This window comes from Sphingobacterium sp. HSC-15S19, from assembly GCF_050433745.1.
Taxonomy (GTDB): Bacteria; Bacteroidota; Bacteroidia; order Sphingobacteriales; family Sphingobacteriaceae; genus Sphingobacterium; species Sphingobacterium siyangense.
The window spans coordinates 57,672-115,342 of the sequence record NZ_JBNPWQ010000020.1 but is presented as its reverse complement, the minus strand read 5'-3'; the positions used below and the strand labels follow the sequence as shown (position 1 = coordinate 115,342).

Annotated in this window: 44 protein-coding genes and 3 tRNA genes (1 of these 47 only partly in view); 21 read left to right on the top strand and 26 right to left on the bottom strand. The window is 38.1% G+C overall.

Annotated elements, in window-relative coordinates; genetic code table 11:
* Nucleotides 1-19: 19 nt before the first annotated feature.
* The 3 genes from L1283_RS17160 to hppD all read right to left on the bottom strand — a co-directional run bounded on the left by L1283_RS17160 (nucleotide 20) and on the right by hppD (nucleotide 2,628).
* Nucleotides 20-430 carry an OsmC family peroxiredoxin gene (locus tag L1283_RS17160; protein ID WP_038330952.1) on the bottom strand — a complete coding sequence of 137 codons (411 nt, stop codon included), beginning with the start codon at nucleotides 428-430 and terminating at the stop codon, nucleotides 20-22.
* A 104-nt stretch (nucleotides 431-534) separates the two neighbouring features.
* On the bottom strand, nucleotides 535-1,362 hold the full coding sequence (locus tag L1283_RS17155) for an AraC family transcriptional regulator (RefSeq protein WP_065720930.1): 828 nt from the start codon (nucleotides 1,360-1,362) through the stop codon (nucleotides 535-537).
* A 105-nt stretch (nucleotides 1,363-1,467) separates the two neighbouring features.
* Nucleotides 1,468-2,628, bottom strand: a complete 1,161-nt coding sequence (gene hppD, locus L1283_RS17150) for a 4-hydroxyphenylpyruvate dioxygenase (protein WP_065720929.1) — start codon at nucleotides 2,626-2,628, stop codon at nucleotides 1,468-1,470.
* A gap of 352 nt (nucleotides 2,629-2,980) precedes the next feature.
* Here hppD and L1283_RS17145 point away from each other — a divergent pair, with 352 nt between their 5' ends.
* From L1283_RS17145 to L1283_RS17115, 7 genes are all read left to right on the top strand, one after another.
* Nucleotides 2,981-3,202, top strand: coding sequence for a heavy-metal-associated domain-containing protein (locus L1283_RS17145; RefSeq protein WP_065720928.1), 222 nt, complete (start codon nucleotides 2,981-2,983; stop codon nucleotides 3,200-3,202).
* 40 nt (nucleotides 3,203-3,242) lie between these two features.
* A complete protein-coding gene (locus L1283_RS17140) occupies nucleotides 3,243-3,686 on the top strand; it encodes a DUF3347 domain-containing protein (protein WP_065720927.1) in 444 nt (147 codons plus the stop codon).
* A 100-nt stretch (nucleotides 3,687-3,786) separates the two neighbouring features.
* A complete protein-coding gene (locus L1283_RS17135; RefSeq protein WP_260031574.1) occupies nucleotides 3,787-6,117 on the top strand; it encodes a multicopper oxidase domain-containing protein in 2,331 nt (776 codons plus the stop codon).
* A 165-nt stretch (nucleotides 6,118-6,282) separates the two neighbouring features.
* The gene (locus L1283_RS17130) at nucleotides 6,283-7,479 is read left to right on the top strand and encodes an MFS transporter (protein WP_038330962.1); all 1,197 of its coding nucleotides are present in this window, start codon (nucleotides 6,283-6,285) and stop codon (nucleotides 7,477-7,479) included.
* Nucleotides 7,480-7,598: 119 nt separating this feature from the next.
* Nucleotides 7,599-8,456, top strand: a complete 858-nt coding sequence (locus L1283_RS17125; protein WP_228388405.1) for a heavy metal-binding domain-containing protein — start codon at nucleotides 7,599-7,601, stop codon at nucleotides 8,454-8,456.
* A 105-nt stretch (nucleotides 8,457-8,561) separates the two neighbouring features.
* A complete protein-coding gene (locus tag L1283_RS17120; RefSeq protein ID WP_038330965.1) occupies nucleotides 8,562-8,783 on the top strand; it encodes a heavy-metal-associated domain-containing protein in 222 nt (73 codons plus the stop codon).
* 161 nt (nucleotides 8,784-8,944) lie between these two features.
* The gene (locus tag L1283_RS17115; protein ID WP_038330969.1) at nucleotides 8,945-9,775 is read left to right on the top strand and encodes an RteC domain-containing protein; all 831 of its coding nucleotides are present in this window, start codon (nucleotides 8,945-8,947) and stop codon (nucleotides 9,773-9,775) included.
* Between the two features lie 454 nt (nucleotides 9,776-10,229).
* Here L1283_RS17115 and L1283_RS17110 read toward each other — a convergent pair whose 3' ends face one another.
* Nucleotides 10,230-12,605: an ABC transporter permease gene (locus L1283_RS17110; protein ID WP_088162901.1), complete on the bottom strand. Its 2,376-nt coding sequence runs from the start codon at nucleotides 12,603-12,605 to the stop codon at nucleotides 10,230-10,232.
* Between the two features lie 435 nt (nucleotides 12,606-13,040).
* Here L1283_RS17110 and L1283_RS17105 point away from each other — a divergent pair.
* The 3 genes from L1283_RS17105 (at nucleotide 13,041) to L1283_RS17095 (ending at nucleotide 14,670) form a co-directional block, all read left to right on the top strand.
* Nucleotides 13,041-13,114 (top strand) — tRNA-Pro (locus L1283_RS17105).
* Between the two features lie 332 nt (nucleotides 13,115-13,446).
* A tRNA-Pro gene (locus L1283_RS17100) sits at nucleotides 13,447-13,520 on the top strand.
* Between the two features lie 169 nt (nucleotides 13,521-13,689).
* The gene (locus tag L1283_RS17095) at nucleotides 13,690-14,670 is read left to right on the top strand and encodes a 3-keto-disaccharide hydrolase (protein WP_088162900.1); all 981 of its coding nucleotides are present in this window, start codon (nucleotides 13,690-13,692) and stop codon (nucleotides 14,668-14,670) included.
* Nucleotides 14,671-14,709: 39 nt separating this feature from the next.
* On the opposite strand, the gene L1283_RS17090 is transcribed toward L1283_RS17095, so the two are convergent.
* Nucleotides 14,710-15,003: a Smr/MutS family protein gene (locus L1283_RS17090; protein WP_088162899.1), complete on the bottom strand. Its 294-nt coding sequence runs from the start codon at nucleotides 15,001-15,003 to the stop codon at nucleotides 14,710-14,712.
* Nucleotides 15,004-15,048: 45 nt separating this feature from the next.
* Nucleotides 15,049-15,468: a hypothetical protein gene (locus L1283_RS17085; RefSeq protein WP_075994119.1), complete on the bottom strand. Its 420-nt coding sequence runs from the start codon at nucleotides 15,466-15,468 to the stop codon at nucleotides 15,049-15,051.
* Nucleotides 15,469-15,753: 285 nt separating this feature from the next.
* Here L1283_RS17085 and L1283_RS17080 point away from each other — a divergent pair, with 285 nt between their 5' ends.
* Both L1283_RS17080 and L1283_RS17075 read left to right on the top strand, forming a co-directional pair.
* On the top strand, nucleotides 15,754-16,737 hold the full coding sequence (locus tag L1283_RS17080) for a hypothetical protein (RefSeq protein ID WP_157698577.1): 984 nt from the start codon (nucleotides 15,754-15,756) through the stop codon (nucleotides 16,735-16,737).
* Between the two features lie 160 nt (nucleotides 16,738-16,897).
* On the top strand, nucleotides 16,898-17,644 hold the full coding sequence (locus tag L1283_RS17075; RefSeq protein ID WP_088162897.1) for a copper homeostasis protein CutC: 747 nt from the start codon (nucleotides 16,898-16,900) through the stop codon (nucleotides 17,642-17,644).
* Between the two features lie 33 nt (nucleotides 17,645-17,677).
* Here the strand turns inward: L1283_RS17075 and L1283_RS17070 are convergent, their stop codons facing one another.
* Together L1283_RS17070 and L1283_RS17065 are read right to left on the bottom strand one after the other, a co-directional pair.
* Nucleotides 17,678-17,857 carry a hypothetical protein gene (locus tag L1283_RS17070; protein WP_046671880.1) on the bottom strand — a complete coding sequence of 60 codons (180 nt, stop codon included), beginning with the start codon at nucleotides 17,855-17,857 and terminating at the stop codon, nucleotides 17,678-17,680.
* 33 nt (nucleotides 17,858-17,890) lie between these two features.
* Nucleotides 17,891-17,961 (bottom strand) — tRNA-Cys (locus tag L1283_RS17065).
* Between the two features lie 449 nt (nucleotides 17,962-18,410).
* Here L1283_RS17065 and L1283_RS17060 point away from each other — a divergent pair.
* The 3 genes from L1283_RS17060 to L1283_RS17050 all read left to right on the top strand — a co-directional run bounded on the left by L1283_RS17060 (nucleotide 18,411) and on the right by L1283_RS17050 (nucleotide 20,961).
* On the top strand, nucleotides 18,411-19,028 hold the full coding sequence (locus L1283_RS17060) for a porin family protein (RefSeq protein ID WP_075994116.1): 618 nt from the start codon (nucleotides 18,411-18,413) through the stop codon (nucleotides 19,026-19,028).
* A gap of 116 nt (nucleotides 19,029-19,144) precedes the next feature.
* On the top strand, nucleotides 19,145-20,281 hold the full coding sequence (locus L1283_RS17055) for an AI-2E family transporter (RefSeq protein ID WP_088162895.1): 1,137 nt from the start codon (nucleotides 19,145-19,147) through the stop codon (nucleotides 20,279-20,281).
* A 53-nt stretch (nucleotides 20,282-20,334) separates the two neighbouring features.
* On the top strand, nucleotides 20,335-20,961 hold the full coding sequence (locus L1283_RS17050) for a porin family protein (protein ID WP_088162894.1): 627 nt from the start codon (nucleotides 20,335-20,337) through the stop codon (nucleotides 20,959-20,961).
* Nucleotides 20,962-21,175: 214 nt separating this feature from the next.
* Here L1283_RS17050 and rpsJ read toward each other — a convergent pair whose 3' ends face one another.
* The 4 genes from rpsJ to rpsL all read right to left on the bottom strand — a co-directional run bounded on the left by rpsJ (nucleotide 21,176) and on the right by rpsL (nucleotide 24,715).
* Nucleotides 21,176-21,481: a 30S ribosomal protein S10 gene (gene rpsJ, locus L1283_RS17045; RefSeq protein ID WP_028070501.1), complete on the bottom strand. Its 306-nt coding sequence runs from the start codon at nucleotides 21,479-21,481 to the stop codon at nucleotides 21,176-21,178.
* A gap of 78 nt (nucleotides 21,482-21,559) precedes the next feature.
* Entirely contained in the window at nucleotides 21,560-23,683 is a 2,124-nt protein-coding gene (gene fusA / locus L1283_RS17040; protein ID WP_088162893.1) for an elongation factor G, read from the bottom strand.
* Between the two features lie 131 nt (nucleotides 23,684-23,814).
* The gene (gene rpsG / locus L1283_RS17035; protein WP_046671863.1) at nucleotides 23,815-24,282 is read right to left on the bottom strand and encodes a 30S ribosomal protein S7; all 468 of its coding nucleotides are present in this window, start codon (nucleotides 24,280-24,282) and stop codon (nucleotides 23,815-23,817) included.
* 19 nt (nucleotides 24,283-24,301) lie between these two features.
* A complete protein-coding gene (gene rpsL, locus L1283_RS17030; protein WP_002993550.1) occupies nucleotides 24,302-24,715 on the bottom strand; it encodes a 30S ribosomal protein S12 in 414 nt (137 codons plus the stop codon).
* Between the two features lie 557 nt (nucleotides 24,716-25,272).
* Here rpsL and L1283_RS17025 point away from each other — a divergent pair.
* On the top strand, nucleotides 25,273-25,692 hold the full coding sequence (locus L1283_RS17025) for a hypothetical protein (protein WP_083663757.1): 420 nt from the start codon (nucleotides 25,273-25,275) through the stop codon (nucleotides 25,690-25,692).
* A gap of 116 nt (nucleotides 25,693-25,808) precedes the next feature.
* Here L1283_RS17025 and rnr read toward each other — a convergent pair whose 3' ends face one another.
* The 3 genes from rnr to fsa all read right to left on the bottom strand — a co-directional run bounded on the left by rnr (nucleotide 25,809) and on the right by fsa (nucleotide 29,556).
* Complete coding sequence (gene rnr, locus L1283_RS17020; protein ID WP_429626359.1) at nucleotides 25,809-27,941, bottom strand: ribonuclease R; 2,133 nt, start codon at nucleotides 27,939-27,941, stop codon at nucleotides 25,809-25,811.
* Between the two features lie 259 nt (nucleotides 27,942-28,200).
* Nucleotides 28,201-28,629 (bottom strand): Fur family transcriptional regulator, encoded by a 429-nt coding sequence (locus L1283_RS17015; RefSeq protein WP_075994111.1) that lies wholly within the window; start codon nucleotides 28,627-28,629, stop codon nucleotides 28,201-28,203.
* Between the two features lie 267 nt (nucleotides 28,630-28,896).
* The gene (fsa, locus tag L1283_RS17010) at nucleotides 28,897-29,556 is read right to left on the bottom strand and encodes a fructose-6-phosphate aldolase (protein ID WP_075994110.1); all 660 of its coding nucleotides are present in this window, start codon (nucleotides 29,554-29,556) and stop codon (nucleotides 28,897-28,899) included.
* Nucleotides 29,557-29,737: 181 nt separating this feature from the next.
* Between fsa and L1283_RS17005 the strand changes: the two genes are divergently transcribed.
* Nucleotides 29,738-30,958: an MFS transporter gene (locus L1283_RS17005; protein WP_429626358.1), complete on the top strand. Its 1,221-nt coding sequence runs from the start codon at nucleotides 29,738-29,740 to the stop codon at nucleotides 30,956-30,958.
* Here L1283_RS17005 and L1283_RS17000 read toward each other — a convergent pair.
* The 7 genes from L1283_RS17000 to L1283_RS16970 all read right to left on the bottom strand — a co-directional run bounded on the left by L1283_RS17000 (nucleotide 30,944) and on the right by L1283_RS16970 (nucleotide 44,648).
* A complete protein-coding gene (locus L1283_RS17000) occupies nucleotides 30,944-31,387 on the bottom strand; it encodes a retropepsin-like aspartic protease (RefSeq protein WP_088163761.1) in 444 nt (147 codons plus the stop codon). The two genes, L1283_RS17005 and L1283_RS17000, sit on opposite strands and share 15 nt — an antisense overlap.
* A 184-nt stretch (nucleotides 31,388-31,571) precedes the next feature.
* Complete coding sequence (locus L1283_RS16995) at nucleotides 31,572-32,510, bottom strand: malate dehydrogenase (RefSeq protein WP_429626357.1); 939 nt, start codon at nucleotides 32,508-32,510, stop codon at nucleotides 31,572-31,574.
* A gap of 361 nt (nucleotides 32,511-32,871) precedes the next feature.
* Nucleotides 32,872-35,202, bottom strand: a complete 2,331-nt coding sequence (locus tag L1283_RS16990) for a BamA/TamA family outer membrane protein (protein ID WP_429626356.1) — start codon at nucleotides 35,200-35,202, stop codon at nucleotides 32,872-32,874.
* Nucleotides 35,168-40,453: a translocation/assembly module TamB domain-containing protein gene (locus tag L1283_RS16985; RefSeq protein WP_286736836.1), complete on the bottom strand. Its 5,286-nt coding sequence runs from the start codon at nucleotides 40,451-40,453 to the stop codon at nucleotides 35,168-35,170. Before L1283_RS16985 ends, L1283_RS16990 begins: the two co-directional genes overlap by 35 nt.
* A 379-nt stretch (nucleotides 40,454-40,832) precedes the next feature.
* Entirely contained in the window at nucleotides 40,833-41,207 is a 375-nt protein-coding gene (locus tag L1283_RS16980; RefSeq protein WP_075994106.1) for a DoxX family protein, read from the bottom strand.
* Nucleotides 41,208-41,227: 20 nt separating this feature from the next.
* Nucleotides 41,228-41,569, bottom strand: a complete 342-nt coding sequence (locus L1283_RS16975) for a DUF4342 domain-containing protein (protein ID WP_429626355.1) — start codon at nucleotides 41,567-41,569, stop codon at nucleotides 41,228-41,230.
* A gap of 442 nt (nucleotides 41,570-42,011) precedes the next feature.
* On the bottom strand, nucleotides 42,012-44,648 hold the full coding sequence (locus L1283_RS16970; protein ID WP_429626354.1) for a valine--tRNA ligase: 2,637 nt from the start codon (nucleotides 44,646-44,648) through the stop codon (nucleotides 42,012-42,014).
* A 503-nt stretch (nucleotides 44,649-45,151) separates the two neighbouring features.
* Here L1283_RS16970 and L1283_RS16965 point away from each other — a divergent pair.
* Together L1283_RS16965 and L1283_RS16960 are read left to right on the top strand one after the other, a co-directional pair.
* Entirely contained in the window at nucleotides 45,152-46,816 is a 1,665-nt protein-coding gene (locus tag L1283_RS16965; RefSeq protein ID WP_286736839.1) for an LTA synthase family protein, read from the top strand.
* Between the two features lie 4 nt (nucleotides 46,817-46,820).
* Nucleotides 46,821-48,746: an LTA synthase family protein gene (locus tag L1283_RS16960; RefSeq protein ID WP_286736840.1), complete on the top strand. Its 1,926-nt coding sequence runs from the start codon at nucleotides 46,821-46,823 to the stop codon at nucleotides 48,744-48,746.
* A gap of 11 nt (nucleotides 48,747-48,757) precedes the next feature.
* Here L1283_RS16960 and L1283_RS16955 read toward each other — a convergent pair whose 3' ends face one another.
* From L1283_RS16955 to L1283_RS16940, 4 genes are all read right to left on the bottom strand, one after another.
* On the bottom strand, nucleotides 48,758-49,828 hold the full coding sequence (locus L1283_RS16955) for a hypothetical protein (protein WP_429626353.1): 1,071 nt from the start codon (nucleotides 49,826-49,828) through the stop codon (nucleotides 48,758-48,760).
* Nucleotides 49,829-50,173: 345 nt separating this feature from the next.
* The gene (gene odhB / locus L1283_RS16950) at nucleotides 50,174-51,412 is read right to left on the bottom strand and encodes a 2-oxoglutarate dehydrogenase complex dihydrolipoyllysine-residue succinyltransferase (RefSeq protein WP_088162882.1); all 1,239 of its coding nucleotides are present in this window, start codon (nucleotides 51,410-51,412) and stop codon (nucleotides 50,174-50,176) included.
* Nucleotides 51,413-51,475: 63 nt separating this feature from the next.
* Entirely contained in the window at nucleotides 51,476-54,217 is a 2,742-nt protein-coding gene (locus tag L1283_RS16945) for a 2-oxoglutarate dehydrogenase E1 component (RefSeq protein WP_286736842.1), read from the bottom strand.
* 181 nt (nucleotides 54,218-54,398) lie between these two features.
* Complete coding sequence (locus tag L1283_RS16940; RefSeq protein ID WP_429626352.1) at nucleotides 54,399-55,655, bottom strand: deoxyribodipyrimidine photo-lyase; 1,257 nt, start codon at nucleotides 55,653-55,655, stop codon at nucleotides 54,399-54,401.
* A 482-nt stretch (nucleotides 55,656-56,137) separates the two neighbouring features.
* On the opposite strand from L1283_RS16940, the gene L1283_RS16935 reads away from it, so the two are divergent.
* Both L1283_RS16935 and L1283_RS16930 read left to right on the top strand, forming a co-directional pair.
* Complete coding sequence (locus L1283_RS16935) at nucleotides 56,138-57,007, top strand: NAD(P)-dependent oxidoreductase (protein WP_088162881.1); 870 nt, start codon at nucleotides 56,138-56,140, stop codon at nucleotides 57,005-57,007.
* A gap of 196 nt (nucleotides 57,008-57,203) precedes the next feature.
* A protein-coding gene (locus L1283_RS16930; protein ID WP_088162880.1) for a UbiD family decarboxylase crosses the window boundary here: on the top strand, nucleotides 57,204-57,671 show its 5' portion. 1,371 nt of this gene lie beyond the right edge of the window; only the first 468 of its 1,839 coding nucleotides appear in the window; it begins with the start codon at nucleotides 57,204-57,206; its stop codon lies off the right edge, out of view.

Genomic DNA, 57,671 nt, shown 5'->3' with positions numbered 1-57,671 from the left:
AGAATAAACGAAATTAGTCTTAATTTAGAGTAGCTACTAGTGAAACTTCTAATTTATAAGCTTTTCCTACCGGACACATAGCTTTTGCTTGTTCTGCATAGTTTAAAAATTCTTCTTCATTTAAACCTGATATTTTTGCATTTAGCACTAAATCAGAGTTCGTAATATCGAAGCTGGTTGCTGTTATTGTACAAGATGTTTCTAAAGATTCTGCCTCAATCCCTTTGCTTGTAAGTATATAGTTTAACGTCATTGTATAACATGCAGCGTGTGCTGCGGCCATCAATTCTTCTGGATTTGTAGCGGTATTTTCTCCTTCAGATTTATTGTGTTTAAAAACACTGCTTCCAATGGCTGAATGTGCTGCATCGAAATTACCGCTTCCATTTTTAAAATTACCTTGCCACTTAGCTGTTACTTTTGCTTTCATTTTTAAATTTGTTTTAAATTACTTGACAAAATTACTATCTAAAAAACGTGTCATCAATGCATATACTTCATTCTTAATAGGACTTTTTTCCTTTAACGAACACTTTAAAGAGCGTTTCGGAAAGAAAGGGGGGGTAGACCCGTTTGAGATTTGAAAAATCGCACAAAATAGGAGTAGTCTTCATACCCGAGATAATCAGCAATTTCTTTAATGCTTAAGGTTGTATTGGCAAGTAACCTTTTAGCCTGAAGAATAATTCTTTGCTTAATAATGATGCTTGGTGCTACCTGTTTTTCAGATACAATTTTTTTATTGAGGTTTTTAGGTGTGATATTCAGCATATTTGCATAGTCAGAGACATTATGGTGCTTTCGATAATGAAGCTCGACCAATTGACTGAATTTTCTAGCTAACTCCTTATCATATGAAATGATTTGACTATCATTATTTGATTTTATCAAAGTTCTGGTTGCTGAAATGATTATTTGTTTGATGTATGTTTTTATCATTTCTTCAGCCCAAAAATCTTTTTGATTAATTTCTCTTTTTATAGACGAGATTAGTTTTAAGAAAAGTATGTCCAGATTCGTCGACAAATTTAGATAAGGCATCTCGAATACATTATCAAAAAGGAGCCCGTCACAAGCAAGCTCTTTATCATGGAAAGCTATGCAATAAAAATCAGGATTGAAATAAATAATACTTCCTCTAGATTCCTTGGATATTTGAAAATGCTGACCAATACTGAAGAAAAGCAAGACGTTTTCTGTAAAGCTGTACTCTACGAAATCCACAATAATGCTACCGTTTTTCTCCATATAAATGATTTTATAGTAATCTTCCAGCAGCGTATTGCTATTTATCCTATTTCCAGATTTATCATCAAAATCCAGATATCCTATCGATTGTCTTTTATTTAATCCGGCATCCATTTTTTATCAATTTATGAGTATTAGTCCGAAGGTTTGTCATTAATAACAAAGCCCTTAAAAGATTTAGGGCTTTGTATATATTAAACTAAAATTACACATTATACATTACAAGGTACCTCTGCGTTCCTGTTCTCTTTCAATTGATTCAAAAAGAGCCTTGAAGTTTCCTGCACCAAAACCTCTAGCTCCCATTCTTTGAATAATTTCGAAAAAGAATGTAGGTCTATCCTGAATCGGTTTGGTAAATATCTGTAACAAATAACCTTCTTCGTCAGCATCAATCAGAATTCCCAGTTTTTGCAATTCATTTAAATCTTCCTTGAAATTGTCGGCATGAGCTTTGATGCGATCCGGTATAGCATCATAATATGCCTGTGGCGGAACGGATAGGAACTCTACACCTCTTTTTTTCATTTCTTCTACCGTTTTAATAATATCATCGGTAGCCAAAGCTAAATGCTGTACACCGGCGTCTTCATAAAAATCCAAGTACTCTTCTATTTGAGAACGCTTTTTACCTTCAGCAGGCTCGTTAATCGGGAACTTAATTCTTCCATTACCATTTGCCATAACTTTTGACATTAGGGCAGAATATTCAGTAGAAACCTGTTTATCGTCAAAAGATAAGAAATTAACAAATCCCATTACATCTTCAAACCATTTTACCCATGTATCCATTTCGTTCCATCCTACATTTCCAACCATATGATCAATAAATTTCAGACCAACAGGTTCCGGATTATAGTCTGATTCCCATTTCGTAAATCCAGGTAAAAAGATTCCTTTATAATTTTTACGTTCTGTAAACATAAAAACTGTTTCACCATATACAAAAACACCAGCTTGGATTGCTTCTCCGTGTTCATCTGTAGTAACGGTAGGTTCCATAAATGGCTTTGCTCCACGTTTGGTAGTTTCTTCAAATGCACTTTTGGCATCCTCCACCCACAAAGCAACTACTTTTATTCCGTCTCCATGTTTTTTCACATGTTCCCCGATTGGAGAAGAAGAGTTAAGTGCAGTGGTCAGTATAATACGGATCTTGTCTTGTTTTACCACATAAGATACTTTGTCTTTTACTCCGGTCTCTAACCCTGCATAAGCTTCAGATTGGAATCCATAAGCCGTTTTGTAATAATGCGCTGCCTGAAGGGCATTCCCTACATAAAATTCTACATAATCAGTTCCTAATAGTGGAAGAAAGTCTTGTGCTCCTTCAAATATTTTTTCTAAACCGTATTCAACGCTTTTTAATTTATTTGTCATTGTTTTTTATTTTTATAATATGATTTTGATACATGATTTGTGTACACTTGATGAAGTGTAGTTGCATTTAGAACTTGTATACCAGCTATAACATAGCACGATGCAAAACCGATAGAAAGGTTTTGATAGACATTTTATAATTAGTTATTCCTCTGTAAATGTATTTCACTTATTTATAACAAACACTATAATCAGTAAAAGTCACAAAACAAACCCGAAATATTACAAGTGGAACTATTTTATGGTAAATAATCAGTAAATGTCATAAATCAAACAAGGAATATCACAACCAATATTACCTGTTATCTTATGAACTTTGTACTCAAGAAATACAATTAAAAAGTTCAAAACAATGGAAAGCAAAAACCTTCAATTCAAGACAAACCTTAACTGTGGTAACTGTGTTGCTAAAGTACAGGGTGATTTAGATAGCGCTAATGGTATCAGCGAATGGAATGTAGATACTACAAATAGTGATAAAGTCCTTACGGTTAAATCGGAAGGAATCAGCGAAGACGAAATCGTTACAATTATTAAGAAAAAAGGGTTTAAAGCCGAACCTATTTCACAATAATATAATAAGCAATTCATTAATCATAAAAAAGAGATAAAAAATGAAAAAGTTAATAATAGCAATAACCGTAATGTTGTTTGGATTTTCTGCCTTTGCACAAAACACAAACAATCTGTTAAACAGTTACATCAGTGTAAAAAACGCTTTAGTAAGTAGTGATAGCAAAGCAGCGAGCACCGCAATTTCGGTTTTCAACGATGCAGTAAAAGGTGAAGATAATTTTTCACAGAAAACTGATCTGTTAAAAGCGACAGAAAAATTAAACAAGGCTGGAAACAATATTGAAAAGCAAAGAGCAGCTTTTAACGATGTTTCTACTATAATGTGGAAACTGGTAAAGTCGTCTGATAAAGTAATTCAACCTGTTTATTATCAGTATTGTCCTATGAAAAAAGCATATTGGTTGAGCAAAGAGAAAGATATTAAAAATCCTTATTATGGCTCATCAATGCTTACCTGTGGCAAAGTTGCAGAAACTAAATAATAAAAACCTTTAAGGCATTGCTTATTGAGCAATGCCTTTTAATCTTTGTATAACCAATGCGATTTTTAAAATGAATAATAAAAAATTTCTTCACAAAAAGTTGTTGCTGCTAACTCTGTTAGCGCTCTTCATATCACAGGTCGGTATAGCCCAAAAAGTAGTACGTTACGATTTGTATGTAAAAGATACCATCGTAAACTATGCAGGCAAAGAAAAAAGAGCAATCGCTGTAAATGGGCAAATACCAATGCCAACACTTGAATTTACTGAAGGCGATACGGCAGAAATAGTGTTACATAATCAACTTAAAGAAAGTACCTCATTGCATTGGCACGGATTATTTCTACCCAATAAAGAAGACGGAGTTCCTTTTTTAACGCAAATGCCAATTGAACCTGGTGAAACCTTTACGTATCGTTTCCCTATTATTCAAACTGGAACGCATTGGTATCATTCTCATTCAGGATTGCAAGAACAGATAGGTATGTATGGGAGCTTTATCATGCATAAGAGAGCTGATGATAAAACATTTAGAAAAGGGATTGACGATTTGCCAGAAATACCCATTATGTTAAGTGAATGGACAAATCTTAAGCCGGAAAACGTTCATCGCATGCTACATAACGCAAGCGACTGGTTCGCTATACAAAAAGGAGCTACTCAAAGTTATGCAGAAGCTATTCGTACAGGAAATTTCAAAACAAAACTGAAAAATGAATGGAAACGTATGATGGCGATGGACGTAAGTGATGTTTACTACGACAAAGTATTGATGAATGGAAATCATTTGACAGATTTAAAATCAATTGATGGTAAACCTTTGAAAGCAGGTGATAAAGTACGTTTGCGCATTTCTAACGGAGGTGCATCGTCCTACTTCTGGTTAAGATATGCTGGTGGTAAAATGACAGTGGTGGCTAGTGATGGAAATGACGTAGAACCTATAGATGTTGATCGTCTAATAATTGCGGTTTCCGAGACCTATGATGTGGTGGTTACCATTCCCGAAGATGGTAAAGCTTATGAGTTCATGGCTACAACAGAAGATCGTACCCAATCTACGAGTTACTTTATCGGGAATGGAGAGAAAACAATGGTGGGTGCCATGCCTCGTCTTAAATATTTTGAAGGCATGAAAATGATGAACGATATGATGAAAATGAATGGGGACCTTGATGATATGGGAATGAATATGAGTTGGAATCAAATGGATATGAATGTCGTTATGTATCCAGAGATTACGGGCGAGGAAAAGAAAAAAGTAAAGAAAATGGACGAAGCTATGGATCATAGCAAAATGGATCATGGAGATATGAACATGAAGCAAAGTGCTGAAAAAACCGATCATAGTCAAATGAACCATGGTGAGATGAATATGAATGAAGATCCAAATCGCTATAATGCGAATGCATTAAGCGAGATTGTAACGCTTAATTATGCCATGCTGAAATCTCCAAATAATACTGAACTACCTAAAAATGCACCCGTAAAAGAATTGAAGTTTACATTGACCGGAAATATGAACCGTTATGTATGGAGTATGGATGATAAAGTACTATCTGAAAGCGATAAAATACCTGTAAAGAAAGGCGAAGTATTGCGCATTACACTCTATAATAATTCGATGATGCGACATCCTATTCACTTACACGGATTCGATTTTAGATTACTAAACGATAAAGGAGAAAACGCTCCGATGAAAAACATCATTGACATTATGCCGATGGAAACCGATACCATTGAATTCCTCGCAAATGAAGAAGGTGATTGGTTTTTTCATTGTCATATATTGTATCACATGATGGCAGGTATGAACAAAGTTTTTGCTGTGGGTGATTATAAAAACCCTTATTTGCCCAATAAGGATAAAGCCTATAAAATGTTACAGCGTGAAAGTAATATGATCCATTTTATGGCTCAGAATGATTTTGCGACCAATGGTAATGACGGTGAAATGATGTTTATGAATGCTCGATATAGTTTGGGTACAGAATGGAGATTAGGTTACAATGATATGCACGGTTACGAAGTGGAAACTCATTTTGGTCGTTATATAGGAAAAATGCAATGGTTGATGCCTTTTATTGGTTTCGACTGGCGTTATCGTAAAATGGGAATGGATGAGCATGAAAAAAATCTTTTTGGACAAGTAAATAAAAAAGATAAACGAGGAGCATTTAGTCTTGGTGTTATGTATACCTTACCTATGTTGGTTAATGTACAAGCGGAGGTATATCACGATGGTATTTTTCGTGTTTCGCTAATGCGAGAGGATATACCTCTTTCCAAAAGATTGCGAGCAGGGTTTATGGTAAATACGGATATGGAATATATGGCAGATTTGCGATATATCCTTACAAGACATATCGGTGTGAGAACACATTATGATAGCGATATGGGCTTTGGAGTAGGTTTATCAGTTAATTATTAATATTAACAACAAAGGGAAATAAAAACGGTTATTACATTACGTCATAACCGTTTTTTATTTTACACAAGTACGGAATAATCAGTAAACCTCATAAATCAAACAAGAAATATCACAACAAGAAGATTAAACTAATTTGACAATTTTGTATTGTAAATTTTTAAGATTATGACAGCTAAAATAAAATGGAATAATGTATACCTCTTGTTTTTATCACAAGCATTATTTCAGACCGCATCGATATTAGTCATTACACTTTCAGGAATTGTAGGAATGGTTATGGCTTCTGATAAAAACATGTCAACCATTCCAGTTGCGATGATTACAGTTGGCGCAGCAGCTATGATGATTCCAGCGTCAATAATTATTAAAAATTTAGGTCAAAGGAAAGCCTTTATGATTGGAACATTGATAGGCGTTCTTGCTGGCTTAGTTTCTTGGTATGGAATTGTTCAGAATTCGTTCTGGATTTTTGCTATTGGAAATATGTTGATTGGCGCTTATCAAGGGTTTTCACAGTATTATCGTTTTGCGGCTGCAGATTCTGTGCCGGATAATGCAAAGAGTAAAGCCATTTCTTTTGTGATTGCCGGAGGTGTCGTTGCAGCATTTGCGGGACCTAATTTGGCAAGATTTACACAGCATTTGGGAAGCATGCCTTATGCATATTCTTTTTTTTCTATTGTACTTTTAAGTGTCTTGGCATTTGGAGTAGTTTCGTTACTTAAATTTCAAGCAAAGCCGGTAGCTCGAAATAATGAATCTTTAAAAAAAGGTCGTTCATTAAAAGAAATTTTCAAAAGTAAAGATGCCGTTTTAGCTGTGCTTTCATCAGCTACAGCATTTGCGGTGATGGGAATGTCTATGACGGTTACGCCTATTGCAATGCATGGTTTCGGTCATAGTTCTGATGATTCGGCAACTGTAATTCAATGGCATGTGTTAGGTATGTTTTTGCCCTCATTTTTTACAGGCATCCTCATTCAGAAATTTGGAGTTTATAGAATCATTACAACTGGATTGTCGATTTTGTTTCTCTATATTTTCATTGCTCTTTCTGGTACCGATTTTACACATTTCGTATCGGCATTATTTATTGTTGGTTTAGGTTGGAACTTCTTGTTTATTGGTGGATCCGCATTATTAACACAAGTATATAGACCTGAAGAGAAAGAAAAAACACAAGCATTTCATGACTTCACGGTTTTTGCAGTAATCAGTATTGCCAGTTTTTTTGCAGGAAGTTTATTTAATAATTGGGGCTGGAATGGCATTAATATTGTTTTAATTCCAATGCTTCTTATTACATTAATTGCGGTAATTAAAATTACAATGACAAATAAGAGCGCGCACGAGAATCAGTAAAAATCACAATTATCTTCCAAAAAATCGTAACTAATAAAAACGAAATAATAAGGAACTTTGTAATTAGAAAAGAATCAAGTTATAATATCAAAATAATTAACGTTTTAAAAAAAAATATTATGAATACACAACATCAATCCAGCAGCGAAAATATATTTATTTGCCCTATGCACCCAGAAGTCAAAGGGAATAAAGGTGATAAATGTTCAAAATGTGGAATGAATTTAGTTCCAGAAAATAAAGGAACAGCAAAACATTTTGATGTGATTATATCTTCTGAACCTGAAGTTATTGAAGCAGGGAAATCGACGCAGTTTAAAATCATTGTAAAGAACGAAGATAAAGTTGTGTCATTAGAAGAAGTACATGAAATGAAAATGCATCTTCTAGTTGTGAATGAAGAACTAACTTGGTTTGACCATATCCATCCCATTGAACAAGAAGACGGTTCTTATCTTATTGATGAAATATTTCCAACTGCTGGGGACTACTTATTTTTTGTAGATTATAAGCCTGAGAACGAGGAAGGGAATGTTTACAAACATTCGTTAAATGTAGTAGGAAATACTACAGAAATAGCACAGTTAGATACAAATGCAAAATTTGAATCGGAATCAGATGGTTATACTGCCAAATTATTGAATGGTGCAGATTTGAAAACAAATACAAGCCAGCCATTGCAATTTGAGATTCTAAAAAATGGTAACAAGATTAATGACGCTGAATTGCAAAACTATTTAGGAGCAAAAGCTCATATTGTAATGATAAGCAAAGCTGAAAAAGAATTTTTGCATATTCACCCAATGTCTAATGAAAGTTATCAGATTTATGCAGAAACACTAATCAAGAAACCAGGTTTATATAGAATGTGGATGCAATTTAAGATTAGTAATAAAGTGCACACTGTAGATTTTACGGTACATGTTGCTGAGGGTAACAAAACGAGCGAAGGTCATAATCATCATCACAAACACTAAAAAAAATCAGTAAAAATCGTAAATCAAACAAGGAATATCATAATAAAAAAAATAAGAAAATACAGAATTTTGTAGTATAAATATACATTATAAATAAATTAAAAAATGGAAAATAAAGAATTTCAATTCAAGACAAACCTTAATTGTGGAGGATGTGTATCAAAAGTAAAAGCAGATTTTGACAGTGCGGAAGGTATCTGTGAATGGAATGTAGATACAGCTAATAATGATAAAATCTTAACTGTAAAATCAGAAGGAATTACAGAAGATGAGATCATCGCTATCGTTAAGAGAAAAGGATTTAAAGCAGAACCTTTAGCAGAGTAATTTATCACTCTATATTTTATCCTGAGAGTGATAATGGATAGTATTCTTTTAAATAATTGTACTATCGCAATTTAAAATGAGGTAATTTATTGTAGGATGCCTGCAATTATTACCTCATTTTATTTTTTATGCCAGTTTTTAAATTTAAAATCCTTGTTTTAATGATAGATTATTGCCATTCTTTGATGAATGAATTGGATGATAGAATAACTGAACTGACTTACGAGCATAGCAATAACTCGTTAGAGTTGTATGAAAATGCTATTGTATTAGTTTTACAAAGGCTTGATTCGGCAAAGGAATATGTCAAGAAAAAAGGATTCAAAGATGAAGATGAAGAAATATTCTTTTTCAAACAACTTAAACCTCAGTTAGTTTCAAAATTGATATATTTAAATTCTATATATAAAATTGAAACAAAACGGCCCAGAGGAGGTGATAAAATTATTAAACAATATCTCAATCTTGAGCTTAGTAAGATCAAGCGTTTTTTTGATGCTAATTTGGAATTTTATAAATACTACAGAACTAATAGCACCCATTTAGATAAAAAATACTTTATCAGAGGAAATCATGATATAAAATTAAGCTTAGATACTTATTATTTTGAAGCAGATCATAAATTTGCAACCTCACACGATTATAAAGTAGCTAAAATTATTGCCAACGATTTAATACAGGTATATCTTGAAGACCAATTGAATAACAATAATAAAAAACATATATCAAAAAATTTAAGTTTAAATTGGACTGGTAGTAAAACAGCTTTGGTTGAGTTAATCTATTCTCTACATTCCAATGGTTCAATTGAAAATGGTAATATTGATATTAAGGTTATAGCAAAAACATTTGAGAATATGTTTAATATTGATTTAGGAGACTTCTATCATTCTTATTTAGAATTAAAAGGAAGGAAGATAAATCGAACCAAATTTCTCGATAGTCTTCGCGATGCACTTATCAAAAGAATGGATGAGCAGGACGAAAAATGAAAACAGAGTTTAAATGTGTGACATTTCATACACTAAATGAAGTTATGTATGTATAGTTATATAAAAATTAAATGCTGTAAATACAATTTACTAAATTATTACCAATAACATTTTTAGCGTTTATAGAACTCATATTATTTGCAAATACTGATTAAATTAATCTTTTATGCTTTAAAATTGTCTTATAATTTTAATTAAAGTATTGGCATAGAGTTTTTTATAAATTATTTCGAAATTTTCGCAACGAAATTGTTGCTTTGTATTACTATAAATGCATATTTTTGCACCGTTAATAAAAAAAGATAAAGTTCATTTACTTGAATTTTCTATGATATTAAAAGTCAATATCGGACAACAACAGTTTTAAATCATTAATAAAATGGTTCGAAAATTGTCCCGACAGGACGACTTAAAAGCTCTAACGAACGTTAGAGCTTTTTTTGTTTCCTTCCTTTTATTCGTCCCGCAAGCTGTTTACAGGATTAGCTACGGCTGCTCGAATGGCCTGCCAGCTTACCGTAATCAATGCGATACCTATTGTTACCAGTCCTGCGAGCACAAACATCCACCATTGGATTTGGATGCGGTAGGCAAAGTCTTCCAACCATTTGTTCATGACTAGCCAGGCAATCGGCGAGGCAATTATCAAGGCAACTAATACGGGTTTTATAAAATCTCTGGACAATAAAGTAGTAACGCCCGATACCGAAGCGCCCAGCACTTTTCGGATTCCAATCTCTTTGTTTCGTTTGGCGGCCGTAAAAGAGGCTAAACCATATAGGCCCAGGCAAGCGATAAATATGGCCAATCCGGAAAAAAGACTGAGTATACGTTGTTGCCTCAGATCGGTTTTGTATAGCGTGTCGAATTTCTGGTCCAAAAAGCTGTATTCAAAAGGGTATAAAGGAGCTACTTTCCCAAATGCAGTTTTAATAGTTTTTAGCGCTGCAGGGAAATCTTTTGTGTTTAAGCGAATGAGGGTTACCCTTAGATCATCAGAAGGAGCAATAACTAATGCATCCATGTTTTCTTTTAGAGATAGGAAGTTAAAATCATCTATTACACCAATGATTTTTCTGGGGGATTGATCGCGGATCGTATTTTTTATCCATTTTCCAATGGCCTGTTCGGGGGTAAATCCGAGCATCGATGTTGCAGTACGGTTAACTAATACAGCGCTAGTGGAGTCGGTGGGGTATTGCGCTGAAAAGTTTCGGCCTGCAATTATTTTGAGGTTCAGCGTGCTTACATAGTCGAAATCGGTGAATTCCGTCCTTGATCTCCACTTCTCCCCATTTTTACTCTCCACTTCAAACGTATGGCTATCGAAGAAGCCTCCTGGTTCACCCGACATAAAGGAGACCGATGCAATATCACTGCTCACAGATAATTCGTTTTTGAATGTACGAAGGTTGTTGTACAGTTCTTCATTGTCTATTGGAATAACCACAGTCTGTTGGTTGTCGTAGCCGAGTCCTAGTTCTTTCACATATTTCATCTGCTTGGAGATAATCAGTGTACCGATGATAAGTAAAATGGATATGCTGAATTGGAACACAACCAGCGTATGTCGGAACAGTGTGCCGCCCTTGCCCAAGCGCAATTTACCTTTTAATGCCTGTATAGGGGAGAAGGTTGAAAGGTATAAGGCAGGGTAACTTCCGGCTAATAGCCCTACTATGACAATAATTGCAATCAAAAAAATATAGATTGGCCATGAATTCCATGGGACCGTTAGGGTGTATCCCAATAGTTGATTATATACAGGCATGAGTAGTTGCAGTAGACATATGGCGAGTATGCAGGATATGGTGGTTAATAAAATGGATTCTCCGATAAACTGCCCCATTAATTGAAGACGTTGTGCTCCAAGTACCTTTCTTAAACCAACTTCTTTTGATCGGTCAACTGCACGTATTGTCGAGAGATTCATGAAATTGATGCAGGCGATAATCAATATAAGGATGGCGATGGAGAGAAAAATGTAAATAACTTTCTTGTCACCATGTTTTGCGCTGTCAAATGCGCTGTGGGATTCAAGATAGACATCTTTTAGCGGTGTAAGGGCAAGATCAAAATGGATACCCATATTGGTAGAAACTGCTTTCATATGCCTATTCATGAAATCGGGAAATTGCTTTTCCAGTTGCCTAACATCTTTATGTTCGTCAAGTAGGATGTAAGTGAATAAATTGTTGTTTTGCCAAGCTTTGAACGGTTCGGTATTGATATAATTGGATAATGGAATGATAAGATCAAATTCCAGATGCGAATTGACCGGAAGATCTTTTGCAATCCCGGTAACGGTTAATTGTTTCGTTTTATCAAGCTGTAGTATTTTACCGATGGGATTCTCATCTCCAAAATATTTTTTCGCAGTTTTTTCCGTTAATACAACACTTGTTGGATTTTTTAAAACAGTCATTGGATTTCCCTTGATGAGCGGAAAACTAAATAGTTCAAAGAAATCGTCATCTGCAATAAAGAGTTTCTTTTCATTGAATGCGATATTGCCAAAAGAGAATAACCCATTGGCAGGCATTACCCGTACAGCTTTTTTGATATCATCCGGATAATCGGTTATTAAGGCGGTGGCATAGGGTGCAGATAAATAAGGAGCGCGGTCTTTGGTGTTGTCAAAGCCACGCATGACCCGATAGATCCGGTCACCTTGGCTGTGAAACTTGTCAAAGCTAAACTGATTGGCGATAAACAGGAATATCATTGCGCAGACGGTGATGCCTATTGTTAAGCCAAGGATATTGATAAAGGAAAAAACCTTGTTCTTAATAAGGTTTCTCCAGGCGATTTGGAAATAGGTCTTTATCATACTTTTTGTTATAAGTGTTCATTCTGAACTTATGGTAATCAATCCCGTTGAAGGATAGGTTGATTTCTATTTTTGAAAAAATGTGCAATGAGTCAATTTCAAAAAAGCGGCCAAAGGGCTAAAGTGTTTTTAGTCAATAGATTGTATTCTTTCTTTTTGTGGTTAAAGTGTTTGGATTCGAACACTTCATGTTCATATTCGAACAGGCTACAGTTGGGAGGTCAAAAAGATTTTAATTGACAGGTGAGCGCTTGATCGAAGTGACAAATATTCGAAATAGCATTAGATTTGATGTATAAAGGGGAGCTATGTATCGTCAGGGCAAAGAGTATGTCGCAATATAACAACTTGTTAGTTTTATTTTATGTTTTTCATTTGCAAATAATTTGTAAGAAGCGTATATTTGTGCCACACAAAACAAAGGTGATACCTTTTCGGGGTGTAGCGTAGCCCGGTATCGCGCCACATTTGGGATGTGGAGGTCGTAGGTTCGAATCCTGCCACCCCGACTAGAAAAGCTCTAACGAAAGTTAGGGCTTTTTTCGTTTTGGGGCAAGAAGGCGAACCTACAGCCTTAGGATATTATTGAGTTTGATCCGGAGGAGACTCAGTCAGGGCCTGCCAATCCCACTATTTCAGCTAGCTAAGCGTTAACTTCGCTATTCAGGGCAGTCATGCTGGTTTTTAAAATTATTTTGGATCGAAATCGATATGTGTTTTAAATGTTTTGTAAATTATTTTACAATAAGTCAGCTTGTTAGGTGTTATGTAGAGAATATTTTTGAAAAAAACATATTTTTAATTTACTTTTGTGCCACACAAAACAAAGGTGATACCTTTTCGGGGTGTAGCGTAGCCCGGTATCGCGCCACATTTGGGATGTGGAGGTCGTAGGTTCGAATCCTGCCACCCCGACGAGAAAAGCTCTAACGAAAGTTAGGGCTTTTTTTGTTTCAGGGCATTAAGGCGAACTTACGGCCGGGTGCATTCTTCGCATTTTTTAACATTATATCCTTGTAAACCCGCTGTTAAACAGTTAAATTGCTTGAAATTTATTGTCAATTAGAATATAAACATAAATAATATGAACAGAAAAGCGGCATTTCTTTTAGGAATTTTGGCCTCTTGTGCATTACCGCAAGTAACCTTTGCTAAACATTCAATCGGAGAATCCAGTCATTATCAACAAGACGTAGAAGGCAAAGAGCTGATTGGTCGATGGGACATCGAAGTTGATATTAATGGTACCCCTGCACCATCCTGGTTGGAGGTAAAATTGTCGGGCTATAGAACTTTAGTCGGTCATTATGTGAGTACTTCCGGAAGTGCTCGGCCAGTTTCGCAGGTGTTTTATGAGAAAGGAAAGTTTAGATTTGCCATCCCACCTCAATGGGAAGGCGGAAAGATGAATCTAAGTGTTGAAGGAGAGATTGTAAACGGTGTATTGCAAGGGACAATAACAGAGCCTGATGGGAAAACATATCGCTTTAAAGGTGTTCGTGCTCCGGAGCTGAAGCGAACAGCTGCAGTAAAATGGGGTAAGCCCATTCAGCTGTTCAACGGCAAGGATCTGTCAGGATGGAAAGCTACCGGTAAAACGAATCAGTGGGTGGTGAAAAACGGAATTTTGACTAGCCCGCAATCTGGTTCTAATTTGGTCTCTGAGCAAAAATTTGAAGATTTTAAATTACATGTTGAATTTAAAATTCCAGCAGGAAGTAATAGTGGTGTCTACTTAAGGGGCCGTTATGAGGTTCAGATAGAAGATAGCCCCAAGGATGCACATCCTAATGCTGTGCTTTTCGCAGGGGTATACGGCTTCTTAGCTGCAAATGAAATGGTCAATAAAGGAGCCGGAGAATGGCAAACCTATGATATTACATTGGTAGGACGTCTAGTGACGGTTGTGGCAAACGGAAAGACTGTTATCAGTAACCAAGAAATCCCTGGTATAACGGGCGGTGCTTTGGATAGTAAAGAGGCAGAGCCGGGACCAATTTATTTCCAAGGGGATCATGGTCCCGTGGAATTCCGAAAAGTGATTATTACTCCAGCTATTAAATAGCATAACATGATACAAAGGCTATCTGAAAAGGTAGCCTTTTTAAATCCCTATGACAACGACTACAATATCTTCATTCTGGTAGGAGGTGTAATAGCGTTCAATGGAGCCGTGAGCTTTGTACTCTTGCAACTCTTCAAAAACCATTTTTTTTAACATTCCTTTTCCCTTGCCATGAATAAACTTTATTTCGTTCATTTCCCAATAAATAGCTGCATCTAGATTAGATCGCATAAAATCAATGGATTCTTGTAAGAGCTCCTCTGGCGAATAATCTTCCCAATCTTCAAGGAAAGTATCGGTGTGTAAGTCTACGATAGCTGGTGGTTTGTGCATTTCTCAATATTTTACAATGCTGCAAAAGTATAATAAAACAGCGACTTAATAGGTTAAGTCACCAACGAAATCAATCGCTTGGGCAAATTTTTCATACCATTTTTTGATAATAGCTGCAATTTCATACTCTTCCTCATCGGCATGGTTGAGCATAAGTAACTCGATCGATTGGAGTAGCTGTTTGAGATCTAGAAAATAACCGTCGAAATCCCGGAACGCAGAGACAGTGTCTCGAATAAGCAGCATGGCATCATGTCGAAGTGTAATCATATCATGACGTGAAGATATTCGGTCCAGCAACCATTCCTTTTGGAAATTGGAGTCAATATGTCTGTTGCAAGCCTGATTAAAAAGCAATTCAAATTCAACAATTTGATGTTTCAGGTCATATATAGCTTTTTGGAGCTCTTCAAAAGTACTGATGATCTTTTCTTGGGTCTCCATGTTTTTTGATATAATTGCCATGATATTTTACTTAAAAATGTATGCGCTTGGTTTTTAGTTATTTAAATAAAAGCATGTAAGGTATATACAAATAGTTCAGCCGAATGTTTTACATGTCTAAAATTCGGTTATGATTTTTGTATATAAAAGAAGAGACTGAGCTTAAAACGGAACTGAGTTTTTTTGGTTTTTGGTCCCGTTTTCAAATCGTAGATTTTTTTTGAAACCTAATTTATTTAATACTATTTAATTTTAAGTATATTTAATATGCTGTATTGCAGCCAATGCACTGAAAATGTATTAACTATGTTAGCATCTAGTTTTGTTGATTTCTTTAAGAAGAGGAGGTACTATGTCCTTTTTTTAGCATTGCTATTGGTATGCAGCTTACCCATGTGTCATGGCCAATATAAGCTGAAAGATTCTACAAAATTTATAAACGATCAGTTGCCCAGGTATCTCGGAAGAATGGGGAAGATTAAGTCTAGAAATTATCCCCTTGGTGGTCGTGAAGCAATCTTGCGAATATTACTGAAAGACTATTACGTGTATAGATTGGTATCAGGAGAAGATAGTTTGGATAGGGAACGTTATCCTGCTTTATGGAATCCTCTTTCGGTACAAACATTTAAAACGCTAAATACGCGTGATATGTTTAGTTACTGTATGCTTGCACCTGAGTTTGAGATGCAAAATTGTGGTTCCTTGGGGCGCTTGAAAGGTCAATACATATTTGGAGTCTATTATCGAGGGGACATACCGCTGGAATATTGGAGCAATAGACAGTTGGTTGCTTTGCATGGAAGTAGAGATTCTGTTGTACGATATGTGGACCAGATGTGGCCTACACTCGATTTCATTGGTGAGAATACCAAAGATTTAGCGGTTGAATTGATGATGTGGGAGTTGATACCAAAGGTGTTGGATAAGTTGGTTCTGGCGCCAACGGACAATGATCTGTATGCTCTATTGGTACAAATAATGATGCGTCTGAAATTCAAACCTTTTGAAGATTCAGCTATTTATGAGCAATTGTATGGTCCGACATCTTATATAGGAAGTCGAATTGAAAGCAATGCAGAAAATCGGAATGACATCATGAAACTCGCGCGGGAATGTTTTGAAACGCTAAATACATCGCCTGGCTTCCAATTGCCAACTTATATTAAACGGGAGCGTTTCTTAGACCCTCCTTCTTCAAGGGAGATGTCAGGTGGCATGAGTACCTCAAAAGGACCAGATTGGAAGTGGAAAAAAGTAGAGGTACATCATTATAAGCTAAAGTTGTAGATCTTTGTCTAGAAGCAAAATTTACCATGAAGGTAAAGTATCTTTTTAACTGTAGTCTTTTCTAAAGCTTATACTAGTTTGACCATAAGTAGGGGAGTAGGTTATTTCCTTTTTTTTTACGTTATTCGCGTAAACGAAAAATAGCTTAAGATATAATATAATGAAGGAAAAGGCAATTGGAAATTACCAATTAGAAATCTGTTCAAATTCCGTAGCATCAGCAATTGAAGCCGAACAAGGAGGTGCGACCCGGGTAGAGTTTTGTCAAAATTTGGAAAATGGAGGGACTACACCTTCGTTTGGTCAGTTGCAGTTAGTGCGGGAACTGGTGAATATTGGTATTCATGTGCTTATCAGACCGCGTGGAGGTGATTTTCTTTATACAGAGACCGAGATCTTAGAAATGATAGCAGATATTCAGTTGTGCAAGGAATTGGGGATAGATGGTGTTGTAATAGGTATGCTGAACGCAGATGGTACGGTGGATAAAGTGAATACTTTGCGATTGGTGGAAGCTGCGCGTCCCATGCATGTTACCTTTCATCGTGCTTTTGATCGCGTGGAAGATCCTTTTCAGGCATTAGAAGATGTCATCGAACTGGGGATAGATCGTATTTTGACATCTGGTCTGCAAAATTCTGCTTTAGCTGGAGCTCCACTACTCAAACAGTTAGTTCAACAAGCAAATGGCCGTATTGTGATTATGCCTGGTGCAGGTGTAGATGCAGCTAATATAGTTCATATTTTAGCGCAAACTGGTGCAGTTGCAATACATAGCTCAGCGAAAGAATTGCATGTGTCGAAGATGAGGTTTAACCAGAGTCAGGTCAATGGAATGGATGAGGCACAGTGGATGAGCTCAAAAGAAAAAGTCCACCAAATGGTGGACCTATTAAAAAGCCTTTAAAGTAGTACTTTAAAGGCTATTAAATTCTTCTTACTATTTAGCTTCTGAAGCTAATTGATTTAAGATAGCATCGTTTTTAACGATTTGGTTGCTAGCTTTCATTTTTGATCTAGAACCTAACTCTACGTTAGTTCCTAATTTCAAAAACTGAACTTCAACACGTGAAACAGTTTTATTTCTTCTATCTTTTCTTTTTAAACGTGTAACTCCCATTTTGATAATATTTTTATTGTTTAAAATAAAACGAGGTCGGAAGCGGATTCGAACCGCTGTAGGAGGTTTTGCAGACCTCAGCCTAGCCACTCGGCCATCCGACCCTATTTTTTTCCTTTTGAAGGTCTGCAAAAATAAAACTTATAATTGGAATTAAAAAATCTTTATGATAAAACTTTTATGTTTTTAAGCATCCGTCTGAAAACCAAGCTTGTATTTTGCTGTGTGATCCTTTGAGCGATAGTCAGCAGCAACATATCGGAGGGTTTTCAGCTTGGGATAACCAAGACGTTTTTGACAAAGCACTTTCCTCGGTAAAATCAAACACCGAACCCCTTGCAGCTCGCCATCAGATTGAAATAATACGCCAATCACTGTATCTTTTAAAGGACAATGCTAAATCGTGAAAAGATACTTTTTTGTGATGTTTTACTTTGTAAATTAAAGGCTTATGGATTTTGGAATAGATATTGCAAATGGAAATGTAATAAATCTCATACAGGAAATTATGAGATTAAGTGATAAAAGAAGAAAGTAAATTAAATTAGGAAACATGAAAAAACTATTATTATCTGCAGCAATTTTATTTGGTTCGTTAGGAGCTTTTGCACAAGGTGGATTGGGATATGGTCTCCGTGCGGGTGTAAATATTCCTAAATATTCTTTAAGTAATGAAAGCACACAATCAAATACAGGATTTTTTGTAACGGGTTATTTGGACGCTCCCGTTTCGCCTTATTTTTCTATTCAGCCGGGATTGTCTTTGCAAAATAAAGGTGGAAAGTGGACACCAGGTTCAGCTTCTGAAATTAAAGAGAGTGTAATGTCACTTGATATTCCAGTAAACCTAGTGGCTAAATTACCTACAGGAGATTCTGGTAACTTTTTTATTGGTGCAGGACCTTATGTTGGATTCGGATTAAGTGGTAAACGTAAAGGAGAGTTAGGCGAGGGAAATGTGAAAATTGAACGTGATCTAAATTTTGGTAGCAATGAAAATGATGATCTTAAACGTACCGATTTTGGTATCAATTTCTTAGCTGGTTACCAATTGACTAATGGTTTTCAGATCAATGCTGGTTATGGTTTAGGTTTAACCAACTTAGCTCCAGGGTCAGGTGATATGGCTAAAAATCGTATTTGGTCTGTTGGTATCGGTTTCGGACTATAAGAAATATAAGTACTTAAACTTATTATGAGGAAAGAGTCCCTGCATTTGTGGGGACTTTTTTATTGGATTAAACTTTAGTCAACCGAAATTGTTATTTTTATTCAAAAGATTGCTGCATGAAAAGATTTCTTCCTTTACCCTTTTATGTCAAACTTGCCTGTGTATTGATCAGTATACTTTTATTGGGATATTTGGCAAAGATCGGAGATACCATACTTATTCCCATGATTTTGGGCTTGTTGTTTTCGCTGCTGCTGATTCCGCTAAGTAATTTTATGGAACGGAAGCTACATTTTCCAAGGACACTGGCCGGCATATTGAGCGTTATTTTATTTTTCGGTGTTTTGGGGTACGGACTTTTTCTATTGGCCTCACAGCTTACACTCCTTAAAGAAGATTTCCCGGCTTTTAAGCAACAGATTATGGATGGCGTGGGTAATCTACAGACCTGGGTGAGCCAACAGTTTGGAATCCAGCATAAAGATCAGATTGATTTTATTAATAAAACAGCATCAAAATCCGTTGATTCGGGAACTTTATTTTTAGGTACTGCATTGGTTTCCCTGTCGTCGATGTTTATTCTGTTTGTCTTTACCTTTCTTTACACATTCTTCTTACTGATATATAGGGGACATATTGTCAAGTTTCTTTTATTTGTCAATCGTGTAGAGGACCGACCGATTGTTCTGGACGTGGTTCAACAGGTTCAGTATGTCGTCAAAAAATATCTGATCGGACTACTGATCCAAATGAGCTTGGTTTCCCTTTTGGTCTTTATTGTCCTTTCGTTGATTGGGGTAAAATATAGTCTGCTTTTGGCATTAATCACCGGGGTATTCAATGTGCTACCTTATGTTGGTATTTTCTCTTCCATGCTCATCATTGCCATTCTGACATTTGCGACATCTTCTTTTACTCATGTCGTCCTGGTCATTATCGCCCTCATTATTATACATATGATCGACAGTAATTTTATTGTTCCTAAGATTGTGGGTTCTAAGGTGAAAGTTAATTCGTTGTTTGCTATGCTCTCCATTATTATTGGCGAAATGGTATGGGGTATTTCCGGTATGTTTTTGGCGATTCCTATTTTGGCGATTGTCAAAATTATAATGGACCGCATTAAGGAGTTAAAACCTTGGGGATTTCTTTTAGGGGAAGAAGATAGTAAGGATGACGTTTACAATGATATGTACGCGACCTTGCACCATGAACTTCCCCCTTCGACTGAAATTGATAAAGAAGCCGAATAGTTTTTTTATTACTTTTGCCCGCTATCTCAAACATAACGAATAAAAGTAATTATATGAAGAGAATATTATTAACCACATTAGCCATTGTGGGAATGACAACCGGGCTTCAGGCTCAAATATCTTTCGGCCTTCGTACGGCGGCCAATTTTGCAAAGGAAATGAGATATTCAAGCTATGGAAGCTCGGCCTATCCTGCCATCACAAGATTGCATATAGAAGCATACGTAGAGCTTCCATTGCGTAATAATTTTGCCTTGCAACCTGGTGTGGCTCTTCAACAGACAGGGTCCAAAATGAGTACAGGTTCGCAAAATGGTGAAATTTTGATGGATGGCTGGCGTAAGGTACAATATCTTGAAGTCCCTTTAAACTTAATGTATTATTTTCCTCAAAATAATTTTGGTCAATTTTTTCTAGCTGGGGGACCATATACAAGCGTTGCAATCTCTGGGAAAGAGAAATTTTCTAGGACTGTAGAAGAAATTCAGTTTGGGACTAGAAAAAATAGCAATGAGATGAAAAAATATGATGCTGGATTAAATTTTTTAGCGGGATTTAAATTAACAAATGGCTTTTCGGTGCATGGCGGATATGCGTTAGGGCTTTTAAATATCAAGCTAGATGATAAGATTGATACCTATAATCGTGTATTTTCAATCGGACTTGGTTATCAGCTATAATTTTAGTTGCTCGAAAAATGTCTTTCATCCTCATGTTTTGGATTTATTAGTTTCATGAGGAATATTTGCGCAAACAAAACCTTCATGATTCGGCAGACAGCAACAGCAATGGAAGCCGACTGAAGGTTTCTTTCTAGCTAATAATATCAGACACATTCACAAAAAAAGGGCTTTTCTTACGAAAGGCCCTTCTTTTTTCAGTGACTGAAATCTATCACACTTTGATTTCTACTTCAACACCTGAAGGCAATTCAAGTTTCATCAATGCGTCAACAGTTTTAGCGTTTGATGAATAGATATCCAACAATCTTTTGTAAGCACACAATTGGAATTGCTCACGTGCTTTTTTGTTAACGTGTGGTGAACGTAATACCGTATAGATTTTTTTCTCAGTAGGCAATGGAATAGGACCACTAACAACTGCACCTGTAGGTTTTACTGTTTTTACGATTTTTTCAGCTGATTTGTCAACCAAATTGTAATCGTAAGATTTCAATTTAATTCTGATTCTTTGGCTCATAGTATATGATATTATTTAAAAATGACCGCTGATTAGAGCTATTAACAACCAGCGGTCGGTTTATTTTTGAGTTCTATATTATTCTACAGAACCTTTGATTTTACCTTTTGATTTTGCAATCACCTCTTCAGCAACGTTACGAGGGGCTTCTTCAAAGTGATCAAATTCCATTGTCGATGTTGCACGACCTGAAGTGATTGTACGTAATTGCGTTACGTAACCGAACATTTCAGAAAGTGGAACCAATGCTTTGATTACCTGTACACCGTTACGTGAATCCAAACCTTGCATTTGACCACGACGACGGTTTAAGTCACCCATTACATCACCCATGTTTTCTTCTGGTGTTAAAACCTCTATTTTCATAATTGGTTCCATTAACACTGGAGAACATTTAGGTAATCCTTCACGGTATGCTTGACGAGCAGCTAATTCGAAAGACAATGAATCTGAATCGACAGCGTGGAATGAACCATCAATCAAACGAACTTTCATTCCTGATAATGGGAATCCTGCTAATACACCATTTTTCATTGAAGTTTCAAATCCTTTTTGAACTGAAGGGATAAACTCTTTAGGAATTTTACCACCAACAATTTCATTAACGAATTGAAGTGGTGATTTTGATAAATCGAAATCTTCATCCGCTGGAGAAATAACAACTTTGATATCCGCGAATTTACCACGACCACCTGATTGTTTTTTGAATACCTCACGGTGCTCAGTAGTACCGTTGATAGACTCTTTGTATGATACTTGAGGAGCACCTTGGTTAACCTCTACTTTAAATTCACGTTTCAAACGGTCGATCAAGATCTCTAAGTGAAGCTCACCCATACCAGAGATAACTGTTTGACCAGTTTCTTCGTCAGTTTTTACAACGAATGTAGGATCCTCTTCAGCCAATTTACCAAGACCAATACCTAATCTATCAACGTCAGCTTGAGTTTTAGGCTCAATCGCCAAACCAATTACTGGCTCAGGGAAAGTCATAGACTCAAGAATGATAGGTGCTTTTTCGTCACAAAGTGTATCACCAGTTTTGATGTCTTTGAAACCTACAACAGCACCGATATCACCAGCCTCGATGAAAGGGATAGGGTTTTGTTTGTTCGCGTGCATTTGGAAGATACGAGAGATACGCTCTTTGTTTCCTGAACGAGTGTTCAATACATAAGAACCAGCATCTAACTTACCCGAGTAAGCACGGATAAAACATAGACGACCTACAAATGGGTCAGTCGCAATTTTAAAACCTAAAGCTGCGAAAGGCTCGTTTACAGATGGTTTACGTAAAATTTCTTCACCTGTATCAGGGTTAGTACCTTTTACAGCATCGATATCAAGAGGTGAAGGCAATAATTCCATTACTAGATCCAACATGGTTTGAACACCTTTGTTTTTGAAAGATGAACCACATACCATAGGAACAATTGCATTATCTAATACCGCTTTACGTAAAGCATCTAAGATTTCACGCTCAGTCAATGAATTTGGATCTTCGAAGAATTTCTCCATCAAAGTCTCATCATAACCAGCTACTGCTTCCAATAATTTCTCACGGTATTCAGCAACTTCATCCAACATATCTTCTGGAATTGGAACTTCTGTAAAGGTCATTCCTTTATCATGCTCATTCCATACGATACCACGGTTGTTGATCAAGTCAACTACACCTTTGAATGTATCTTCAGCACCGATAGGCAATTGTAAAGCTACTGCATCGGAACCTAGCATTGATTTTACTTGGCCAACAACTTTTAAGAAGTCAGCACCTGAACGGTCCATTTTATTAACGAAACCAATACGAGGTACTTTATATCCATCAGCTAGTCTCCAGTTAGTCTCAGATTGAGGCTCAACACCATCAACCGCAGAGAATAAGAAAACTAATCCGTCTAGTACACGTAACGAACGGTTTACCTCAACCGTGAAATCCACGTGTCCAGGAGTATCGATTACGTTTACTTGGTATTTGTTGTTACGGTAGTTCCAGAAAACGGTTGTAGCAGCAGAAGTAATTGTGATACCACGTTCAGCTTCTTGCTCCATCCAGTCCATTGTAGAAGCACCTTCGTGAACTTCACCAATTTTGTGGTTTACACCTGAGTAGTAAAGGATACGCTCAGTTGTTGTAGTTTTACCAGCATCGATGTGGGCAGCGATACCGATATTTCTAGTGAATTTTAAATCTCTTGCCATAATATTTTTAAGCAGCGGACCTTAATGGTCTTATGTGTTTAAATGTAATGTTAAATAAGTACACCGACCTTGATAAAAGATTGTTTTTATCGGAGGTCGGTGTAATCATATTTTTTTGAATGTCTTCAAAATTAGAATCTGAAGTGTGAGAACGCTTTGTTAGCTTCCGCCATTTTGTGCGTATCTTCTTTCTTCTTAACAGCAGCACCTTCACCTTTAGAAGCTGAAATGATTTCTCCTGCTAATTTTTCGAACATTGTTTTTTCACCACGTTTACGAGCGTATGAAATTAACCATTTCATACCCAAAGCGATTTTACGATCTGGACGAACTTCCATAGGAACTTGGAAGTTAGCACCACCAACACGGCGTGATTTAACTTCAACAGCAGGCATAACGTTGTTCAAAGCTTTTTTCCAAGCTTCTAAACCGCTTTCTTGTGTTTTTTGTTCTACTAATTCTACTGCGTCGTAAAAAATAGAATAAGCGATAGATTTTTTACCATCTACCATCATATTGTTTACGAAACGTGTTACCTGAACGTCATTAAACTTTGGATCAGGTAAAATGATTCTCTTTTTCGGTTTTGATTTTCTCATTTTTCTTTCCTCCGTTTAATTATTTCTTTTTACCTTTTGCTGGAGCTGCAGCTGCTTGTCCTGGTTTAGGACGCTTAGTTCCATATTTAGAACGACGTTGGTTACGACCTGCTACACCTGAAGTATCTAATGCACCGCGGATGATGTGGTAACGTACACCTGGTAAATCCTTAACACGACCACCACGGATCAATACGATCGAGTGCTCTTGTAAGTTGTGACCTTCTCCAGGGATGTAAGCGTTGACCTCTTTACCGTTTGTTAAACGTACACGAGCTACTTTACGCATTGCTGAGTTTGGTTTTTTAGGGGTAGTAGTATATACACGTGTACATACACCTCTTCGCTGTGGACATGAGTCCAACGCTGGTGACTTACTCTTATCAACCAGAGCTACTCTACCTTTTCTAACTAATTGTTGAATAGTAGGCATTTACCTGTTTTTGTTTATAAATTTTTTACCTTAAATATTTTAAGTTCGCAAAGATACTTATTCCCTTTTGAATATGAAATAGTTAGTGTATAAAATTTAGATTATTTTTTGAAAATGAACTGCTCTTTTCTTTATGACCCTATCATCATAGCTGTAGCATGCTAAATGTACAGTCCAGCATCTTTCGTCAATCGCTACGCCTCCGCCATCAAACTAATTTGCATAGATTAGGATGTAATCATCCTCCCAACCGCCACCGCCTGTAATATCTTGTCGAAATTGAAAATTTAATTGCTGAAGGTTTGTTGTACACGAATATGGACGATTATAGGGTAAAAAAACGGCAAAAAGCTATATAATATAGGTTTCTTCTTGTAAGCACTCTAAGTTGTTCTTTCTCTGTGTAGTACTCTTTAAATAATGGTATTCTCTCATAAATATTCTTCTACTGGTTTTCAGGTATATTGTACCTCCTGCATGTTTTTGCGTTCTGTTTGGCAAAGTGTTTGATAAAAACGTGTAAATATTTAGTAGAAACAAATTAATGTATTCAAGTTATGAAAATCAAAATGAGATTAATGTATGCAGTGGTATTGGCCTTGGTAACCTTCGCTTTTGTTGGATGTTCAAAGGATAAAGATGAACCCATTCAAACAGGTGGAAGCATCGATGCAGCTGTTGGTACTTACAAGGGTAGTTTAGATCTATCGAATACAAGCGGACCGATGTTTGATAAAATCGTGACGGTTACAAAAATTTCTGACAATACTTTGAAAGTTGAGATTGGAGACAAAGCGCTAAAAATACCTGCGAAAGAGTTTAAGGTTATCAATAATATGAACATTGCAATTCAAACGGCTGGTGTTTCTCCAGAAGGATCATTTTTATTTGATGTGGAAAAAAAGACACTTCTTTGCCAAGGAAAGAAAACTACTGAAAATGAGGTCTTTTTCACTTTCGAAGGAACGAAACAATAAGTTTATCCTTTCTTGTTCAAAAGAAAAAGCGGTATTGACTTTAGTCAATACCGCTTTTTTTGTCATATATCCAATTGGATGAGCTTAATACGCTGCCAATTATTGCAGATTTATTTTTAAGACAACAACGTAAAATCAATCTGCCTTTTATCCAGATCCACTTTCTTCACGCGGATTTGAACCTCATCACCCAGCTGGAATTTCTTTTTCTTCCTTTGGCCAATGATCGCATAGTTCTTCTCGTCAAGCACGTAAAAGTCATCGGTGATATCCCGCAGCCTGACCATACCCTCACATTTGTTTTCCTCAATCTCCACATACATCCCCCATTCAGTAACACCCGAGACAATACCCGTATATTCGGTACCAATTTGATCCTGCAAGTATTCTGCCTGTTTGTACTTAATCGATGCACGTTCGGCTTCAGCCGCTTTTTTCTCCATTTGTGAAGAATGTTCGGCCATTTTCTCGTAATGCTCCGCATTGATCTTGGTACCGCCCTCCAGATAGAATTGTAAAAGACGGTGTACCATCACATCGGGATAACGACGGATAGGAGAGGTGAAATGGGTGTAATAATCAAATGCGAGTCCATAGTGACTTGTCTTCTTTGTCGTATAGATCGCTTTGGCCATCGAACGTACCGCAAGTGAAGTCAGCATATTTTGCTCTTTGCTACCTTCTATCTTCGTCATCAGCGCATTTAAAGATTTCGCTGTTTCCTTATCCGTTTTGATGGTCAATTTATGACCAAACCGCGCTGCAAATTGAGAGAAAGTTGTCAGCGTCTCCGGATTAGGTACATCGTGGAACCGGTATACAAAAGTAAGCTTGTTTTTTCCACGGCCTTGTTTGCCAATAAACTCGGCAACCTTACGATTCGCCAATAACATAAAATCTTCAATCAGCTTGTGCGCATCTTTACGGACTTTGGTATATACCCCTGTAGGTTTGCCATTTTCATCCAAGGTGAATTTTACCTCTTCACTTTCAAAAGCTATTGCACCATTTTTGAACTTACGCTCCCGCAGAATATAAGCCAGTTCATTTAATTTCAGGATCTCTTCACTGAAATCACCCGATTTCGTTTCGATCACCTCCTGTGCTTCTTCATAACTGAAACGTCGGTCCGAATGGATAATCGTACGGCCGAACCATTGATCGTGTACATTGGCTTTTTCGTCCAATTCAAAAACAGCCGAAAAGCAAAGTTTATCTTCATGCGGACGTAGCGAACAGACACCATTGGAAAGACGCTCCGGAAGCATCGGAATAACACGGTCAACCAGATAGACGGATGTGCCGCGGTTGAATGCTTCTTTGTCCAATTCTGTGTCGGGTATGACAAAATGCGAAACATCCGCAATATGAATACCGATTTCATAATTGCCATTCTCTAATTTTTGAAAGGAGATGGCGTCATCGAAATCTTTTGCATCCGCTGGGTCAATGGTAAAGGTCGTAACGTTTCTAAAATCACGTCTCTTTGCAATTTCTTCCGCGCTTATTTTTTCCGAAATCTGATTGGCTTCAGCTTCAACTTTTTTAGGGAACTCCAATGGGAAACCATAGTCGGCCAAAATAGCGTTCATCTCGGTGTTATTTTCCCCTTTGGTACCCAAAACATGTTTTACCGTTCCGACGGGATTTTTGCTCCCGCTTGGCCAGTCGATAATCGAAACGACCACTTTTTCCTTGTCCTTGGCTCCATTCAGATTGTCCAAAGGAATAAAAATGTCGTGTAACATCTTGCGGTCGTCGGCAATAAAAAAAGCAAAATTGTTGGAGATGCTGATCGTTCCCGTGAAATCAGTCTTGGCTCTTTGCAGGATTTCAACAACTTCACCCTCTTTCTTACGGCCGCCTTTTCTTTTTTCGAAGGTATGGACCTTCACAATATCGCCATGGAGTGCCTGTCTAAGTTTCCGCGGAGCGATATAGATATCATTTTCAAATTCGTCATCAGGAATTACATAGGCAGAACCGTCTGCAGTCATATCTACTTTTCCTGTGACATAAACTTTAAGTTGTTTCAGATTAAATTTGCCGCGCTCGACCTCAATAAAAAGCCCATTTCTTACATTATCATGTAAAATATCGGCTATAGCAACTTTTGAGTCATTATCGGTAAGATTCAATTTTGACGAAACTTGTTTATAGTTGAGCGGCTTATTACCCGATTTTTCGAAGATATCGATAATCAGTTGTGTTAAGACCTCTTTATATGGATTTTCTTTTCTTGTTTTCATCCAATTATTATTTGTTAATTATTCATTTGCATCGATTTGCGGCAGTCTTCCTATTGCAGCGAAATGGCTGTGATAGCGAATTTGTAAATTCAGCCGATACAATAGATCATGAGCGAGCCGTACATCAAGATCGATGCCACTACAATGTACGAAAAAAACAGCATTTGAAACGACAATAACGAGCTAAACGGAGCATCTTCCGATAGCCAATGTATAGACAGTTCAGCCGAAAAATAGTTTTGGATTCGTACAGCCTGATTTACTTTTTGCAATGATTGCACACACCAAGTGCATTTACGGCTATCGCTTCGAGACTGAAGCCTTCTGGGATCGATACTTTTGGTAAGATCATATCTTCCAGACAGTACACAGAATTGCATACCCGGCAAATAAAATGTACGTGTTGGTCATGATGATCATGTTCTGAACAGTTTGTCGAACACATTGCGTAAGTAGCTGTACCGTGTAGATCAAAGATTTTATGGATAATCCCTTTCTCTTCAAAGCTGGCCAATACCCGGTATAATGTGACACGGTCAATATCCTTGCCCAGTAATTTTTCCAGTTCCGGCTGCGAAATTGCAGACTCTTTCCTCGAAATAATTTCAAGTACCTTCAACCGGGGTTGGGTAACTTTTAAACTATTTCGTTTGAGAATTTCTGGATATACAGTGTTGGAATCTTCCATGGATTTCTTCGTTAAGCCTTAGATCAAATACAAACTAAGAGAAATTTACTTTTATTTGCAAGTTTAAAAACTATCCGACGAATTTATTCATCGTATTTTTTCCCTTTGCATAGACCATTAACGAACAGAAATGGGCCATTTCCTTTCTCAAAGATGCTTTTGACAGTACAAAAATACGGAATCTATTAAAAATAAGAAAACCGATAAGTTTAAGATTCGTGTCATCTTACTTATCGGTTTTCGTTACTATATGGAAATATAGGAATCTTATTTGCCTGCAGCTTTAGCGTGATCAGCTAAGAATGTCGCTAGACCGCTGTCTGTCAATGGGTGTTTCAATAAGGCTAGGATCGCTGATAAAGGACCTGTCATAACATCAGCACCGATTTTAGCACATCCTAAAATGTGTGCACTGTGACGTACAGAAGCAGCTAAAATTTGTGTAGGATAGTTGTAGTTATCATAGATTAAACGAATATCTTCGATCAACGCTAATCCGTCTGTAGAGATATCATCCAAACGACCGATAAAAGGAGATACATAGGTTGCCCCAGCTTTAGCAGCCAATAGTGCCTGACCAGCTGTAAATACCAATGTACAATTTGTTTTAATACCTTTTTTGCTGAAATATTTAATTGCTTTTACGCCATCTTTGATCATAGGGACTTTGACAACTATCTTGCTGTCAAGAGCTGCTAACGCTTCTCCTTCTTTGATCATTTCTTCATAATTTGTAGAAATAACTTCAGCACTGACATCGCCATCAACGATTGCACAGATCGCTTTATAATGGTTGATTACGTTTTCATCACCGCTAATACCTTCTTTAGCCATTAAACTTGGATTGGTTGTTACCCCGTCTAATACGCCTAAGTCTTGGGCTTCTTTGATTTGCTCTAGGTTCGCTGTGTCAATAAAAAATTTCATTGTATATGTTATTGAATGATAATAATTTGATTATTCTAAAGTTCAAAATAATGAAGCAAAGTTATTGATTATATTCCAGTATTGAAGCATTGATTTTCACCTATTGTATCTTTATTTTAGCAAAAAGGAATCTCTTCTCCTAATTTTTTGTTATACTTTTAATATAGTATTATCTTTACGTATGCAGGTCTTTCGTTCGCTCCATTATAGAAATTTCCGGTTACATGTTATAGGTCAAGCAATTTCCCTTATGGGAACTTGGATGCAGCGGATAGCCATCAGTTGGTTAGTCTATGAATTGACCGGATCTGTGTTTTGGCTTGGTTTTGTGCAGTTTATCTCCCTATTGCCTTCTTTGGTCCTGTCGCCATTTATCGGCAGTTTTGTCGATAAGCATAAAAAGTATAAATTGGTTCTGATAACCCAAATTGGTTTGATGATACAGGCTGGGATCTTGACCTTGGTCGTTTATCTGAAATGGGAGAGTGTCTTATGGCTTTCCATCTTAGGTCTTATACAGGGAGTCATTAATTCCTTCGATGTTTTGGGGCGTCAGTCGCTGATGATGTATTTGGTTGGGGACCGTAAAGATCTGCCGAATGCCATAGCGCTGAATTCAACAATTTTCAATGGCGCCCGAATGTTGGGACCTGCAATAGGAGGTATTTTACTGAGTACATACGGTGAACTCGTCTGTTTTGCCCTGAATTTTATCAGTTTTGTTCCGGTCATTATTACATTATTGATGATGCAGGTCGATGAAACACATGTTCAACTGAGCAAGGGAAGCAATTGGGAGGGTTTGGTCGAAGGCTTTCGTTATCTTAAACGTTCACCGCACATCTCCTCGCTGATTATTATCATGACATTCTCCAGCTTGATCGTTATTCCGTATACCTCGTTGCTGCCTGCCATAGCAAAAGAAATGTTTCATGGTGATGAACGTACGTTCTCCTGGTTTGAAAGTGCGGCCGGCCTGGGTGCCATGGTTGGTGCATTTAATATGGCCCGTTTAAAATCGGGTACCAATTTGCGCTATCAGGTGATGGGGGCTGCTGCGCTTATGGGAGTTGCATTATTGTTTTTGGCGCATTCGAGTATGCTGCAGATGGCACTCGTCTATGTGATGTTGGTATCCTTTGCCATGATGATGCAAAACTCAAGTATCAATACATATATTCAGACGCATGCCATACCGATCTATCGTGCTCGGGCAATCTCGTATTACGTCATGGCTTTTCAGGGGATATTTCCCATTGGTACATTGATGATAGGTTCCTTAGCCAGTTACTGTGGGCTTCGAACGACATTATACGTCATGGGGGGACTGGGGATATTGATTGCAATTGTGTACTATAGCTATCTCCGGCTCCATATCCACAAACGTCTATTTAAGTTTTAATTTCCGGGTTCTTAATTTTAAGGTGCGCTTTGCATAATCAATGACAGCGCCATAGTCTGCAAAAATATCTCCACCCAATACGCCGATCACTGGTTCGAGATCCATCTGCTGATAGGCATAATTGATCGAGCTTAAATCCAATACCGCAGTATTTAAGTTTTTTATCTGCCATTCACCTAATGTCAGACTCGGAATTTTTATATTGAAACTCTCCATTGAATTGGTGCCAAGTCCTGTTGATAATGTTTCTGAAGGTTCAAGCTGCAATTGGTCATCCAAAAGATGCCCCAATTGCGTTTTATCAAATACAGTTTTAGATGCGCCAGTATCAACTACCATCTTGAACGAACGATTATATATTTCTACATCGACTAAAATGTGTGTGCCCTGGCCTTGTAAATCCAATAATTGAAATGGTACTGTTGTCATATAGCCAAACATACCCAAAAATTCCCTTAAAAAAGAAATTTTAAAACCCGCAGTGCGTGTTGAACGTTCATAAAAAAAGCTGTTATTGATAGAATAACAGCTTTTTATCTCTTGATAGTTTATAAGCTACAGCTTATCTTTTTATTGTTTATGAGCTACAGCTTATCTGTTTATAGTTTATAAGCTATAGCGCTTTTATTTCTTTCAGTACATTATTCATTGTCCGTACTGCTTCTGCACTTTTATTGAATTTTTCTTTGTCCTCTTCATCGAGTTGAATGGGGACGATGCGATCCCATCCTTTTTTATTGATGATAACCGGTACGCCCAGATTGATATCTTCTTGACCAAATTCACCTTCCAAATAAACGGATGCTGTAAATAATTTTCCTTGATCACGTACGATACTTTCGACGACTGCAGCTGTTGCGGCTCCCGGAGCATACCAGGCTGAGGTGCCGATTAGGCTGGTTAATGTTGCTCCACCAACCATAGTTTTGTGTACAATTTCGCCTTGCTCTTCCGGGGTAAGGAAATCAGTGACTGGAATACTGTTCCACGTGGAGTGCTTGATGAGTGGTATCATTGTTGTATCTCCATGACCGCCAATGACAATGGCATTGAGATCGGACGCAGAAGCATTCAGTTTTTCACTCAGTTGATATTTGAATCGTGCTGAATCCAATGTACCGCCCATTCCAATAATTCTATTCTTAGGCAATCCACTTGATTTAAGTGCTAGATAGGTCATGGTATCCATGGGATTAGATACGATAACAATGATAATATCCGGAGAATGTTTTACTAAGTTTTCGACAACCGACTTGACAATATTGGCATTTGTCCCAATCAATTCTTCGCGTGTCATTCCAGGTTTACGTGGAATCCCCGACGTAATAACGGCAACAGTTGAACCTGCAGTTGACAGATAATCATTGGTTACCCCCTTGATTTTTGATTCAAAACCCAATAATGCGGCAGTTTGTGCCATATCTTGCGCTTTGCCTTCTGCAAAACCTTCTTTAATATCCAATAATACAATCTCCTCTGCGACATTTCGACGGATTAAATTGTCCGCTGTAGTTGCGCCTACAGCTCCAGCACCAACAATAGTTACTTTCATATGTAAATTATTTGTTTATTCATGAGCTAATTGTCCGCTTAAGTATATACATCTGCCTTTTAATTATATAGCTGCCTTCGGCGGTTTTTATGCCACATCGCATACCCGGTCCATCTTCACGAATGCTTGTACTTTTTTTATATGGATATTTCATGAGCATTTATGTGGATTATTAAATAATTCTTGAATTTAATCAATTATTGTCAGTAAATCAATGTATTTAGCGGGAATAACTTGTTTTTTGACATAAGAAATAGACCCCTCCAAAATCGATGACTTTTATAAAATAGCAAAAAAAAATAACAGGCCTGAAATTCGTTCAAGCCTGTTATTTCTATCGTGTAAATCAAAATTTGAAATCCTAGAACGGATAGCCGATGGCTAGGTTGAACATCAAATTATCCTTTCTCCATTTTGAACTTCCAAAGTCGATATCCTTAAATACCCAACGTTCTCCTTTTGGAAGATAGGGAATGCGGAAAGGTATTGACATATCTGTACGAATGATCAAAAACGTAAAGTCGAAGCGTAATCCAGCCCCACCGCCGACGGCTAATTCATTTAAAAAGTTCTTGCTGAATTTACCGCCCGGCTTGTTGACATCTTCCCGTTGCAACCACACATTCCCGGCATCAATGAATGCTGCCCAATGAACAAAGCCTGCTAATTTAGCTCTGTATTCTGTGTTAAGTTCCAATTTGATATCACCGGTCTGATCGGCATAGAAGAGGCCGTTGCTTAATTTTTCAGGGGCAACTGTTCCCGGTCCAATTGCACGAGCACCAAATGCACGGATACTGTTAGGTCCACCCACATAATATTGTTTTAAATAGGGAAGTGACCGAGAGTTACCATAGGAATAGCTTAGCCCTAAACTGACCCGTGAAGCAAGCTGCGAATTCTCCGACAATTTGAGATAGTGTCTGCCGTCGCCACTGATCTTGATGTATTGGGAGAAATAAGCATCGAACAATTTGAACGTTTTCCCTTTATTGAAATCAGCTCCTTTTATCAAACCGAGTATATTCCCCGAGAGGTCCAGGTTGCCTTTGAAATAAAATGTATTTTTCAAATGCTGCTTCATCGTGTTTTGAAAGGTGAAGTTATAATTGGGGCCAATCGTAAATTGTGGATCTATTGCATGCCTTAACGCCGGAATAGTATCCATTTGTTTTTGGTAGTTTTCAGAAATACCTTTAGGCTGAACATAGGTAATCTCCATTAAGGCAAGATCGTGCTGCTTCTCCTCAGACTCCTGCCAGATATAACCGTAATCCAATGCGATGGAATTTAAGGTATATGCTTTGCGGCGATTTAAAAATTCATAGCGGCCTTTGACATAAGTCTTCGGGATAAAACGTCGCGTAGGAGAAATCCTTCCAAAAGGAGACAATATCCGCGGAAAGGTCAATGTAGCCTCCATCCCGTAACGGTAATAACTCGAATTGAGGTCAGCCGATCCACCGGTTTGGGTTTCATAACCACCGAATACATTAAAACTTAACTGCTCCGCGCCTTTAAATGCGTTGCGTAAAGTCCAGTTGACATTAACTTCTGTACCATTGTATACCGAAGCCATTTTTCCCAAAAGTTCCACACGGAGTGATTTTTTTGGCAATGGGGTTAAGTAGTAGTAGACGTCTAGTGCATTGGGAACTTCTTTGCTGTCAACAAAATTATTTTTGACAAATTTCCAGCTATTGAGATTCACCAGATGGCTGATGGTTTGGTTGTGGGCATTACGGTTGTAGACGTCGCCGGGGTGGAAGAAGATATGATTCGCGATAACAGGCTTTCTATAAAGATGCTGGCGGTCTATAAAATAGTAGCTGCTATCATATAGTTCCGCGTTACGGGTGGATCGCTGATAACCGGTGCTTGTTTCCGTGTAGTTCGGGTAAACGTAGATTTTATTGATCTTTGACGGTACCCTCGCCTGTGCCGGTGTTTCCTTCTTTACAGTAACATACATGTCGACCTTGTTGTTCCGGTGTGAACTATCTACCTGAACCAGGATGTAATCAGGGCTGAAATAATAATACCCTTTATTTTTGAGGTCATTGTCGATGCGGTCACGCTCATTTAGGATAACATCAAGGCTATAATTTTTGCCCACCTGTAAGAGACTTTTATCGGAGCTCGAACGAATATCTTTACCCAGCTGTGTGGTGCTGTCAATATCAAATTGAACAGACCTTATTCGGTAGATAAAATTTGGCTTGGCCGTATAATTAACCGTTGCTTTTTTGTTTTCAACTAAAGTGTCGGATTTTACTTCAGCATTAAAGAAACCAAAATTCTCCAGACGATTACGCAGTAGATTTTCATTGTACTCGCGATTGACATCGCTCAACAATACCGGTTTCTCACCAATTTTCTTGAAAAATTTTTTAATGATATTATTCCCTACAGAATCGCCGGCCATATTGTTGAAGTACAACTTGAATGGTACGCCAGCTAGACGTTTATTGGGTTTGGGCATCAATGCAGCTTCTAAATGCGTCGCAATCTTTTCCTTGTTTTCCTTGGAGATGGTGTCCGAATCGACTATCACGTTGCCTTTAACATATAAGCTTTCTCCTTCTTTCAGATTCTTGGTTGAAGAACAGGATGCTAGAAATGCAGCGCATGAAACTATTCCAACAATATACTTTAGTTTAGCTTGCATGATAACTCCTTTCCTCATCTTCATTTTTTATAGCTGTCGTTCTGATGGTATCTATAGTTGATTTTGGACTATCGCTTTTCGGCGTGTTTTTACTGGAGTCCAACTGTTGTTTACGTTTCTCTTGTTCTCTTTCCTCCATACGTTTTCTGTACTCAGGGCTATGGGTCATCAAACTATCTCTGATGACTGTGCGTACGCTATCACGATACACTGAATCGGTTTCCATACGTTCCACATCAAAACGTTTTCTGAAACCTTTGCTATTCGTGTCATAGTACGCTTTGAGTTTTTTCGAACTCATCCAGATTTCCCGGAACCTGTTGTAATCCATATTGATGATAAATCCGATACCTGTTTCTACATATTGGCCTTGGAGCGTAACCTGATATTGATTTTTACGATATACCCGTGCAAAATAACGGCCATCTTGCGAAAGTTGATAATCCAATTGGATATCCCCAGCAATATTGTTGGCGGTTTCTCCCGGACGTGTATTTCCTTCAACCTCAAAATTAGAACCAACGGTAATTTTTAGACGATCATTTAAAAGCATTTTAGATACACCGATATTCAGATCTGTTCGGGTTTGGCCCGCTCCAGTAGCATAATCTTCCTCCGAAGTTAAGTTGAAATCCAGTTCTACTCCGGTGATAAGCTCGGAGGCAAGGCGGTTCAATTGACCGCTCAGGAATGAACTGATGCTATTTCTGACAATGGCTTCTGTGCCGCCCCCACCGGATAAACTTTCAAATGGATTGGTCGACATAAAGCGTCCTAAAACGATGAGTGAAAAGACCTGTTTGTTCAGTTCAGATGGATTTTCACGCAAGGTGGTCAATGCGTTATTTACTTTGCTGATCACATCTTGGGAAACAACGGAGTTGTTTTCGTCCAAGTCGATATCAAAATTCAGTTGCGGTTGGAACAATTTGTCTGTAATCTTCAACAAGACATTGAAAGGAATACGTTGCTTGTATAAATTAGCGTTTTCCGATCCCAATTGCGTCGCTACAAGCTCCAGCGTTGGAGCTTTGGTTGTGTATGCCGCTGTGATATTAAGCTGCGCATCCAAGGGATCTCCGTTCCAGGTGATCGTACTTCCTTTTCGGAATGTAAAATCTTTTTTTACGGGACCAAAACTGAATGAATAGCTCCCTTTGTCTACGGTAAATGTACCTGACAAGGTAATTTTGCTGCTCGCATCAATGCCTGCGTTCAGTTCCGCTTCTCCTTGGATATTCAGTGCATCCTGTGAACCGGCATCCAAGAGGATTTTAAATTTGGCATCTTTATCCGTTTGAAGATTCAGATCTACGTCGATTCCCGTCAGACGGGTTACGGTCATCGAATCTAATTTAGCAAATACGTTGGCTCTTGTGGTATCACTCTTATCAACAAATTCGACAACCCCTTTACGATCCGCCATCCCGGGATCTTCGTTTGGCATAACAAAGGTGAAATCGGTATCATCTAATACCTTGATTGTACCATCAACGATAGGCTTATCAAGATTTCCCCGAATGCGAAGGTTCGAGGTAAGATACATTTTACCATAGAACATATCGTTGTCGCTTTGTGTTGAATTGAGCACCTCAAAATTGTCCGTATTGATATTGAGATTAAAATCAAAATCAGTATACGTTTTGGTTTCTATGGATCCTGTTACCTTGGCAATATTTCCTTTCTTGTCTTCTAATGCAAATTTAGGGAAAGTAATACCCCTTTCATCCAAATGAATGGTTTCATCTTTAGCTTTGAAAAGTGCATTCAACATAGCAATATTGAATTGTGCATCTTTAAACTTCACATCGCCGTTAATGAGTGGTTTGGATGGCGATCCCGTTATTTTTAACTGGCCTTCAAGATTTCCTTTCGAGTCTTTTAGATAACCCAAACTGAATGCCTGAACTGTCTGCATGGAGAGTGGCGCAATATCCAAGGTGAAATCCAGGGTTGCTTCTCCCTTTGGAGGATTGATGAAATCACCACTTAATACGACATTATTGCCATTTTCACTGATACTGATATTCGCATTATAGGTGTTTTCCTTTTCATTGTTAACTTTTATGTTGACATTACCGACAGTATCTTGTCCAATATAGAATTTGTCGATCGTAAGATCGGATACAAATACAGGGCTACTTTCCAAACGTGATATGGTTGCCTGACCATTAATCCCGCCGCCAAGATCGACTGTTTCACTTTCAAGCATTTTACTTAATGTCTCAATGCGGAAATTTTTAAAGGCAATGTTGAGTGGCGAATTGAGCACACTATCCTGCGATGATATACTCAGCTCTTGTCCTTTATTACTTAAGATAAAGTCATTGGCCTGAATACCCGTGCTTCCAAATTTGAGCACGTTGTTTGGATTTATCGTCCACTTGTCGTAGTTCAGCATAAGGCCATCCTGAAGTAGGCTAAAAACAAACGCTCCATTATCAACGCGCATATTGGCGCCCAAATGATACTGCTCTTTCTCTTTCTTGTCTTTAATCCAAAGGCCAAAATCCAAATTGTTTTGAATGACTTTACCACTGAAGACTGTATTCACCAGTTCGATATTGCTCACCTTGATTTTATTGATCAGGGCCGAGTAGTAAAGTGTACTGTCCAAGGTATTAATATCCAAGGTGACGTTATTGATTTCGGTGCCACTATAGGTGATTTTAGGGGCATCCAATTTCGCAAGAATAGTTTTTGACTGACTATTGAACATACCATCCAACGTAATATCAGACATTTCCGTTAGTTCTGGAAGAAAATCCTTTACAAATTTAGTCCTGGTCAATTGGGCGGAAAACTCAATATTCTGAGGCTCATATTTGGGAACTTTAACACCTTTTCCCGGCTGGTAGTATACCTGTAAAATGTCTTGAATGGCATTCTGCAACTCTAAAATTTTGTATTTTCCGACCAAATGGGCATTCAAAAAGTCTGATTTGAGTAGCAGCAAATTGCGGCTGGTATCGGCTTTTGCAACAAGTGAAATGCTGTCTAAAGTATAATATGCGTCGTTGTAAAGAATGGATGAATTGGTGATATGTGCCTCCCCATTTAAAAAATTCGGATCGGCTGAACTGAAATTGCCCACAAGTTTACCGTGGTATTTGAGATCGTCGTCCATTAATTTTAAGTTTTTAAGATTAATGGTATCTACCATAAGCTCAAAATCCACCTGCGGATATTTGGACTTCATGTTGGCCGTTGCATTTAACTTCAATTGAATATTAGGGTCGGGACTAACCACAGAGGCTTTGATATCACCTTTATCGGCAGTGAGATTCATATCGATATTCTGATAACGATAACCCATCGCATCCATTCGATTTACTTTGCCATCAAAATTGGCGACAAGTTTCTTCGGATCTGTTCCATGACCTTTGATTTTTCCCTCAAATGAAAGTATGCCTAATGTACTGTCCATTTTCATGATCTTACCAATGTCAAAATCACGAATACTCACAAATGCATCATAGGTTGTATCGCGACCTATCATGCCTACTTTACCATTGAACTTGGCTGTTCCTTTCTCTGTTACCAGCGAAAGATTGGTGTTAAAGGCATTCATCCCACCATTAAAAGTTCCGGTAAGGCCGATCGTATTGGGCAACTCTATTCCGCTAGGAAGCATTTTTTTTGAAACCAGCTTTTCGATATCCGAACGTCCTGTGGTCAATTTCTTTAAATTAAGATCCATTGACATTTTATCGACGTTGGGTAGACCCTTTAAATGCAGACTTGCAATGACACGTGTATTGGACAGGGTTTGGAAATCAATTGCCGGAATATTTAAATCATTTACCTTACCCACAACGCGACCATCAATATTAAACTTTTTGTCCATCAATGGTTTCATCACCTGCATGGTATCCAAAAAAGGAGCAAAATAGTAGATGTCGCGCATATCTACGTGGCTCTTTTTGATCGTTGCATTGACATAGATCAGCTCTGGCTTTTTGGCAATAATATCCAAAGATGGATAGGTTACTTTTAAGTAATCACGCAGTAGGGTACGTGGTGTTTCTGCGTACAGGTTTTTGATCTCCGCGCCGGTATTTGTATACTTAAAATCCCCTTTCAATTGCTTGATCACAAACCCGGAATGATCAGAGGCTACAAGCTCTTTTAATGATCCGCTGATCGAATCGGCGCTATAGTAAAGATCATTTAAACTGGTTTTCATTCCAGGGATCTTAATATTGAAGTAATCAAAGCCTTTCATACGGGCCTGATTGTTGTCTCTATACGCTAAGCTTGTATTGTTGATTTGGATTTCTTTGGCTGAGACAACCCAGTTTATTTTGGTGGTATCCGCGGTGTTTTTCGCTTCTGTGTTTACTTTTTTCTGGATCTTTCCAAAGAGCACATTATTGTCTGAACCGTCAAGATTGATCGTTTGAATATCGACAAGTTCTTTGTTAAGGTCGATCTTGTTAATGTCTGCATGAAGATTTTTGATATAAAATTTTGTATTCAGCAGACTGGATTGATCCTCATAGCGCACTAAGATATTGGTCAGGTCAGCAATCTGTATACCGACATCGGGAAGCAAGGTGGTTACTTGTGCCGTTTTATCTGTAATGCCAAAATCTTTGACCGTGGGTGCCGTGCCATCAACAACTGGTCGCCATTGTTTCACTGTGGCACTCAGACCATCTATCTTCACTTTTGGCAGATTGAAAGCCATGTTTTTTGTGAGGTCGAACTTCTTGACGTTGGTATTTAGGCTGTTCAGGTAAACATCAGCACTCGTTCCAATAACATCATCGGCATAGACAATATGAAATTTATCAAATTTGACCTTATCAAGGTTAAATAGAAGGGCTGAACTGCTGTCTGCAGTCGGTTTGCTTTCCTTTTGAGAAGCGAAAGCTTTAACAATATAATCAAAGTTGAATGAACTGTCCGGCAATGTACGGCGGATTTTTGCGGTGATTCCTTCTGCTTCAATGCTTTGAATTTCAACGGTATTTTTCAGAAGTTTTAGCATGTTGATATCGACAGCTATGCTTTTTCCTGCTACTAAGGTATCCTTGCTTTGGTCAGCTAAATAGATGTCCTCTAAAACCAGTTTTTTAGGGAAATCAATATTAATGTAGCCAATTTTAACGGGGGTACCGATCTTACCTTCCACATAGTGTGTTACTTTTCCAGCAATATAATTCTGAACGGAGGGTATTCTGATTAAAAATACGATTAAAATAGCCAGCGCAATTATTACTCCAATAATCCACAATATTGTTTTGAAAGCAATTCGGGTAAATCTGTTCAACGTATAATTTGATTTAAGTATCTATTAATAAAAATTAAAACGGAAAAAAGTTTGCTAAGTTTTCAGATATATAACGTATATCGCCACGATTTCAGCAAACTAAGGTAAATTTGCGTGTAAATGCAAGTTTAATTTATGTGCTATACTTGCTAGCAAATATTAGACAGCTCTTCATTTCCCTTGTATAAAATCATTTTATCGTGGGAATGTTCTAAAAACACATCAAATAATTGACCAAACCATTCTAGTCGTGCAAAGTTTTTTGTTTTTTAATTTTATGTTAATAAAAACATTAAATACCTATCAATTTGTCAAAGTAATAGGTATTTAATAGATGCATTATCCTGCTCGATATTCGTTTGGAGAAGAATATAAGCAATTATTCCATCAGTTTTTTATACTTGCCCCAGTTTTCGAATACCACCCATAGCCAAATAATGAAAAGTACAGCCCAAATAATTAGTCCCATTTGGCTGTAAAAAATCATGTTGTGGGTAAAAATACCAATGAGTATGGGGAAGATGACCAGTGCACCCAGTGTTCTCGTTTTTGGGAAAATAAACAATAAACCGCCCAAGAGTTCGATGATTCCAACCAGTGGCATTAGCCATTTGATCGTGGCAAAAGCCTCAAATACTTTTTTCATGTCCATATCCATTGGTGGCGTAGGCATATAATGAAAAAGTTTATCCAGCCCTGCATTGATGAATAGCAAGGCAAATAAAATACAAAGTATATTTTTAAAGATCTTCATAACGGTCAATTTTAAATTGATTATTTTACGGTTATCGTTGTAGGGGGATCAGTGCTGTTATCTTCTTTTTCTTCTTCGTCTTTGTTTGTATTTCGTTCTACGGTGATCGTACATTCTGTAAGCAATGCGGCTACAGCGCCAATTGCTGCAAAGACAGGTGCTAAGATCAAACCTATGGCACCAATGGTGACAGGAAAGCTCATGATTTCTTTGCCATGTTTGTCTGAAATGCTGATTTTGCTCACATTGCCCTCAGCAATGATTTCTTTGATCTTTTGTAAAAGGTTTTCACCGTTAATCTGAAATGTCTCTTTGAATCCCATAATGATATAATTTAAGTTCGCTCCTATAAAGTTATTCATTTTTTTACAGGAATTTATATAAAGTTATCAGCATGGTTGATCTTTGGTTAATTATAAACTGTAGGGTTATTTTGGAATAGGGCAAAGCGCTTTGCTTCTTGTTTCAAAAGTTTTTATCGTATATCCTTGTGCTATATATTGCCTGTGCATGACGGATCAAAATTTACTTGAGTCGTCTGTTGGGCTCTTTCGTGAAAGCTCGTGCTCTTCGTGGGGTACAATTGTCAATCAAATTCACTATTAATACGTTTTTTTATCGGATATACTTCGGATATTTAACGGAGCTTATTCGCTGGCAACCGAAGAAGCACCGAAGAAGCACCGAACGAGCTCCGAAGAAGTACCGAACGAGCACCGAATGATCTCCGAATTTGATCGCTCGTTAAACATAAAAAAAGTCCCGTGCATTGCACGGGACTTTTCGAGATTTATAGCGTAGCTGTTAACCTAATGCTGTTAAGCTTTCTTGAAGAATTTTAATCTTCACTTCGGCATCAGCCTTTTTACTTTTTTCGTTTTCAACAATTTCAGGTTTAGCATTTTGCACAAACCGTTCATTGGAAAGCTTTTTGTCTACAGATACAAGGAAACCTTTTAGGTATTCCAATTCTTTCTCGATACGCTCACGTTCAGCATCTGCATCAATATTATTTTCCAACGTAACATAACATTCGTCTTTGCCAGCAAGGAAACTTGCGGCACCAGCTACTTTCTCAGAAACAAAAGTTACGCCTTCCAAGTTTGCGATCTTGGTGATGATATCAATATATTGCTCCAGGTTGATGTCCGATTGTTGATTGATCGCTAATGGTAAAGCAACTTTAGGGGAGATACCTTTAGAATTGCGAATATTCCGAACTTCCGAAATAATCTGTTGAGCGATAGCGAAATCTTTTATAAGCTGCTCATCAAAATCATTCGCTGTAGGATAAGGGGCTACGATAATGCAATCTTTCTCGTCTTTCACACCGAACAGTTCGTCATGCCACAATTCTTCTGTTAGGAAAGGCATGAAAGGATGTACTAAAGTGAGTATACGTTGGAAAAAAGATTGTACTGTTGCTAAGGTTTCGCTAGAAATAGGGGAGCCATAAGCCGGTTTCACTAATTCAAGGTACCAAGCACAGAAGTCATCCCAAACCAACTTGTAGGTTGTCATCAATGCATCTGATAAACGATAGTGTTTGAAGTTTTCTTCGATATCGACCAGAGCTTGATTTAACCTTGCCTCAAACCAAGCTGCCGAAATCTTATCTGAATCCGAAGCTGGGGTAGTTGTAATTTCCCAGCCTTTAACCAAGCGGAAGGCATTCCAGATCTTATTGGCAAAATTACGGCCCTGTACACAAAGTTCTACATCAAAAGGAAGGTCATTACCTGCTGGAGCAGTCAATAACATTCCCATCCGCGTAGCATCTGCACCATATTCATTCATCAAATCAATCGGATCAGGAGAGTTGCCCAGTGATTTAGACATTTTACGGCCCAGTTTGTCGCGTACAATACCTGTGAAATAAACATTTTCAAAAGGCAATTGTCCGCGGAATTCATATCCTGAAACGATCATACGTGCTACCCAAAAGAAAATGATGTCTGGGGCAGTGACTAAATCTTGTGTAGGGTAATAGTAGTTGATTTCTGCATTTTCTGGTTCGTTGATGCCATTGAAAACCGAAATTGGCCATAGCCAAGCTGAAAACCAGGTGTCAAGCACATCCTCATCTTGACGTAGATCGGTCAATTGAAGCGTTGTATTACCTGATTTTTCCTGCGCTAAAACAAGGGCCTCTTCAACCGTTTGTGCAACCACAAAGTCTTCGTTTCCATCGCCATAGAAATACGCCGGTATCTGGTGTCCCCACCACAATTGTCTTGAGATATTCCAGTCGGTAACATTCTCCATCCAATTGCGGTAAATATTTTTGAATTTCGTCGGATGAAATTTAATGGTATCATCCATAACATTATCCAATGCCGGTTTTGCGAGATCCTCCATCTTAAGGAACCACTGATTAGAGATTTTTGGCTCAATAACAGCACCTGTTCGCTCTGAAGTTCCAACATTATTGGTATAGTTTTCAACTTGCTCCAATAATCCTTTTTCCTCCAGCTCTTTCTCGATTTCCTTACGGACTTTAAAACGATCCATGCCGGCGTAATGCAGGCCATTGTCGTTCAGTTTTGCTTCATCGGTAAAGATGTCGACAAATTCCAGGTTGTGCTTTTTACCTAGTGCGTAGTCATTCACATCGTGCGCTGGAGTAACTTTAAGGCATCCTGTACCAAACTCCAAATCGACATATTCATCTTCAATGATGTTCACTTTTCTACCAACGATCGGCACAATGACTTGCTTTCCTTTTAACCAGGTGTAGCGCTCATCATTGGGATTGATACACACGGCAGTGTCACCAAAGATGGTTTCAGGACGGGTAGTCGCCACAACAATATATTGATCTGTTCCTTCAACCTGATATTTCAGGTGGTATAATTTGCCGTTTTTCTCTTTATAAATAACCTCTTCGTCTGAGATATTTGTTTTTGCTTCAGGATCCCAGTTGACCATGCGGTAACCACGATAAATCAATCCTTTACGATATAGATCGACGAATACACGGATAACAGATTGATATAACTCCGGATCCATGGTAAAACGTGTACGATCCCAGTCACAGGAAGCGCCAAGTTTTTCGAGTTGTTTTAGAATAATACCACCGTATTTTTCCTTCCATTCCCAAGCATGTTTTAAGAAATCTTCACGCGATAAAGATCGTTTGTCAATTCCCTGTTCTTTCAACATAGCGACGACCTTAGCTTCAGTGGCAATGGAGGCGTGATCGGTCCCCGGTACCCAACAAGCGTTTTTTCCCTGCATACGTGCGCGGCGAATCAAAACGTCTTGAATGGTATTATTCAGCATATGCCCCATGTGCAATACTCCCGTGACATTCGGAGGAGGCATCACAATCGTGTAAGGTTCACGTTCGTCCGGGGTGGAACGGAAAAATCCATTCGCTTTCCAATAGCTGTACCATTTTTCTTCAGCTTCTTTTGGATTGTAAGTTTTCGCTATGCTCATTTTAAATTTTTGTATTCAAACTTTTAAGGAACACAAAAGTAAGGAATTCTATGTTATTTTCCTTAGTAATCCATTGATCTTGTTCTCAAACAAAAAGAAGTTATGAATAAAGGCTAAGCAATAAGTTTATTGAAGATCCTCCTAAGCAGAAGAGGTGGTTATTGCAGTGGGGTAAAGCATAATGCAGGATTTATACTTTTTTAATCTTTTCTTCATATTACTAAGTAATTAGCCCGTATTTCATGTAAATTAATGTAAATTTGCCTGTTTTATTTTTACACGAAGGGATGCAACGATTTGCTAATGAGCTTAGAGCTTTAACACAGTATTTTCTGTTCTGGTTAATTATCTGTTTTATAGATAGATTGATTTTTGTTACTGCTTTTTTTGAGAAAATAGGTTTTTCGAATTTTACGGAGATTTTCAGAATTTATTACCACGGTTTGAACCTGGATTTTTCTGCTGTTTCCTATATATGTGCGCTGCCGTTTCTTGTGTATTGCATGTTAAGTTTTTTCCCAAAACTGAAACCCAAACGGCTGATCCTGGATATCTATACCATTATTGTCCTGGTATTGTTCTTTGTGACAAGCTTTATCAATGTTAACATCTACCGGGAATGGGGTGACAAAATTTCTAAACGTGCCATCGATGCATTTTTTGCCTCACCTTCGGGAGCCGTAGCTTCGGCTGAGTCCACGCCGGTGTTTCTCCCCATCGTTGGGATGTTGATCGGTATCTTCTGTGGTTATTTTCTGTACCGCTGGATGTTTAAAAAAGTCTCTTTTTTCAATATCAAATCTCCTGTAGGTAATTTTTTCAAACTGGCAATCGGAGTCTTTGTACTTTTCACGTTTATTCGCGGTGGTTATGGGAGAGCGACACTAAACCCTAGTAAAGCCTATTATTCCGAGGAAACGTTTTATAATCATGCAGCGGTTAATACCCAATGGTCTTTTTTACGGGATTTCTTTGCCGAAAGTACCAAGCTAAAAAACCCCTATAATTATTACGCGGATCAGAAGGATATTCAGGACAAGCTACGACCTGCCTTTCAAAGCCAACCTGATTCTGCCGTTGAGGTATTGTCAACGACTCGTCCGAATGTCGTTATTATTATGTTGGAAAGTTTTGTCGGCGATCTCATTCAGTCTCTTGGCGGGGAAAAGGGAATTACGCCACACATGGAAGAATTGATTAAAGGCGGTATTTTGTTTGACCATATTTATTCTGCTGCTGATCGATCCGATAAGGGCATGGTAGCGGTTTTGAGCGGTTTTCCGGCACAAGGACCCGAGAGTATTATCAAGTATATCGACAAACATGAAAATATGCCTGCCATTGGACAGGAGTTCGATCATGCCGGCTATGAAACATCATTTTATCATGGTGGTCAGAGCGAGTTTTACAATTTTAAATCGTATATGCTGACGCATGGGATGTCTAGGGTGGTGGATAACGCCAATTTTGGATTGGATGCAGAACGTGCCTCATGGGGTGTATATGACCATGTGGTCTTTAATCAGATGATCAAGGATTTTAAAAAAGAAAAACAACCTTTCTTTTCGACGATCTTTACCTTAATTAATCACGAACCATTTGAGTTAAAACACGGCTATAAATTTGGCAATGCTACCAATGCGGATAAATTCCGAAGTACGGCAAACTATACGGATTCAGCTGTTTTTGATTTTATCAATAAAGCTAAAAAGGAAGCTTGGTATAAAAATACCCTTTTCGTAATTGTGGCTGATCATGGACATCGCCTTCCTTCAGAAAAATGGGAGCTATTTCACCCCAATCGCTTTCATATTCCGCTGATCTTTTTCGGTGATGTGATCAAACCTGAATATCGTGGGAAAATATTCAATAGAATCGGCAATCAAACGGATTTGGCAACTACCTTATTGACACAACTGAAACTCCCTACAGATCGTTATCATTGGAGCAGGGATCTTTTTAATCCGACGACACCTCAAATAGCGTTCTATAATTCCAAAGATGCCTTTGGAGTGATCACACCTCAACAGGCTGTTTCTTTTGATAATGTAGGACGGATTATTAATTATAGGTCCAATAAGGAATATCCCGCTGGCAAAACAGACAGCTTATTGAATATCGGTAAAGCGTATTATCAAGACGTATATCGTGAATTTTTAAAATATTAGAGCTATGAAATTAAGAGGAGTATTTGCACCTTATTTTGCTGTCGCAATTCGTTTTATCTTTCTTTTGGTCATCTATGCGTTATTGCGATTGGGGTTTTATGGCGTCAATGCTTCCTTATTTCCCCATGTCGATGCAGGTAAGCTCTTGGTGATGTTTGCGGGTGGTGTACGATTCGACATTGTAGCCCTGCTGTATTTTAATATTCTTTATATTGTGATGCTGACTGTTCCAGGTCCGTTTAAATCGAATAAAATCTATCAAAAAGTTGCAAAATGGATCTTTGTCGTGACCAATTCAATTGGTATAGCGTTAAATCTGATTGATTTTGCCTACTATCCATTTACCCTAAAAAGGACGACAGGAACGGTAATTGACCAATTTTCCAATGAATCCAACCTGTTGAAGCTGGCTTTTGATTTCTGTTTGGATTATTGGTATCTCATTATAGTGTTGGTACTGGTTGTGTATGGTTTGATTAAATCGTATAAGCTTATTCAGATTGAAAGGACTACGAAATATAGCTGGAAGTCATTTTTGATCCAATTGCCTTTATTTTTACTGACTGCTTTTCTTTTCATAGGTGGTGTGCGTGGCGGTTGGGCCCATAGTACCCGTCCCATTACATTGAGCAATGCGGGTGATTATGTGGAGACACCGGAAGAAATGAATATTGTGCTGAATACGCCATTCAGTATATTGAAAACGTTAAAGGCTGTCAATCTTAAACCTATCCATTATTATTCCGAACAAGAGCTTGAGCAATTATACAACCCTATTCATGTACCGCAATCAGACCAGCCCTTTGCGAAGAAAAATGTCGTCGTTCTGATTTTAGAGAGTTTTGCAAAAGAACATTTTGGTGAGTTGAATAAAGATATCCAAGGTGGAAAATACAAAGGTTACACGCCTTTTTTGGATTCATTAATCCGCAATGCTTACACATTTACAGATACTTATGCCAATGGCCGTAAATCAATTGATGCTTTACCATCGGTCATTACCGGCATTCCTTCCATAGGTGAGCCTTTTGTGCTTTCGATATATTCTGGAAATGAAACCACAAGCTTAGCGAAGCTTTTAGGGAAAAAGGGATATGAGACTGCTTTTTTTCACGGAGCACCCAATGGCAGCATGGGCTTCTCCGCTTATATGAAACTGGCGGGTATCCAGCATTATTTTGGTAAAAACGAATATAACAATGACGCTGACTTTGATGGTATATGGGGAATCTGGGATGAACCGTTTTTGCAATTTGTAGCGAATAAGATCAACACGTTTCATCAGCCATTTTTCGCTAGTTTCTTCTCTTTATCTTCGCATCACCCATTTAAGGTACCTGAAAAGTATCAGGGGAAATTTCCTAAAGGACCTTTGCCCGTACAGGAACCCATTGGATATACCGATAATGCGCTGCGTGAATTTTTTGCAACAGCATCGAAAATGCCCTGGTACAAGAATACCGTATTTGTTATTTGTGCAGACCACGCTACCGTAAGCTACCTGCCGGAATATCAAACGGCAGCAGGGGGCTTCCAAATCCCTATTATATTTTATGCACCCGGTGATAATCTAGTTGGCAAAGCGGATAAATTGGTACAGCAAATAGATATTATGCCGACAGTGTTGAATTATCTGCACTATGATGAGCCTTATTTCGCATTTGGTTCAGATGCCTTCAAACCGGGTAAGGATAATTTTGTGCTTAATAATAACTCAGGAAGCTATAATCTCTACTATAAAGATTATATGATGTCTTATGATGGACTGAAAGTGACTTCATTTTATGATCTTAAGAAGGACCGCTTGATGAAACAGGATCTGTTAAAACAACATCCTGCGGTATTGGATACGATGGAGACCAAGATGAAAGCCTTTATCCAGCAATATAACAACCGTATGATTGAAAACAAGCTGACCTATAAAAAATAGCAGCCGGTTTTCTACCTGTTCAATTTAGCGCGAATGCTTCTATCGATAATAAACAAAACCAAATCATAGACGAGGTAGATCAAGGGTAAGGTAAAGATGACCAACAGGATAAAACCGCGGGACTTTTCGTCAAAGACTCCATTGACAAGATAGTTGGCCAGACTGGACCAAAACCAGATAAAAAAGTAGAAAGAGCTTGGAATGATTAGATTTCCAAGTAGGAGTGCATAGCGGTATCCGCCAGTTTTGTATTTTAGATAAATACAGCGGATATGCAGGCATAGTAGGCATATTGAGCCGATCAGGCCGAGAAGCTCGGGATGTACCCAAAGAATTACTTGTGCTAAAAAGGAGGTTTTTAAGCCAACTTCAATATGAAAACTTTCTTTCTTTTCTACCTGATCAATCCTCCAGTGAACAATGGAGTCTGTCTGTAATTTGGCGGTTCCCAGATCCTGTGTAAGTACATCCATCTTTCCATCGAGGTGCAGATACAGTTCAATCGGGCCAAAAGACGACCAGTACCTGGAAGGGAATAGGAGGTAGTCAATTTGGTATCTGGTCCGAATATCCCGTCGGTCATAGCCCATATAAGCGCTGTATTGAACCTGAATACTGTTATCACCTTTGCGTAGCTTAGCCGTAAAATGAAATGCATCATTCAGCGAAATACGTTTCCATTCATCGCTGTCGTAGCTGATTTCATAATAGCCATCCTTTAAACGTAAAAAGGGAAATTTTGAACCGGGCTGATCCATTTTTTTTCCTTCAATTTCGTTCTGATTGACAAGGATGCGATCTAATCCGTCCATATTTAAAGCGAGAAATACCAGTGGCAATTCGATAGCCTCTTCTGCATGGATGTTATAGACAATGCTGAAGTGACTGCGATAGTCCGAATTATAATCAGCAGTGTCTGCCAAAAGATGAATGTCAATACGCTCATTGGTGACTTTCAGCTTTGCGGCAGGAACAAGCTGTCCTGTTATACTATGGGGGCTCATTGGATTTGCCATGTTGGCAAACAATGTCATTACAGCGAGTAATAGATATACGGTTGTTAGTAGAATTTTATACTTCATTTGCTTGATATTGTCTGCTTAATATCAAGTTTCATATTCGTATGCGGCCTTTAAATGACAGGGGCGGCTGTATATTAGGATATGCTTGATATTTAACAAGATGAAAGTAAAAATTAAAAGGGAGAAATTAAAAAGGCGATTCATATTCGTCTACCTCCGATTCATATTTGTCAAGTATATTGTTTCTATTCCGATGTCAATAAAAACCTTCATGATTTCGCAGGCACCAACAGTAATGGAAGCGAACTGAAGGTTCTTTCTGGCCAATAATAGGACACTCTTTCATAAAAAAAAGACCTATGCCGCAAAGCATAGGTCTTTTTATATTTCCAATTTTATTGCGGTTTAAACACCCAACAATAAACGAGCTGGATCTTCCAATAATTGTTTTACACGAACCAAGAAGCTTACTGATTCACGGCCATCGATGATGCGGTGATCATAAGAAAGTGCGATATACATCATTGGACGGATTACCACCTGACCATTTTCAGCAATAGGACGTTGGATAATGTTGTGCATACCCAAGATTGCGGATTGTGGAGCATTGATGATTGGCGTAGACATCATTGATCCGAATACACCACCGTTGGTAATTGTAAATGTACCACCGGTCATCTCGTCAATCGTTAATTTGTTGTCACGTGCTTTAACGGCAAGTGCAGCGATTGCTTTCTCGATTTGTTCCAATGACATTGCATCAGCGTTACGGATAATCGGAACAACTAAACCTTTAGGGGCAGAAACCGCGATTGAAATATCTGCGAAATCAGAATATACAATCTCGTTATCTTCGATACGTGCATTTACGGCAGGCCATTCAGCTAATGCAGTTGTTACAGCTTTTGTAAAGAATGACATGAAGCCAAGACCGATTCCAAATTTCTCTTTAAAGGTATCTTTATATTTAGCACGAAGATCCATGATCGGCTGCATATTGACTTCATTGAATGTTGTCAACATGGCCGTTTCGTTTTTAACGGCAACTAAGCGTTTTGCGATTGTTTTACGTAATGAAGATAATTTCTCACGACGTTCGTTTCTAGAGCCCACTACAGGAGCAACTGTTGCAGCTGGAGCGGCAGGTTTTGCTGCTGGTGCAGCTGCTTTAGCAACAGGTTGAGCTTTTTCGGCATCTTCTTTTGTGATGCGACCTTCTTTACCTGTTCCTTTTATTGTAGAAGGATCAATTCCTTTTTCTCTTAAGATTTTTGCAGCAGCAGGAGAAGCTGTGCCAGCAGCATAGCTATCTGGATCTTCATCTTTTGCAGCGGCAGCCGCAACTGGAGCTGCATTTGACGCTTCTGCAGCAGGGGCAGCAGCTGGAGCTGAACCACCGGCAGGAGCAGCACCTTCTTCAATTGTACAAACAACAGCACCGATTTCTAAAGTATCACCTTCTTGTGCAATGATTCTTAAGATACCCGCTTTTTCAGCTGGTAATTCAAACGTTGCTTTGTCTGATTCCAGTTCGGCGATGTTTTCATCCATCTCCACATAATCGCCATCTTGTTTCAACCATTGTGATAAGGTTACCTCCGTGATTGATTCACCTACGGTTGGTACTTTAATTTCTAAGCTCATATATAATGTTCTTTATTGACAATTGCGTCCTATAGATAAGACGCAATTGATTTTAAATTGTTTTTATTCGAATGATTTATTTAAGATTTCTGCTTGTTGCGCAACGTGTTGTTTCATGTAACCCGTAGCTGTACTTCCACTTTCTTTACGGGCAACAAAACCTGTAAATGCAATCTCAGTACCCATTAGTTTACGGCAGTAGTAAGACCATGCTCCCATGTTCTCATTTTCTTCCTGAACCCAAACAAATTCTTTTGCCTTGTTGTATTTTTTACGGATTGCTTTCAATTGCTCTGTAGGAATTGGGAATAATTGTTCCAATCTGACGATAGCGATATCTTTGCGTTTGTCCGTTTCTTGTTTTTCTAATAAGTCGTAGTAAACTTTACCCGAACAGAATAACACGCGTTTAACGTCTTTTGCCGCAACATTTGCATCATCAATTACCTCTTGGAAAGCAGCTTCTGTAAAATCTTTCAACGGTGATACTACTTTAGGGTGGCGCAACAATGATTTTGGCGTAAATACAACCAATGGTTTACGGAACTCACGTACAAGTTGACGACGCAACAAGTGGAAATAGTTAGCTGGAGTAGTACAGTTTGCTAAGACCATATTCTCATCCGCACATAACTCTAAGAATCTTTCGATACGTGCTGAAGAGTGCTCAGGACCTTGACCTTCCATACCATGAGGAAGCATCATAACTAAACCGTTAGAACGTTTCCATTTTGTCTCTGCACTCGATAAATATTGATCGACGATGATTTGAGCACCGTTATAGAAATCTCCGAATTGAGCTTCCCAGATTGTCAGCGAATTTGGATTAGAAGATGCATAACCATATTCAAATCCCAAAACAGCATATTCTGAAAGTAACGAATTGTAGATAGAGAATTTATCGCCACCTTTAATATTGGCTAAAGGAACATATTTCTCTTCCGAATCTTCAAGCGTCAATACCGCATGACGGTGTGAGAATGTTCCACGTTGTACATCCTGCCCCGAGATACGTACACGGTTACCTTGATCCAATAATGTCGCGTAAGCCATCAATTCGCCCATTGCCCAATCGTATGAATCAGCAGTGATCATTTTGGCGCGATCTTCAAACAAACGTGTAATCTTACGGAAGAATTTTTTGTCCGAAGGTAAGGTTGTGATTTCTTTTGCTAATTTTAAGAATAGATCTTTTGCAACTTTCGTTTTATCCGAGGTTGTTAATACTTCACCTTTTTTAGCAGGACGCAATCCTTCCCATGCACCTTTAAACATCGGGATCTCTTCAGTCAATACCTCAACTGTTTTAGATTCCTCAAATTTAGTTTGCAATTCAGCTTTAAATTCTTTCTCGATATTTTTAGAATACGCCTCGTCAATACTTCCTTCAGTAATTAATTTTTTAGCGTAAACTTCTTTCGGGTTCGGATGTTTTTCGATGATTTTATACAACAATGGTTGCGTGAATTTTGGTTCATCAGCCTCATTGTGTCCAAATCTTCTATAACATAACAGATCGATAAATACGTCTGTTTTATATTTTTGACGGTATTCAACCGCTAAATTAATCGCATAAACTACCGCTTCAGCATCATCACCGTTCACATGGAACACAGGTGAAGAAGTGATTTTTGCTACGTCTGTACAGTATGTTCCAGAACGCGCATCCTTGTAGTTCGTTGTAAATCCAATCTGGTTGTTGATGACAATATGTACCGTACCGCCAGTTTTGTAACCATCGAGTTTGGACATTTGGGTTACTTCGTAAACTACACCTTGTCCAGCAATTGCTGCGTCACCATGAATGATGATCGGTGCAATTTTAGAAGAGTCGCCTTCGTATTTGAAATCAATCTTAGAACGGACCATACCTTCAACGATTGGATCTACAGTTTCCAAATGCGAAGGGTTCGGAGCCAAACTTAAGTGGACAGATTTGCCATCGTTTGTTTTGACCTCAGATGAAAAGCCCAAATGGTATTTTACGTCACCACCAAAGTTTACTTCAGGATCATCAGCGTAAGTCTTACCTTCAAATTCAGAGAATACTGATTTGTAAGATTTACCCATGATATTAGTCAATACATTCAGACGGCCACGGTGAGCCATACCGATAACAAATTCCTGGATACCGATTTCTGCACCTTTTTCAATGACTGAATCTAATGCTGGGATTAAACTTTCTGCGCCTTCCAATGAGAAACGTTTTTGACCTAAAAACTTAGTGCCTAAAAAGTTTTCGAATACAACGGCGTGGTTTAATTTGTTTAAAATTCTCTTTTTTGTGTCCAAAGAGAATTTTGGCATGTTACGGTCCGCTTCCATACGGTCCTGTAACCATTTAATTTTTTCTGGGTTACGGATATATTTGAATTCTGCACCAATAGAACGGCAGTAAGTATCCTCCACCAATTGACGGATGTCTTTTAATGTTGCTGGACCTAAACCGACTTCAACACCTGCATTAAAAACGGTGTTCATGTCTGCTTCAGCAAGACCAAACGTTTCTAATTCCTTGCCAGGATAGTATTTACGTCTCTCACGAACAGGGTTAGTGTGTGTGAATAGGTGGCCACGGTCACGGTAGCCATTGATCATGTTCAGCACATTGATTTCTTTCAATACGTGCTCAGGAGTAGCTTCACCTACTGAACTTGTTGTTCCACCAGCATTTTGACCGAAATCAAAACCTTCAAAGAATTTTTGCCATCCGAAATCTACCGATTGGGGATCTTGCTTGTACGATTGATATAAGCCATCGACATAAGCCGAATCAGCATTACTCAAATATGTCAGATTGTCCATTTACAATTAAAACTATGAAATTTGTCAAAGTTATGAATAAAAAAAGAGTTTCTAATACTGAAATTGAATAATTTAATCAATAAATCTATCCAATTCTTAACATTTTTAGCATGATTTAAAAAGGGCTTCTAGCGTACTACAAATTTATTTTCTATTGGAATTATTTATTTCTGCCGAAGATTTATTTAACCAGTATTTCCTCCAGTTTTGGAAGTCCATTTGGGAAATGAGTTTTGATCAATTTTTGCCAGTCCAGTGCCTTATTGTCTTTTTCGCTTGTCCCAACTCCGGCGATATGAGACCACTGTCCGTAAACAGTTGCCGGAGAATAGTCTAATAGATGCTCTTCATACCAGGAGGCGCCACGAAGCCAGTTTACCTGATACTCATGAACTAAATAGCTGGCAGCGATTAGGCGTGCTTGATAGGGGATATAGCCGGTCTTCTGTAATTGGACCATCACACTGTTTATAAAATCATGTTCTGTATGGCCCGATTTCCATTTTTCAAATAATTCCTCATTTCCTTCTAAGGGCGGGTGATCCTGATGGGAGCTGTTTTTAGTGCCCTGTGGCTTAAAAAATATATTCGGATATTTTTTAAGCATAAACCTAAAATAATCGCGCCAGAGAAGAATGTCGACAATTTTTTCAAATCGTTTGTCCTTTTTACCTTCACCAAGTTTTTTGATATTGTTATAGAGTAAAATAGGTGACAAGGCACCTGAAGCTATAAAAGGCCCTAGAATCAAGGGGTCCTGGTCCGTTTCCGGATAGGTTGACAATACCGCATGCATAATACTAAGCGCTGTGTCTTCGCCACCGAGAATATAGATGTCATCAACAGATTTGATCTCCTCCTCTGAATAGCCTAAATCTTTTAATGAAGGGATTTTGGTGTCCTCGAGATGGGGAGGGGTAAGGAAATTGGTCGGAAATGGGATTGGTTGCCGAACTAGACTTTCCCGCTCAACTTTTTTCTTGAAAATAGAAAAACCATTGGGTATATCTTTAATAGGGAAAGGGAGGTCTTCCTTGTGGTACAGGGTATGGCCAATGAAATGACGCAAATTTATTTTGCTGCTCCAAAGCTCACTTTCTACTTTTTCCGATATAGAAGTCTCCCGAAGTGCCACTTCGCGGTGGTGATAAACTTCGTTGACTTGGTATTTTTGTGCTATTCTTGGGATAATATCTTCAGGCTTGCCAATATAAGTTAATAAGTCGCTACCATGGCTCTTTAATTTTTCTTTTAAAGCGGTCACGGCTTCGATAACAAAGGCCGCCCGTAAAACACCGGTATTTAAGGTGCCAAATTGATTGCGGTCGAAATATCGGGGATCAAAACAGTATACCGGGATGATAAATGAACTTTTTTCAGAAGCTTGATAAAATACTTCATTGTCATGAAGTCTTAAATCATTTCTAAACCAGATCATTGTAGCCCTTTTGTCCATAGAGGTGAAGATAAATACTTTTTAGTGCAGCCTATTTTCAGAAGATTTACAAATATATAAGGATATTGTGTTCCTGAAAGTATTTATGCGCGAATTGACAAAAAAAGGACAATGACGGTACTTTTTTGAATGGTTTACTATATTTTGGTTAGGAAAAAATAAAAATAGTATTAAACTTATTTGATGTTTCTCTGTTCTAAAATCAGGGAATTATGATATTTGTAGGTCATTGCCGTTGCTCTTGAGACGATCGGAGTAACAGATTAAAAGCGTAAGAAAAACATGGAAAAAATAGCTGCATCACCAATGAAACCATCCTAGGGATTTTGTTCGTTTAAGAGATTAAAAGGGGAATACATAAATACAGCGTACTAGGAAGAAACGATCTTATTTAATGGCTCACAATCGTGAGAACGAATCATTAAATCGCGATGGTTTCATAGCCATAAAAATAGAGAATACGAATGAAAAAGGTTTTAATCAGCGGGCTAAATACCTATTTGGGACGACGGGCATCCTGTTATTTGCAATCCAGCGATTTTGATGTGACGGGATTAGTGCGCAACTTATCCCTTTTTAATAAAATAGTGAAAGAAAAGGTAACGGCAAAGCTTTTTGAATTGGACCTGCTACGGAAAGGAGAAGCTTTCGAGCGTTTTCAAATTGCTGATCTCAATTTTGGGATTTATTTTACACAAGTTCCTTCACTCGATAACGATATACAGCTTCAGCTTGAATTGCTTGGTCTGCGCAATTTCGTGGAAATTTGTAAACGTGGCGGAAATAATCGTGTCATTTATGTCGCAAGGCTAATGGATGAACATTTCTTGGAGCCTGTACGTGATCTACTGGAGAACTTACGTGTCCAATATACCATTGTGATTAAAAGTAGTGTGATCGGGAAAGAGAGTGTTTTAAACCGGATATTTGCGAAACTCGCCAAACGGCAGACCATATTTTATTGGAACTGGGTGGCTTCACTGAAGTTTCGACCGCTGCCTTTGCTCGATGTATACCGCTGGCTGCGGGAAATGCCTTGGGAAAATAATTTTATATCAGAAGTTATTTACCTCGGCGGCAATGAAGAAATGACATTTAGAGGCTTATTTTACCATTTCCTTAAGTGCACTTCCGAGAGTCAAAAGAGAGAAATTAGCGTCAATAAATTCTTTGCTAAACTTTTGCTGACAAGGTTGAATGATATCAATAAAGAAGATATCGACGAATTTAGAAGAGTACTTTATTATGAGAAAAATGTAGATAATTCAACTTGGCAGCGGGTGCAGGCATTTGAATTTACTCCTTTGAAATCCTATGTCTGCATGGATACCTAGTGGGCTACTGAAGCCCTTGCGCGATGTGCTTGTTTTGTTTGAACGTTGCTTTTAGGGTGTTTTGGCCATCTTATGTCGGTTGTATCCGATGGTAGGGGAGCAAGATCGAAGATCGCTAAAGGTTTTTTCTTTATATCCTGTTTAATAAATTATTCTGTTAAATTTGTGGATTAACGTGTTGAAGCAGATTTAATATATGGGATACAATAGTTTAGAAGCATGTGTTGCGGATCTTGAAAAACATGGCCATTTAATTCGGATCAAAGAGGAGGTCGATCCGTATCTGGAAATGGCTGCAATTCATATGCGGGTATTTGATGTTGAAGGACCGGCATTGTATTTTGAAAATATCAAAGGTTCGGAGTTTCCAGCTGTATCTAATTTATTTGGAACGCTGGATCGTTCGAAGTTTATGTTTCGGGATTCGTTGGATCACCTGAAGAAATTGGTGGATGTTAAGATGAATCCTGCCGCAGTGCTGAAAAATCCCTTTCAATATATTGGTTCATCGATGACCGCCCTAGGAGCTTTGCCCTGGAAAAAAAAGTCGGGGGCTCCCATACTTCACGGAAAAACATCAATTAGTAAACTTCCGCAGATTGTCAACTGGCCAATGGACGGTGGCGCTTTTGTGACGATGCCGCAGGTATATACCGAAGATATT

Bases quoted from the DNA above. Each gene is read 5' to 3' on its own strand.
- L1283_RS17090 (WP_088162899.1), bottom strand. From the start codon at position 15,003: ATGCACAAACCACCAGCTATCGTAGACTTACACACCGATACTTTCCTT.
- L1283_RS17140 (WP_065720927.1), top strand. From the start codon at position 3,243: ATGAAAAAGTTAATAATAGCAATAACCGTAATGTTGTTTGGATTTTCT.
- L1283_RS17110 (WP_088162901.1), bottom strand. From the start codon at position 12,605: ATGATAAAGACCTATTTCCAAATCGCCTGGAGAAACCTTATTAAGAAC.
- L1283_RS17055 (WP_088162895.1), top strand. From the start codon at position 19,145: ATGAAAAGATTTCTTCCTTTACCCTTTTATGTCAAACTTGCCTGTGTA.
- L1283_RS16990 (WP_429626356.1), bottom strand. From the start codon at position 35,202: ATGAAGATGAGGAAAGGAGTTATCATGCAAGCTAAACTAAAGTATATT.
- rpsJ (WP_028070501.1), bottom strand. From the start codon at position 21,481: ATGAGCCAAAGAATCAGAATTAAATTGAAATCTTACGATTACAATTTG.
- L1283_RS16970 (WP_429626354.1), bottom strand. From the start codon at position 44,648: ATGAGCATAGCGAAAACTTACAATCCAAAAGAAGCTGAAGAAAAATGG.
- L1283_RS17130 (WP_038330962.1), top strand. From the start codon at position 6,283: ATGACAGCTAAAATAAAATGGAATAATGTATACCTCTTGTTTTTATCA.
- L1283_RS17015 (WP_075994111.1), bottom strand. From the start codon at position 28,629: ATGGAAGATTCCAACACTGTATATCCAGAAATTCTCAAACGAAATAGT.
- L1283_RS17025 (WP_083663757.1), top strand. From the start codon at position 25,273: ATGAAAATCAAAATGAGATTAATGTATGCAGTGGTATTGGCCTTGGTA.
- L1283_RS17050 (WP_088162894.1), top strand. From the start codon at position 20,335: ATGAAGAGAATATTATTAACCACATTAGCCATTGTGGGAATGACAACC.
- L1283_RS17145 (WP_065720928.1), top strand. From the start codon at position 2,981: ATGGAAAGCAAAAACCTTCAATTCAAGACAAACCTTAACTGTGGTAAC.
- L1283_RS17080 (WP_157698577.1), top strand. From the start codon at position 15,754: ATGTTAGCATCTAGTTTTGTTGATTTCTTTAAGAAGAGGAGGTACTAT.
- fsa (WP_075994110.1), bottom strand. From the start codon at position 29,556: ATGAAATTTTTTATTGACACAGCGAACCTAGAGCAAATCAAAGAAGCC.
- L1283_RS17070 (WP_046671880.1), bottom strand. From the start codon at position 17,857: ATGGGAGTTACACGTTTAAAAAGAAAAGATAGAAGAAATAAAACTGTT.
- L1283_RS17155 (WP_065720930.1), bottom strand. From the start codon at position 1,362: ATGGATGCCGGATTAAATAAAAGACAATCGATAGGATATCTGGATTTT.
- L1283_RS17120 (WP_038330965.1), top strand. From the start codon at position 8,562: ATGGAAAATAAAGAATTTCAATTCAAGACAAACCTTAATTGTGGAGGA.
- L1283_RS16995 (WP_429626357.1), bottom strand. From the start codon at position 32,510: ATGAAAGTAACTATTGTTGGTGCTGGAGCTGTAGGCGCAACTACAGCG.
- L1283_RS16965 (WP_286736839.1), top strand. From the start codon at position 45,152: ATGTTAAGTTTTTTCCCAAAACTGAAACCCAAACGGCTGATCCTGGAT.
- L1283_RS16945 (WP_286736842.1), bottom strand. From the start codon at position 54,217: ATGGACAATCTGACATATTTGAGTAATGCTGATTCGGCTTATGTCGAT.
- L1283_RS16960 (WP_286736840.1), top strand. From the start codon at position 46,821: ATGAAATTAAGAGGAGTATTTGCACCTTATTTTGCTGTCGCAATTCGT.
- L1283_RS17075 (WP_088162897.1), top strand. From the start codon at position 16,898: ATGAAGGAAAAGGCAATTGGAAATTACCAATTAGAAATCTGTTCAAAT.
- L1283_RS16935 (WP_088162881.1), top strand. From the start codon at position 56,138: ATGAAAAAGGTTTTAATCAGCGGGCTAAATACCTATTTGGGACGACGG.
- L1283_RS17060 (WP_075994116.1), top strand. From the start codon at position 18,411: ATGAAAAAACTATTATTATCTGCAGCAATTTTATTTGGTTCGTTAGGA.
- hppD (WP_065720929.1), bottom strand. From the start codon at position 2,628: ATGACAAATAAATTAAAAAGCGTTGAATACGGTTTAGAAAAAATATTT.
- L1283_RS17085 (WP_075994119.1), bottom strand. From the start codon at position 15,468: ATGGCAATTATATCAAAAAACATGGAGACCCAAGAAAAGATCATCAGT.
- rpsL (WP_002993550.1), bottom strand. From the start codon at position 24,715: ATGCCTACTATTCAACAATTAGTTAGAAAAGGTAGAGTAGCTCTGGTT.
- L1283_RS17000 (WP_088163761.1), bottom strand. From the start codon at position 31,387: ATGACAACAGTACCATTTCAATTATTGGATTTACAAGGCCAGGGCACA.
- L1283_RS17095 (WP_088162900.1), top strand. From the start codon at position 13,690: ATGAACAGAAAAGCGGCATTTCTTTTAGGAATTTTGGCCTCTTGTGCA.
- L1283_RS17005 (WP_429626358.1), top strand. From the start codon at position 29,738: ATGCAGGTCTTTCGTTCGCTCCATTATAGAAATTTCCGGTTACATGTT.
- fusA (WP_088162893.1), bottom strand. From the start codon at position 23,683: ATGGCAAGAGATTTAAAATTCACTAGAAATATCGGTATCGCTGCCCAC.
- L1283_RS16955 (WP_429626353.1), bottom strand. From the start codon at position 49,828: ATGAAGTATAAAATTCTACTAACAACCGTATATCTATTACTCGCTGTA.
- L1283_RS16980 (WP_075994106.1), bottom strand. From the start codon at position 41,207: ATGAAGATCTTTAAAAATATACTTTGTATTTTATTTGCCTTGCTATTC.
- L1283_RS17115 (WP_038330969.1), top strand. From the start codon at position 8,945: ATGATAGATTATTGCCATTCTTTGATGAATGAATTGGATGATAGAATA.
- rpsG (WP_046671863.1), bottom strand. From the start codon at position 24,282: ATGAGAAAATCAAAACCGAAAAAGAGAATCATTTTACCTGATCCAAAG.
- L1283_RS17160 (WP_038330952.1), bottom strand. From the start codon at position 430: ATGAAAGCAAAAGTAACAGCTAAGTGGCAAGGTAATTTTAAAAATGGA.
- L1283_RS16975 (WP_429626355.1), bottom strand. From the start codon at position 41,569: ATGAATAACTTTATAGGAGCGAACTTAAATTATATCATTATGGGATTC.
- L1283_RS17125 (WP_228388405.1), top strand. From the start codon at position 7,599: ATGAATACACAACATCAATCCAGCAGCGAAAATATATTTATTTGCCCT.
- L1283_RS16940 (WP_429626352.1), bottom strand. From the start codon at position 55,655: ATGATCTGGTTTAGAAATGATTTAAGACTTCATGACAATGAAGTATTT.
- rnr (WP_429626359.1), bottom strand. From the start codon at position 27,941: ATGAAAACAAGAAAAGAAAATCCATATAAAGAGGTCTTAACACAACTG.
- odhB (WP_088162882.1), bottom strand. From the start codon at position 51,412: ATGAGCTTAGAAATTAAAGTACCAACCGTAGGTGAATCAATCACGGAG.